Origin of the sequence: Pseudomonas sp. WSY_20 (assembly GCF_043104335.1) — a bacterium.
Taxonomy (GTDB): domain Bacteria; phylum Pseudomonadota; class Gammaproteobacteria; order Pseudomonadales; family Pseudomonadaceae; genus Aquipseudomonas; species Aquipseudomonas parafulva_B.
Genome location: NZ_JBICKP010000019.1, coordinates 56,396 through 111,994 on the forward strand (window position 1 = coordinate 56,396; position 55,599 = coordinate 111,994).

Below are 55,599 nucleotides of genomic sequence, written 5' to 3' on the forward strand. Positions count from 1 at the left end.
CGCCGCCGTCTTGCCACTGCCGGTCTGCGCGGTGACACGCAGGTCCCGCCCTTGCAGCGCCAGGGGAATGGCGGCGGCCTGCACCGGGGTAGGCTCGACGAAGTTAAGCTCGGCCACGGCTTTGAGCAGGCGTTCGTGCAAGGCGAATTGGGAGAACACGGAGGTAACCTCAGGCAAGTACGGAAATCAGCTGCATAGGGTAACGTTTTCTAGCGATTTAGCCGAATTTCTTTTGGCATGGGGCTGCCCATCCGCGTTCTAATAACGCCTCGTTTGGCAACAAGACTGTAAGCAAGCCCATGGACATCCAACGCTTCTGGCGCGACTCCCTCGACCTGTGGGGTACCCTCGACCAACACCCCATGCTGCACGCCGCTATCGGCCTGGCCGTACTGCTGGTGATATCGCTGATTCTAGGGCGCCTGGCGCGCTTTCTGGTGCTGCACGGCGCTCGCCTGCTGGCACGCCAGCCTGCCCTGAAATGGCTCGACGACCTGCGGCACAACAAGGTTTTCCACCGCCTGGCGCAGACCACACCGTCGCTGGTCCTGCAGTTCGGGCTCAAGCTGGTGCCAGAGTTGTCCGACACCGCCCAGCACTTTCTGGGCAACCTGGCGTTGGCTTTCACGCTGCTGTTCATGACCATGGCCCTGTCGTGCCTGCTCGATGCCCTGCTCGACATCTATGCCCGCACCGAGCACGCCCGCACACGCTCCATCAAGGGCTATGTGCAACTGGCCAAGATGATGCTGTGGATCTTCGCGGCCATCGTCATCGTCGCCACCCTTATCGACCGTTCACCGTTGCTACTGCTGTCAGGCCTGGGCGCGATGTCAGCCGTGCTGCTGTTGGTGTACAAGGACACACTCTTGTCATTCGTGGCCAGCGTGCAGCTGACCAGCAACGACATGCTGCACGTCGGCGACTGGATCGAAATGCCCCAGGTCGGCGCCGATGGCGATGTGGTGGACATTACCCTGCACACGGTCAAGGTGCAGAACTTCGACAAGACCATCGTCTCCATCCCCACTTGGCGCCTGATGAGCGAATCGTTCCGCAACTACCGGGGCATGCAGCAGTCGGGCGGCCGGCGCATCAAGCGCAGCCTGTTCATCGACGCGGCCGGGGTCCGTTTCTTGACCCGTGAAGAGGAGCAGCGCCTGAGTCAGGTACGCCTGCTGGGTGACTACCTGGCCGGCAAACGTCAGGAGCTGCAAAGCTGGAACGAAGCCTTGGGGCCGGTGGCGGAACTCTCGGCCAACCGGCGCAAGCTGACCAACATTGGCACCTTCCGCGCCTTCGCATTGGCCTACCTGAGAAACCACCCGGACGTACACGCGAACATGACCTGCATGGTCCGCCAGATGCAGACCACGGCAGAAGGCGTGCCGCTGGAAATCTACTGCTTCACCACCACGGTGTGGGCCGAGTACGAGCGCATTCAGGGGGATATCTTCGATTACCTGCTGGCGGTGTTGCCGGAGTTTGGGTTGAGCTTGTATCAGCAGCCAAGTGGCAACGATATGCGCGTTGGCCTGGCCGGGCATGTTGCGCCCGTACAGGCGCCGATGTCGCGGCGGGTTGAGGAAATGAGCGAGGCTTGAGCAGGGAGGCTGAGCTCAAGGCTCGCAAGCCCCTCGAACCAGCCCCGTGCTCTTCGGTCTGATGACCCTGATACCCCTCGTCATCAACACGCACTCACACGGATGTACCCTATGACCGAGCAAATCATCTACCCGGCCGACGACAACAGCCCTGCCCTTCAAACCGCCATCGCCAATGCGCAGGCCACGTTCAAGTTTTTCTGGCGCGAGCTTTCCTGGGAGGCACGCCGGATTATCAAGGGCCTGGACATGGCCGCCGTGAAGATGGCTTTTCCGGTCCACGGTGATGATCCGGAACTGCCAACCGTGGAGAACATGTGGCTCAGCGAGGTGGCGTTCGACGGCGTCTCGATCAGCGGCATGCTGCTCAACGAACCGGAATGGGCCACGGGCTTCGATGCATCGCAGCGGGTGACGCTGCCGTTTTCGGCGCTCACCGACTGGATGTACGTGTCTGCCGGCGAGGTCTATGGAGGCTTCACCATCGATGCGATGCGCAGCGAGATGCCCGCAGCCGAACGTGCTGAACACGATGCGGCCTGGGGCCTGCAATTTGCTGAGCCCGGCTTCGTGGCGCTCGTACCGGCGCCCAAAGGGCAATCCCAGGTGTTGCTCTCGCGGGCTCTGGATACGCCGGCCGACGCACAAGCGCTCAAGCAGCTGGAAGAGGCTGACCATCCCATGGCCGTGAACATGGTGGCGCAGGTGCACGATGCACTGGTGCAACACCCTGCCATGGTCACCGATCCCGATGAGGGCGGTTGGCTGCTGCTGCACCGCGAGACGTTGGCGGGCAACTACCCGGTGGTGAGTGCTCTGCTTGAGCACGGGGCCGACACCTCGGCGCTCAACCCGTTGGGGCAAACGCCGTTGCAATTGGCCGAGCAGGCAGGATGGCCGCGACTGGTGCGACTGTTGCGCGGGGAAGAGGCACCGCTGGCAGCGCCGCAAGCCCCTGCCCAGCAGGCGCGATTCGCTGAACCTGACAAGGCGCAGACGCACACCCGGCCACACGCCCAGACGCAGCCACGGGAACACAGCCGGTCCCGCTGGATGATCGTGGCTGGCGTGGTAATCGTGGTGGTCATGATCTGGCTGCTGGCGCGCTAGCGGCCTGCCCGACGGTCCAGTAGCGATGTCGGTGAGGCGTTCTGGACCAGCGCCTCACCTCAGCGTTCTGGGCCCGGCCAGCGTCTTGCTGAACGCGACCCGAATCTGTAAACGTTTGAATCGCTCATTCACTGCGCATACCCCAATATGTACAGCAGCGCCGTCAAGGTGAGCAGCGAGACTACCGTTGACCAGAGAATGGTCCTGGATATCAACCCCGCATCCCGGTTGTAGTACTCCGCCAGCATGAACGGCCCAGTACCGGTGGGCAGCGCGGCCAGCAGCACGGCCGAGGCGGCCCACATCTCGGGCAGGTGAAACACCTTGTAGGCCAGCACCCACGTCAGCGCCGGCTGGCCGACCAATTTCAACACTACCAGCGGCCAGGGGCTGGCCTGTGCGCGCGGCTGTTTCTCTGCCAGAAATGCTCCGAGCGACACCAATGCACAGGGCGTGGTGGCCAATGCGAGCATGTCGAGCAAGTGCATCACCGGTTCGGCCAGCCCCAGCCCGGTCATGGCCCACGCTGCACCTGCCAGCGGCGCGACGACTAGCGGGTTCTTGGCCAGTGCCCTGAGCACCAGGCCCACGGCGCGGCCGACCTCGGGCTCATCCTGCAAGCCGATCTCGATCAACATCAGCGACAGAGCAAATACCAGGCAGACCACGATCAACGACGAAATCAGCGCTGGCTGCAAGCCAGGCTGACCGAACAGCAGCAGGCACAAGGGAATGCCGATGTAGCCGGTATTGGCGTAGCCGGCACTCAGCCCATCGATGCTCGACGCCACTAATCCATGGCCGCCACGCAGCCGCCACAGCAGGGTAATCGCAAACATCCCCAGCGCCCCGGCGCCAAATGCGGCGATGAACCCAGGGTGCCAGATTTCGGCCCAGGTGGCCGTGGCGGTGACCTTGAACAGCAAGGCCGGCAGGCACAACCAGACCACCATCTTGTTGATTTCGGCCGCCGCCTTGTCGCCCAATTTGTTGGTGCGGCGGCACAGGTAGCCGACGATGATCAAGGCGAAGATCGGTGCAACAATCACGAAAACGGTATGCATGTCAGGCTTTGCCGGGCATCGGAGCTTGTGCCCGTCCACTGAAACGGCTTAGCCATACAGATCCCAGAATAATGGCACCGCCTGCCAGAAGCCGTCCAAGCGGTTCATGCTGATTCCAGATCAGCAGGTTGAGCAGCAGCCCCACCGGCACGTGCAGGTTGTTCATGACGGCAAGTGTGCCACCCGATACCAGGCAAGCCCCCTTGTTCCACCAGTACAGGCCCAGCGCCGTGGGGCACAGCCCCAGAAACACCAAGACGCCCCATTGCACCGGGGTGCTGGGCAGGTGTGCGCTGTTGCCGAACAACACGAACGCCGGTAGGACCACCAACAGCGCCCCCAGGTAGAAATAGCCAAACCGTGCATAGTGCGGCAGGTCGCTGGGGAACCGGGCAACTAGATGCCGATACAACACTTGGCCCGCGGCATACGTGAAGTTGGCCAACTGCAGCAACAGGAAGCCCATGAAAAATTCGCCACTGATGCTGTCGAAGCGAATCACCGCAGCTCCGGCCACAGCCACCAGCGCTGCCACCAGCGCCCATGGGTTGAACCGCCGATTCATGGCGTCTTCGATCAGAGTCACGTGCAGCGGTGTAAGAATGGTGAACAGCAACACCTCGGGTACGCTGAGCACGCGAAAGCTCAAGTAAAGGCACACGTAGGTGATGCCGTACTGCAAGGCGCCTATCAGCAGCATCGAGCGCACAAAGCGCGGTTCTACTTGCCGCCATCGGGTCAACGGCAGAAAGACCAAGCCCGCCAGCACCACGCGGGCAAGCACGGCAAAATAACTGTCGACGTGACCGGCCAGATACTCGCCTATCAAGCTGAAAGAGAACGCCTGGATAAGCGCGACGATGATCAGATAGCCCATGGTTGTCTCTCGAAAATCAAGGTCGGGACCTTAGCGGGTTGAGGCAAGCGAGTTCAACCACGAAAAACGTAGGGTCACACCCCAAGCAGGCGCAGATAACGCCCATAAAAAAGGGCGACCCGAGGGTCGCCCTTTCTACCGATCAAACAGAACTCAGTTCTGCTTGGCCATTGCTTCGCGCAGCAGCGCAGCCATGGTGGTATCGGCAGCCGCTTCCGGAGCGTTTTTCAGGCTCTGGATGGCTTCACGCTCTTCAGCGTCGTCCTTGGACTTGATCGACAGGCTGATGACACGCGATTTGCGGTCAACGCTGATGATCTTGGCTTCGATCTCTTCGCCTTCCTTCAGAACGTTACGCGCGTCTTCAACGCGGTCACGGCTGATTTCGGAAGCTTTCAGAGTGGCTTCGATGTCGTCGGCCAGGGTGACGATGGCACCTTTGGCGTCAACTTCTTTCACGATGCCCTTGACGATAGCGCCCTTGTCATTGACAGCAACGAAGTTGGAGAACGGATCGTCTTCCAGCTGCTTGATGCCCAGGGAGATGCGCTCGCGCTCTGGATCGACCGACAGGATGACGGTTTCCAGCTCGTCGCCCTTCTTGAAACGACGTACGGCTTCTTCGCCGGTTTCGTTCCAGGAGATGTCGGACAGGTGAACCAGACCGTCGATGCCGCCGTCCAGACCGATGAAGATACCGAAGTCGGTGATCGACTTGATGGTACCGGTGATCTTGTCACCCTTGTTGAACTGGCCGGAGAAGTCTTCCCATGGGTTGGACTTGCACTGCTTGATGCCCAGGGAGATACGACGACGCTCTTCGTCGATGTCCAGAACCATGACTTCCACTTCGTCGCCAACCTGAACGACTTTCGACGGGTGGATGTTCTTGTTGGTCCAGTCCATTTCAGAAACGTGTACCAGACCTTCAACGCCTTCTTCCAGCTCAGCGAAGCAGCCGTAGTCGGTCAGGTTGGTTACGCGAGCCTGTACGCGAGTACCTTCTGGGTAACGGGCAGTGATAGCTACCCACGGATCTTCGCCCATCTGCTTCAGACCCAGCGAAACGCGGTTGCGCTCGCGGTCGAACTTCAGAACGCGTACGTCGACTTCGTCGCCAACGTTAACGATTTCCGATGGGTGCTTGATACGCTTCCAAGCCATGTCGGTGATGTGCAGCAGGCCGTCGATACCGCCCAGGTCCACGAATGCGCCGTAGTCGGTGAGGTTCTTGACGATACCTTTGACTTGCTGGCCTTCCTGCAGGGTTTCCAGCAGGGCTTCGCGCTCGGCGGAGTTCTCGGCTTCCAGCACGCTGCGACGGGAAACGACAACGTTGTTGCGCTTCTGATCGAGCTTGATGACCTTGAATTCCAGCTCTTTGCCTTCCAGGTGGGTGGTGTCGCGCACTGGGCGGACATCAACCAGGGAGCCCGGCAGGAACGCACGGATGCCGTTAACGTCGACAGTGAAGCCGCCCTTAACCTTACCGTTGATAACGCCCTTGACCACTTCTTCGGCGGCGAAAGCTGCTTCCAGAACAATCCAGCACTCGGCGCGCTTGGCTTTTTCACGGGACAGCTTGGTTTCGCCAAAGCCGTCTTCGACCGCGTCCAGCGCAACGTGCACTTCGTCACCGACCTTGATGGTCAGCTCGCCAGCTTCGTTGTAGAACTGCTCGAGCGGGATGACGCCCTCGGACTTCAGGCCAGCGTGTACGGTAACCCAGTCGCCGTCGATGTCGACAACGATACCGGTGATGATCGCACCCGGCTGAAGATTGAGGGTTTTCAGGCTTTCTTCAAAGAGTTCTGCAAAGCTTTCGCTCATTTTAATTCCTGTAGATTCGGGCGAAACAGACGCCCATCGCCACATTCCAGACAATGTGGGTTTCGTTTAGATAAAGGAAAGCGGGCAGGACGTTGACTGGTGCCCCTGCCTGCCTTCCTGGTTATCAGAGGAGATCGCGCAAGGCGAGCTCGCTCCTGATACGTTGCAACACCTGCTCGATGGACAACTCGGTTGAGTCCAACTGAATGGCGTCGGCCGCAGGTTTTAGCGGGGCCACTGCACGTTGGGTGTCGCGCTCGTCACGCGCACGAATCTCATCCAGCAGACTCGACAGACTAACATCTTCACCCTTGCCCTTCAACTGAAGGTAACGGCGGCGGGCACGTTCCTCGGCACTGGCGGTGAGAAACACCTTCAGCGGCGCGTCCGGAAACACCACCGTGCCCATGTCACGACCGTCGGCGATCAGGCCTGGCGCCTCGCGGAAGGCGCGCTGGCGCACCAGCAGTGCATCACGCACCGCAGGCAGCGAAGCGACCATCGAAGCGCCGGCACCGACGGTTTCGGTGCGGATCACGTTGCTGACATCCTCACCCTCGAGAATGATCTGCTGCAGTTTACCGGGCTCGGCGGCAATGAATTGCACATCCAGATGGGCGGCAAGTTGGGTCAGCAGTTCCTCATTGGTCAGGTCCACGCCGTGGTTGCTGGCATTGAAGGCCAGCAGACGGTACAGCGCGCCCGAATCCAGCAGCCGCCAACCCAGCTCGCGTGCCATCAGACCGGCCACGGTCCCCTTGCCGGAACCACTGGGTCCATCAATGGTGATGACCGGCGTCAAGGTGCTCACGACTTATCCTCTTCGGCCACGCGGATGCCAACCTCAGCGCACAGCGACAGGAAGTTGGGGAACGAGGTGGCGACGTTGGCGCAGTCATGGATACGAATCGGCGCGCTAGCGCGCAGCGATGCGACGCTGAAGGCCATGGCGATGCGGTGGTCACCGTGCCCGTGCACCTCACCACCGCCCAGTTGCCCGCCGTCGATGATGATGCCATCGGGGGTGGGCTCACACTGGATGCCCAGGGTGATCAAGCCGTCGGCCATCACCTGGATGCGGTCGGACTCTTTAACCCGCAGTTCTTCGGCACCGCGCAGCACGGTACGCCCTTCAGCGCAGGCAGCGGCAACGAACAGCACGGGGAACTCATCGATGGCCAGCGGCACCAGCTCTTCAGGGATATCGATGCCCTTGAGCTTGGCACCGCGCACGCGCAGGTCGGCCACCGGCTCACCACCGACTTCACGCTGGTTTTCCAGGGTGATATCGCCACCCATAAGGCGCAGGATGTCGATGACGCCGGTACGGGTGGGGTTGATGCCGACATGTTCGAGCACCAGCTCCGAACCCTCGGCAATGGACGCCGCCACCAGGAAGAACGCTGCCGACGAAATGTCCGCTGGCACTTCGATGCGAGTCGCGGTCAGCTTGCCGCCAGCTTGCAGCGAAGCGACCGGGCCGTTGGTTTCGACCGAATAGCCGAAGCCGCGCAGCATGCGCTCGGTGTGATCACGGGTCGGCGCAGGCTCGGTGACGGTGGTCTTGCCTTCGGCGTACAGGCCAGCCAGCAGCAGGCAGGATTTGACCTGGGCACTGGCCATCGGCAGGGTGTAGGTCAGCGCCTTGAGTTTGCTGCCGCCGCGGATGGTCAGCGGCGGACGGCCGTCCGGGCCGGTCTCGACCACCGCGCCCATTTCGCGCAGAGGGTTGGCCACTCGGTTCATCGGACGCTTGGAAAGCGAGGCGTCGCCGGTCATGGTGACGTCGAACGACTGGCCGGCTAGCAGGCCCGACAGCAGGCGCATCGAGGTACCGGAGTTGCCCACGTACAGCGGGCCAGGCGGCGGCTTAAGGCCATGCAGGCCGACGCCATGGATGATCACGCGACCCTGATGAGGGCCTTCGATGACCACGCCCATGTCGCGAAAAGCCTGCAAGGTCGCCAGGGCATCTTCACCTTCGAGAAAACCCTCGACCTCGGTGGTGCCTTCGGCCAGCGAGCCGAGCATGATCGAGCGATGGGAAATCGACTTGTCGCCCGGTACGCGGATTCGCCCATTCAGGCGGCCACCGGGTTGGGCCAGGAAAATCAGATCGTTGGCGTTCATAGCGTCCACATAGGCCCGGCGGGCCAGGATTTTACTGAAATGCTCGCGGGCAAACCGAGCGCGGGTGAAAACACCCAGCAGCTGGTGCCCGTCCCCTTCAGCGATCGCGTCGCGCAGGGCGTCGAGATCACTGCGAAATGTATCGAGTGTGCGCAGGACAGCGTCGCGGTTGGCGAGAAAAATGTCATGCCACATGGTCGGGTCGCTACCGGCGATTCTCGTGAAATCGCGAAAACCTCCCGCAGCGTACCGGAAGATGTCCAGGTTTTCATTGCGCTTGGCCAGCGAATCGACCAGCCCGAAGGCCAGCAGGTGTGGCAAGTGGCTGGTCGCGGCCAGCACTTCGTCATGGCGCTCGACCGGCATGTGCTCAACGTCAGCCTCCAACGTACGCCACAGGCGATCGACCAGGGCCAGCGCTGCAGGATCGGTTTCGGCCAGCGGCGTGAGGATGACCTTGTGCCGACGGAACAGGCTGGCGTTGGACGCCTCCACCCCGCTCTGCTCGGAGCCAGCGATGGGGTGGCCAGGCACGAAACGCGACAAGCGCTCGCCAAGCACCGAACGCGCTTCGCGCACGACGTTGCCCTTGGCACTGCCAACGTCCGTGATCACGGCCTCACCCAGATCGAGCCGGGCCAGGCGCGCCAGAACTTTCTCCATGGCTAGAATTGGCACGGCCAGTTGGATCACATCGGCGCCAAGGCAGGCCGTGGCCAGGTCCTCTTCGCAGCGGTCGACCACGCCCAGGGCAACGGCCTGCTTGCGCGACGGCGCATCGAGGTCGACGCCGACCACTTCGCGGCACAGGCCGCTTTCACGCAGGCCTTTGGCGAACGAGCCACCGATCAGACCGAGGCCGACCACTACCAGGCGGTCGATGATCGGGGCGGGTTTGGTGTTTGCTGCTTTTACCACTGGTATGAACCCTGTACGAAAATCGAGGCAGTCCATGAGGACTTACGGGGCCGTGCACCGACCCGGAAGGTTGCGCGTCAAAGCACCGCCTTCGGATAAGACCCCAGCACTTTCAGCGCCACCGCCTCCTGGCTGATCTGCTCTAGCACCGCCTTGATCAGCGGATCGCGGTGATGGCCGACGAAGTCGATGAAGAACACATAGGTCCACTTGCCACTGCGCGAAGGCCGGGTCTCGATGCGGGTCAGGTCGATACCATTCTGGTGGAACGGCACCAACAACTCGTGCAGTGCACCGGGCTTGTTGCTCATCGAGACGATGATCGACGTCTTGTCGTCCCCGGTGGGCGGCACTTCCTGGTTGCCGATCATCAGGAATCGCGTGGCGTTGTCCGGACGGTCCTCGATTTTCTCGGCAAGACGGGTCAGGCCGTACAGGTTGGCCGCCATGTCGCCTGCGATGGCCGCCGAGTTCCACTCACCCTTGACGCGCTTGGCAGCCTCGGCGTTGCTCGACACCGCCACACGCTCGACGTTGGGGTAATGGGCATCGAGCCACTTGCGGCACTGGGCCAATGACTGGGCATGGGAATAGATGCGACTGATGCTGTCGGTCTTGGTGTTCTCGCCCACCAGCAGGTGGTGGTGAATACGCAGCTCCACTTCGCCACAGATCACCATGTCGTGCTCGAGGAAGCTGTCGAGGGTGTGACTGACTGCGCCTTCGGTGGAGTTTTCCACCGGCACCACGCCGAAGTTCACGGCCCCGGCTGCCACTTCGCGGAACACCTCGTCGATGGCCGCCATCGGACGACTGACCACGGCATGACCGAAATGCTTCATGGCGGCGGCCTGGGTGAAGGTACCTTCAGGGCCCAGGTAAGCGATCTTGAGCGGCTCTTCCAGTGCCAGGCACGAGGACATGATTTCGCGGAACAGCCGCGCCATTTCCTCGTTGTCCAATGGCCCCTTGTTGCGCTCCATCACGCGCTTGAGCACGGCAGCCTCGCGCTCGGGACGGTAGAACACCGGCGCCTCGCCCTCGGCCAGCGACGCGGTCTTGACCTTGGCCACTTCCTGAGCGCAGCGAGCACGCTCGCTGATCAGCTCAAGAATCCTTTCGTCGAGGCTGTCGATGCGCACACGCAGCGCCTGCAGTTCATGCTCGGACATCAACCGTGCTCCTTCTCGAATTCAGCCATGTAGGCCACCAGGGCTTCAACCGCATCCAGGCCCAGGGCGTTGTAGATGGATGCACGCATGCCTCCAACCGACCGGTGGCCCTTGAGGTTGAGCAAACCACGGGCGTCGGCACCGGCCAGGAAGGCCTTGTCCAGGCGTTCGTCGGCCAGGCGGAACGGGACGTTCATCCACGACCGGGCATTGACGCTGATCGGGTTGCTGTAAAACGCGCTGGCATCGATGAACCCGTACAGCAAGTCTTTCTTGGCACGGTTGCGCTGCTCCATGGCGTCCACGCCGCCCTGCTCCTTCAACCACTCGAAGACCAGGCCTGAGAGGTACCAGGCGTAAGTCGCAGGCGTGTTGTACATCGAGCCATTGTCTGCCGAGACCTTGTAATCGAGCATGGTCGGGCAACTGCTGCGGGCATGGCCCAGCAGGTCTTCCCGCACGATCACCACCACCAGCCCGCTAGGGCCGATGTTCTTCTGGGCACCTGCGTAGATCAGGCCGAACTGCGACACGTCGATGGGGCGCGAGAGAATGTCGGAGGACATGTCCACCACCAGCGGCACATCGCCGGTCTGTGGCACCCAGTCGAACTGCAGGCCACCGATGGTCTCGTTGGACGCATAGTGCACGTAAGCCGCGTTGGCGGTCAGGTTCCACTCGTTCTGGCCAGGAATGGCCAGGTAGTCGTAGGGCTTGGCGCTGGCAGCGACGTTGACGTTGCCGAAGCGGCGCGCTTCCTCGATGGCCTTTTTCGACCAGATCCCGGTCTCGATGTAGTCGGCGGTGCCGTCTTCTGGCAACAGGTTGAGCGGGATTTCGGCAAATTGCTGGCTGGCGCCGCCCTGCAGGAACAGCACCTTGTAATTGGAGGGGATGGACAGCAGGTCACGCAGGTCCTGCTCGGCCTTCTCGGCGATGGCCACGTAGTCGTCGCTGCGGTGGCTCATTTCCATGACCGACAGGCCCTTGCCGTGCCAGTCCAGCATCTCGGCCTGGGCGCGCTGCAGCACGGCATCAGGAAGCGCGGCAGGGCCTGCGCAGAAGTTAAAGGCTCGTTTGCTCACATCCACTCTCGCTCTGCCAAATAGAACAACATCGTAATTCGGTGGCCCAGGCCTGCTTGGGGCCCTTGCAGGCCAAATGCCTGGCTTGATCAGTCAAACGGGGCGACCTTGGTCGCCCCGTTCGGGTTCAGCGCACTTACTCTTGCGGGGCCTCTTCGGCGCCCGCCGCATCTTGCTCGTTAGGGGCCTGGGCCTCCACGCCCTCCTCGTCCAGCTCGATGAGCGCATCGAGCTCTTCCTCGGACGGCTCCTGAATACGCTCAAGGCCCACCAGCGTCTCGTCGGAGGCCAGCTTGATCAGCGTCACGCCCTGGGTGTTCCGGCTCAGGCTGGACACCTCGCCGACCCGGGTACGCACCAATGTGCCTTGATCGGAAATCAGCATGATTTCTTCACCTTCCTGCACCTGGATGGCGCCGATCAGCAAACCGTTGCGCCCCTTGGTACCCATGGCGATCACGCCCTGGCCGCCACGGCCGCGACGGGGGAACTTGGACAGCGGGGTACGCTTGCCATAGCCACGCTCGGACGCGGTGAGGATCTGCGCGCCGGACTCCGGGATCAGCATCGAAATGATCTGCTGGCCCTTGCCCAGCTTCATGCCGCGCACGCCACGGGCGGTACGGCCCATTTCGCGCACCACGCTCTCGGCAAAGCGGATGACCTTGCCGGCGTCGGAGAACATCATGACTTCCTTGGCGCCATCGGTGATGGCCGCCGCGATCAGGGTGTCGCCTTCCTTGAGCTTCAGGGCGATCAGGCCGTTGGAGCGAGGACGGGCGAACTGGACCAGCGGCGTCTTCTTAACGGTGCCCGAGGCGGTGGCCATGAAGATGTAGGCACCGGTAGGCTCTGCCGCCCACTCGGGGGTGTCGCCTTCTTCCTCGTCCACTTCCTCCACTTCGACCAGCTCGCCTTCGAGCACGGTGTCATCGGCGTCTTCGAGTTCTTCTTCGAGGTCGGCGTTCTGCTGCAAGGCTTCAAGATCGACCTGCAACATGGCGGTGATGCGCTCACCCTCTTCCAGCGGCAGCAGGTTGACCAGCGGGCGACCACGGGCAGCGCGGGACGCCTCGGGGATTTCGTAGGTCTTCTTCCAGTACACCTTGCCCTTGCTGGAGAACAGCAGCAGGGTAGCGTGGCTGTTGGCGACCAACAGGTGCTCGATGTAGTCCTCGTCCTTCACGCCGGTGGCCGACTTGCCCTTGCCGCCACGGCGCTGGGCCTGGTAGGCGGACAATGGCTGGGTCTTGGCATACCCGCCATGGGAAATGGTCACCACACGCTCTTCTTCCGGGATCATGTCGCCGTAGTTGAGGTCGTGGCTGGCATTGAGGATTTCGGTGCGACGGGCATCGCCGTACTCGGCGCGAATCGCTTCGAGCTCTTCGCGGATGACTTCCATCAGGCGCTCGGCGCTGTTGAGAATGCGGATCAGCTCACCGATCTGTTCCAGGATTTCCTGGTACTCGGCCAGCAGCTTCTCGTGCTCCAGGCCAGTCAGGCGGTGCAGCCGCAGGTCAAGGATGGCCTGGGCCTGTTCCGGCGAGAGGTAGTACTTGCCGTCGCGCAGGCCATACTGTTCAGGCAGGTCGGCCGGGCGGCACGACTCGGCGCCGGCACGTTCGACCATGACCTGCACGGCACTCGATTCCCAGGCGGTGGACACCAGGGCTTCCTTGGCCTCGGACGGCGTGGGCGAGGCCTTGATCATCGCGATGACCGGGTCGATGTTGGACAGCGCAACCGCCTGGCCTTCAAGGATGTGGCCGCGCTCACGCGCCTTGCGCAGTTCGAACACGGTGCGCCGGGTGACCACTTCGCGGCGGTGGCGCACGAAGGCTTCGAGCAGGTCCTTGAGGTTGAGCAGCCGCGGACGGCCATCGACCAGGGCGACGACGTTGATGCCGAACACGCTCTGCAGCTGGGTCTGCGAGTACAGGTTGTTGAGCACCACCTCCGGCACCTCGCCGCGACGCAGCTCGATGACGATGCGCATGCCGTCCTTGTCGGACTCGTCGCGCAGCTCGGTGATGCCCTCGATCTTCTTCTCTTTGACCAGTTCGGCGATCTTCTCGATCAGACGCGCCTTGTTCAACTGGTACGGCAGCTCGGTCACGACGATCTGCTGGCGACCGCCCACCTTGTCGATGTCTTCGATCTGGGAGCGGGCACGCATGTAGATGCGGCCACGGCCGGTGCGGTAGGCCTCGATGATGCCCTGGCGGCCGTTGATCAGGCCGGCGGTAGGGAAGTCAGGACCGGGGATGTGCTGCATCAGCTCATCGATGGTGACGTCCGGGTTATCGATCAGCGCCAGGCAGCCATCGATGACTTCGCCCAGATTGTGCGGCGGAATGTTGGTGGCCATGCCCACGGCGATGCCGCTGGAGCCATTGACCAGCAGGTTGGGAATACGCGTCGGCATGACCGCCGGGATCTGCTCGGTGCCGTCGTAGTTGGGCACCCAGTCGACGGTTTCCTTGTGCAGGTCGGCCAGCAGCTCATGCGCCAGCTTGGCCATGCGCACTTCGGTGTATCGCATGGCCGCGGCGTTGTCGCCGTCCACCGAACCGAAGTTGCCCTGGCCGTCGACCAGCAGGTAGCGCAGCGAGAAGGGCTGGGCCATACGCACGATGGTGTCGTAGACCGCAGTGTCGCCGTGCGGGTGGTACTTACCGATCACGTCACCGACCACACGGGCGGATTTCTTGTACGGCTTGTTCCAGTCGTTGCCCAGTTCGCTCATCGCAAAGAGAACGCGGCGATGCACGGGCTTCAAGCCGTCACGCGCATCGGGCAGCGCTCGCCCGACAATCACGCTCATCGCGTAGTCGAGGTAAGACTGTCTCAGTTCGTCTTCGATATTGACCGGGAGGATTTCTTTGGCCAGTTCGCCCATGAGAAGCCTGATTCCTTTTTCTGGTGAAACTTCGCAGCGCCATCAAGGGCCGAACGAAGCTCGCCGCCGCAGTGCACTCGCCCGCGACGACTTACGACAAATCAATGAGTTGTGCCATGGATCTGCGCAATGAAGACCGCCGCACAGCGGGGTCTTGGAAACTGCCGGATATTACCACAACGGCAGGGGTAGTGGGAGATGCGGCAAGCGGCCAGCCGGGCCGCGAATTCATGCCCAGGCCGAGGGGCCCGCGCCGTGGTGCAAGGAAGCCGCGAGCACCACCAGGCCCGCGTTCGACAGCGTGCCGGCAGGGCGCCCAGGCATGGAAAAACGCCTGCCGAGGGTCACGCCCGGCAGTCGAGCGCAACGCAACTGCTGTATCGCCCTTCAGTGCAAACGCTTGCGGCACATCATCTGCGCCAGCTTGGCCGCATCCGGGCGTTCGATGATGCCCCGCTCGGTCACGATCACATCGATCAGGTCCGCCGGGGTCACGTCGAAGACAGGATTGAACACCTCCACCTGCGGCGCCACCCGGGTGCCGGCATAGTCGAGCAACTCATCCGGTTCGCGCTCTTCAAGCGGGATGTCGTCGCCCGTTTCCAGGTTCAGGTCGATACTGCTGCTCGGGGCCACGACCATGAAGCGCACACCATGGTGCATGGCGCTGACCGCCAGTTGGTAGGTACCAATCTTGCTGGCCACATCTCCGTTGGCAGCGATGCAATCAGCGCCGACCACGACCCAGGTGATGCCTTTGGTCTTCATCAGGTGCGCCAGAGCTGAATCGGCGCACAGGGTGACCGGCACGCCTTCATTGGCCAGCTCCCAGGCTGTGAGCCGCGAACCCTGGAGCCACGGGCGAGTTTCCCCGGCGTAGACCCGCTCCACCATCCCTTCCAGAAAGCCTGCGCGAATCACACCCAGCGCCGTTCCGAAACCGCCGCTGGCCAAAGCCCCGGCATTGCCATAGGTCAGCAGCGTCTGGGCATTGCCCTGGTGCCGGCGGATCAGCTCGGTGCCGTGCTGGGCCATGGTCAGATTGGCCTCGCGATCGCTTTCGTGAATGGCCAGCGCCTCGGCTTCCAGCGCACCCAGCACATCTTCGCCGGGACGCAGGCGTTGCAGGCGCTCGCGCATGCGGTTCAGGGCCCAGAACAGGTTGGCCGCGGTAGGGCGCGCCTCGGCCAGGAGCAAGAAATCCTCTTCGAGGTCCATCTCCCAGTCGCCCCCTTCGGCCAGGCGCTCCTCGGCGGCCAGGACCAGCCCATACGCCGCCACGATACCGATGGCCGATGCGCCACGCACGGCCATGTCGCGAATGGCGGTGGCCACCTGCGCGACCGTGTCGCAGGCTAGCCAGTGCTCCTGGGATGGCAGCAGGCGCTGGTCGAGCAGATGCAGAACGCCGCCCTGCCAGCGGATTCCGGTCACCTTCTCGGCCGCCATAAGTTGCTCGCGCATCACCTCTCCCCGTCGTTCGCGTATCAAAAGCCGGCGATTATAGCGACCCGGCGCCCTGAGCGCTCGGGTATACTTCGGCCTTTTCGAGCGCAAGCTGCGCGCCGCAGACACCCGGCAGCACAAGCAAGGTTGGGCACAGAGCCGCTGGCCGAAGCACCACCAACGCCCGCTCTCTGGCGTGGGTCTGCCAGGCCACGCACAGAAAGCTGCCGCAAGCTCTGCGGGCAAAAGGCTCATGGCGTCTGACAAGACAAGCCTGACGCCGTGCGAACGCTTGGGCCAACGCCACCGTCTGTATGTCATGCACCTTGCAGCTTGCCACGTGAAGCTGATTCCCACGTTTCTGAGGACTGTTCAATGAGCAACGTCGACCGCGCTGAAATCGCAAAATTCGAAGCGCTGGCCCACCGCTGGTGGGACCGCGAGAGCGAGTTCAAGCCGCTGCACGATATCAACCCGCTGCGCGTCAACTGGATCGACGAGCGCGCCCACCTTGCTGGCAAGAACGTGCTGGACGTGGGTTGCGGCGGCGGCATCCTCAGCGAAGCCATGGCCCTGCGCGGCGCTTCGGTGACCGGCATCGACATGGGCGAGGCGCCCCTGGCCGTCGCCCGCCTGCATCAGCTGGAATCGGGTGTGGAGGTCGAATACCGTCAGGTCACGGCCGAGGCCCTGGCCGAAGAAATGCCCGGTGCCTTCGACGTGGTCACCTGCCTTGAGATGCTCGAGCACGTGCCTGACCCCTCATCGGTGATCCGCGCCTGCTACCGCATGGTCAAGCCAGGCGGCCAGGTGTTCTTCTCCACCATCAACCGCAACCCCAAGGCCTACCTGCTGGCCATCGTCGGCGCCGAGTACATCCTCAAGATGCTCCCGCGCGGCACCCACGACTTCAAGAAATTCATCCGCCCTTCCGAGCTGGGTGCCTGGAGCCGCGTCGCCGGCCTTGAGGTCAAGGACATCATCGGCCTGACCTACAACCCGCTGACCAAGCACTACAAGCTCAGCAGCGATGTGGACGTCAACTACATGATCCAGACCCTGCGCGAGGAATAAGCATGCGCCTGCGAGCGGTACTCTTCGACATGGACGGCACCTTGCTGGACACGGCGCCCGACTTCATCGCCATCTGCCAGGCCATGCTCACCGATCGAGGCCTGCCGGCCGTCGACGACGCGCTGATTCGGGGCGTGATCTCCGGGGGTGCACGCGCCATGGTGGCCGCCACCTTCGCCATGGACCCGCAGGCCGAAGGTTTCGAAGCCTTGCGCCTGGAGTTCCTGGAGCGCTACCAGCGCGACTGCGCCGTGCATACCCGCCTGTTCGACGGCATGGCCGAGCTGCTGGAGGACATCGAGCGAGGCAAGCTGTTGTGGGGCGTGGTCACCAACAAGCCTGTGCGCTTCGCCGAGCCGATCATGCAGCGCCTGGGGCTGGCTGAACGCTCGGCCTTGCTGATCTGCCCGGATCATGTAAAGAACAGCAAGCCCGACCCCGAGCCGCTCATCCTGGCCTGCAAAACCTTGGCGCTGGACCCTGCCAGCGTGCTGTTCGTCGGTGACGATCTGCGCGATATCGAATCCGGCCGCGATGCCGGCACCCGCACCGCAGCGGTACGCTTCGGCTACATCCATCCCGAGGACAACCCCAACAACTGGGGTGCCGATGTGGTGGTGGACAGCCCGCAGGACCTGCGTAAAGTCATCGACAGCGCCCTCTGTGGTTGCTGATCACCGCTAACGCCAAAGGATCTGACATGTTCGAATACACTGCCCGCCCCGACCTGCTAAAAGGCCGGGTCATCCTGGTCACCGGTGCCGGGCGCGGCATCGGCGCCGCCGCGGCCAAGGCCTACGCTGCCCTGGGCGCCACGGTGCTGCTGCTCGGCAAGACCGAAGCGAACCTCAATGCGCTTTATGACGAGATCGAAGCGGCCGGGCACCCCCAGCCTGTGGTGATCCCGTTCAACCTGGAAACCGCCCTCGCCCATCAGTACGACGAGCTGGCGGTCATGATCGAGGAACAGTTCGGGCGCCTGGACGGGTTGCTCAACAACGCCTCGATCATCGGCCCACGCACGCCCATGGAGCAGTTGTCGGGCGACAACTTCATGCGCGTCATGCACATCAACGTCAATGCCACCTTCATGCTCACCAGCACCCTGCTGCCGCTGCTCAAGCAGTCCGAAGATGCTTCGGTGGTGTTTACCAGCAGCAGTGTCGGGCGCAAGGGTCGCGCTTATTGGGGCGCCTACGGCATCTCCAAGTTCGCCACCGAAGGCATGATGCAGACCCTGGCAGACGAGCTCGAAGGGGTGGCGCCGGTGCGCTCCAACAGCATCAACCCGGGCGCGACGCGTACGGCCATGCGCGCGCAGGCCTACCCGAGCGAGAACCCTCAGGACAACCCGCTGCCTGAGGAAATCATGCCGGTCTACCTCTACCTGATGGGGCCTGACAGCAAGGATGTGAACGGGCAGGCATTCAACGCCCAGTGATGGGCTGGCCTACCAGACACAGCGTTGTGCATGTGCACTCGTCTCCCCGCCCATCGCCGAGGTGCCAGCGATGGGCGGGGCCTGCATCACGACAGCCGCGCAATCACCCCGCCGCCAACGCCGGGCTCGCCCGCTCGTGCTGGGTGACTTCAAGCTGCATGCACCGCTCTAGGAACAGGTACATGCAGTCATAGCTCTTGCAGATGGCTCGGCGCAACTCAGTGCGCAAGGCCATGCTCGGGTTCTCGCCTACCAGCGTACAGATGATCTCCAGCGCCTCCCACGGGTGGGTGTCGTCATACTGCGCGTGCATCTTCAGCCACTTCATGGCCCGCTTGCGCTGCTCTTCCGGAAAGCCCATCGCGTAGGTGTCGGTGGAACACACCACCGCCGACCACTCCCCGGTGGCCCCTTCGATGGCGTAGTTGGTGGCGGCCATGGCAATGGCCAGGTTTTCCGTGGCACACACACGCCAGCACCAATCGTTGAGGCCATTGAGCTCGGGCGGCACATCCTGGGCCTGCAGGTCGTGCAGGTGAATGCCGTGGGCGTGGGCCCAGTTCACCCAGTAGTCGGCATGGTTGAGCTCCACGCGGATATTGCGCATCAACCAGCGCCGCGCCATGTCCTCGCCTGGGTGCCGGCCATACCGGGTTTTGGTGAGGTTATGGGCCATGTACAACGAGAACTGCTCCACCACCGGCCAGCCACCGATCAGGTACTGGCGAATGGTCGCTTGCTTCAACTTGCCGTCACGCAGACGTCGATACACCTCATGGTCAACCACCCGCTGCTTGCTCTCATGGCAATCGGCAAGCAGTTGCTGGGCCCACTTGGGGTAACTGGCCGGGTCCATCAATGGCCCGATACGAACGAATGCATCAATCACTGTCTACTCCTTGTTCCTTGTGATTTCCAGCTAACTAACGAAACGTGCCAGGTGCCCGCTGCAACAGAGGCCGGGCGGCAATCCGTTGGCGATGCAGACTGTCACAGGTAAATACCTGGGGCCGCTCGATCAGATAGCCCTGGGCATAATCGACACCAATTTCCTGAAGCGCTTGCTCGATCATGGGTGTTTCCACGAATTCTGCAATCGTGCGCTTGCCCATGACATGGCCGATATGGTTGATGACTTCGACCATGGCCCGATTGACCGGGTCGTCCAGCATGTCCTTGACGAAGCTGCCGTCGATCTTGAGAAAGTCGACGGGCAGATGCTTGAGGTAGGCGAACGATGACATGCCAGCACAGAAATCATCCAGTGAAAAACGACAACCCAGGCCTTTTAGCTCGTTAATGAAGCGAATGGCGCTGCCCAGGTTGGCAATGGCGCTGGTTTCAGTGATCTCAAAGCAGATCATGCGCGGAGGAATGGCATATTCGACGAACAGGCGCTGCAGGTACTCGAGGAACTTGTCATCGCCGATGCTGGCACCGGACAAGTTGATGGCGCAGGTCGATAGCGGCCCCTGGTGGCCGGCATCTAGGCATTGGCGGATGATGATGAAGACGTTGCGCACCACCCAGCGATCAAGCGCGGTAATCAACCCATAGCGCTCGGCGGCCGGGATGAAGCTATTGGGCAGTATGGTGCGCCCGCTTTCATCGTGCAGGCGTAACAGGATTTCGATGTGGCCAGGCCCCTCGAAGGCCTTCAACGGCGCGATTTCCTGGGCGTACAGACAGAACCTGTTCTCTTCCAGGGCCACGTGCAAGCGCTGAATCCAGGCCATCTCGCCAAAACGAATGGACAGCTCGCTGTCATCGGCGTGGTACACCTGCACCCGGTTGCGCCCCTTTTCCTTGGCCATGTAGCAGGCCATGTCTGCTGCCCGCAGCGACGCCTCGAGGGTGCCGGGGGCCTGGGCGATATGCACCAGGCCGATGCTGACGGTGGTCACGAACGGCCGCCCTTTCCACACGAAATGCAGGCTTTGGACCGTCTGGCGTAGCTGCTCGGCAATCCGCTCGGCCTGCTCGGACGGGCAGTTCTCAAGCAGCACGCCAAACTCATCGCCCCCTAGCCGCGCCAGGGTGTCGCCTTCACGCAGGCCCGATTGCAGCACGGCGCAGATGTGCCGAAGCAGCTCGTCCCCGGCGGCATGCCCACAGGTATCGTTGACCAGCTTGAACTGGTCCAGGTCCAGGAACATCAGCGAATGCCGCCCAGGCTGGCGCGCCAGCGCATTGAGCGCCTGCTCCAGTCGGTATTCGAACTCGCGACGGTTGGCCAGGCCGGTCAGTGCATCGTGCGTGGCCTGCCAGGAGAGGTTGGCGATGTACTGGCGCTCCTGAGTCATGTCGTGCAGCACCAGCACGATGCCATTGACCTGCCCGTCGTTGACGATGGACGAGCCCACCAGATTGATCGACACCGTACTGCCGTCCAGGCGCTGAATCAGCCGCGCATGTTCGGCACCGCCTTTCAAACTGCCACTGAGCACCTGTTCCACCAGGCTGCGGCCCTCGTCCACATCGTGCTCGTCCACCAGGGTAAACAGTGCAGACAACGGCAGGCCCAGCGCCTGGCCGGCCTGCCAGTGGGTCAGTTGCTCGGCCGCCGGGTTCATGTAGCCGATCAAGCCCTCCACATCCGTGGTGATCACCGCATCACCAATAGCCTGCAGGGTGATCTGTGCCCGCTCCTTTTCTTCCTGCAGCGCGTTGGCGAATGCCTGGCGCTGGGCCAGCAACTTGCTGGAGCGCCGCCAGGCGATGGTGATCAGGATCATCGCGGTCAGCAGGTTGGTGATCAGCAGTACCCGCAGCAAGACACGCGACCCCTCGCCCAGGGCATCGCTGAACGCCTTGGCAGCCGGCGTCACCCCCTCGTTGATGGTGGCAATGCGGCTTTTCCAGGCACGGATCACCTGCTCATCGACCGGCCCGCTGGCGAAGCGCTGGTGCATCTCCCCGGCCAGCACGTTCAGCTTGGCCAGGTAATCGTCGCCGATGTCCCAGTAATTGATGGCTGTCTGCAGGTAGCTGACGGTGCGAAAGTGACGGTAGAACCAGATGATGCGTTCCACGTCGTCGGGGTGGTTGCCACCTTGCAGGACGGCCTGACGGGCCGCCTCCAGGTCCAGACTCGACTGATCCATGAGCTTGCGCGCGCGTTGATCGCCCTGGGGCACCACGATGGCCTGCTGATAGCGGCCATAGGTGGCTTCGTCGCGGGTGGTGGCGTACAGGTTGAGGTAGTAGATGGCGTCTTTTTGCGCTTTGGACCACAAGCTTTCGCCCGCCACGTAGGCACGCACGGCAGAAAGCGTGTAGAGGCTGAGACTACCAAGGGCGACTTGGAAAACCACCACGGCGATGAATGGCCAGGTGAGCCCGAGTAGCTTGGGCGCTTCTTGAGTGCGATGTCCCTTCATGGAGTCCCTGTCACAGAGCAGATAAGGCGCGAATCAACCCAGACAAAGCACAGCGTAGGCCATCTGCCATTAACGCGATGGAAATTTAGGGGCCTGATTTCAGTCAATGATGGCCGCCACGCCTGCTGCCTTGTGGGCGCGGTGTCTGGCTCGCCGGTTTGAGCGTGGCGCAGTGCTGGACATATTGTCGCAGACACCGCATGGACCACGTCAATTAAGTCATGACAGCCTAGCTTTTGATCAACTCAAGGTGCGCAACGCGGGGGCCGAGCTTGATCACCGCGCACGCCGCAGGCCAACCCCTTGTCAGAGTTCGAGGTCCAGCAGTGCCGCCCCCAGCGCCTTGCCATGGGCATCCAACGCCAGCGATCGGGTCACACCACCGCGCAGGATCCCGGGCAGCACGAAGTTCAACGCCCCGAGCTGCGCCAACTCGTACCGGCGAACGGGGGGCCCTGCCGGGTCCAGAAGTTCGGCAAAGTGGGCCGTGACGCGCGCTACCGTGAGCCACTGGGCCAGGCGCGGGTAGTCAGCAGAATCAAAGGCGATTACCGAGATGTTCGACGTGTCGCCCTTGTCGCCGGTACGGCTGTGGGCTATGTCCCGCAGTTTTGTCGGGGTACTCATGCCATCTCCTCCAGATGCACCTGCAAGGTCACCGCGTCCCTGGGCAGCAACAGCGAAGCCACCGCCACTACCTGACGCACCGACTTGCTCGCCCCACCGCCGCCATAGGGACCGTTGGTATAAAGGGTTTCCACCTCGTTGCCGATGCGCACCGCATCGCTTTTGGAGGCGCAGCGCGCCGCCACACGCAGCCGCACCTCCCAGGGTTCGCCCTGGGCGCGCTGGCCCAGGTCATCACCGTGCAGGGCACTGACGCCAATCAGCTCGCTGCGGATGTCGTCGCAGGCCACACCGGTCAGTTGCAGTCGCTTGCGTACGATGGCTTCGGCCAGGCGCCCGCGGGCTACTGCACCAGGGCCGCCATAGGACATCTGCCCTTCGCCGATCCAACCGTCGAGAAAACCCACCGACACCTTCAACGCCTCCGGGCGCGCGCGCCCATCAGCGCCCTGCACCCGGACCTCATCCTGGGCCAGGGCCTGAAACGCCACCTGGCTGAAATCAGCGGTCACATCGGGCGTAAGGTAAGCGGCCGGGTCATGGACTTCGTACAGCAGTTGCTCAGTACAGGTAGAAGTATCAATGCGCCCGCCGGAACCGGCCACCTTGCTGATCACCGCATGGCCCGTTGCATCGATTTCGGCCAGTGGGAAACCGAGGCGGTCGAGGTCGGGCACCTCCTTCACACCGGGATCGGCGAAGTAGCCGCCACTGATCTGCCCTGCGCATTCGAGCAGGTGCCCAACCAGGGTGCCGCGCCCGAGCAACGTCCAGTCGTCCTCGCGCCAGCCGAACTCGAACAGCTGCGGCGCGAGAAACAGCGACGGATCGGCCACCCGGCCAGTGACCACAACGTCGGCATCGGCCTGCAAGGCCTGCACAATGCCTGCTGCGCCCACATAAGCGTTGGCTGAAATCAACCGGTCGCCGAGCTCAGCCAGGGTGGCGCCGTTGTCGAGGGTCTGTTCGGGCCGTTGCTGCAAGGTGGCGAGCACATCGTCGCCGGTCAGCGCCGCTACCTTGATACCAGGCATACCGAGTTCAGCCGCAATGCGGCGGATTTCACTGGCCGCGCCCAGTGGGTTGGCCGCCCCCATGTTGGTGATGATGCGCAGGCGCCGCCGCGTGCCGTCGGCCCCTGTGCCTACATAGGGCAGCACGCGGCGCATGCGCTCGCCGAGCAGGGGGTCGAAACCACCGTGCGGGTCGAGCAGCCGCGCTTGCTGCGCCAGGGCGATGGTGCGCTCGGCCAGGCATTCGAACACCAGGTAATCCAGTTCGCCCTGTTGCGCCAACTCGATGGCCGGCTCGATGCGGTCGCCCGAGTAGCCGGCGCCAGCGCCGATGCGTATGGTTTTCATCTAGAAAACTCCAATGACCAGGGCGGTCAAGGTCATCAGGACCGAGGCCGCGAACAGGAAAGGGATGGTAAAGCGTTGGTGATCGGCCAGTTCGATCTTGCACAGGCCGACCAGCAGGAAGGTCGCGGGGGTCAGTGGGCTGACCGGAAAGCCCGTGGTGTGCACACCCAGAAGCGAAGCCTGGGCCACTTGCATCGGGTCCACGCCCAAGGCCCTGCCCACCTCGGCGACCACCGGCATGATGCCGAAATAGAACGAATCCGGGTCGAACAGCAGGCTCAAGGGCATGGACAGAAAGCCGACCACCGCAGGAATCAGTTGGCCGTGCCCTGCGGGAATCTGCCCCACCGCCACCTCGGCCATGGCCTTGAGCATGCCGGTGCCTTGCATGATGCCGGTGAAGACCCCAGCGGCCAGAAGAATGCTGGCCATGGTCAGGGCGGTCTTGGCATGGGCGTCGATGCGCGCCCGCTGCGCGTCCACGTTGGGGTAGTTCAGGCACAAGGCAAGCACGGTGCCGACCATGAACATCACCACCGGGTCCACCACCCCTGCGATCATGATCCCCATCACCACCAGGGTCAGCAGCAGGTTGGGCCAGAACAGGCGGGGCTTGCGCAGCTCGCGCTCGGCGTCAGTGAGCGTACGTTGATGCGGCGTGACGTCGAGTTGGTCCCGGCCCAGGCCCAGGCGCCGTTCTTCGCGGCGCCCAAGCCAGTAGGCACAGGCGAAGACAAAGATCAGCCCGACGATCTGCACCGGAATCAGCGGCTGGAACAGGTCGGCCACCGGCACGTGCAGCGCTGCCGATGAGCGCAGCACCGGGCCGGTCCAGGGCAGGAAGTTGACCCCGGCCGCCATGGCCGTGACGCAGGCCAGAATGCGCTTGTCCATGCCAAGGCGCGTGTACAGCGGCAGCATCGCCGGAATGGTCACCAGGAAGGTCACTGCGCCCGAACCGTCCAGATGCACCAGCAAGGCCAGCAAGGCCGTGCCCATGACGATGCGCGTCGGGCGTGTGCCGACGCGCTTGAGGATGCGATCAATGATCGGGTCAAGCATGCCGGCGTCGGTCATGATGCCGAAGAACAAGATGGCAAAGACGAACATGCCCACGACCGGGGCGACGTTCTTGATGCCGGTGATGATGAAGGCGCTGGTCTGCAGGCCGAAGCCGCCGAGCAGCGCCGCGATGATGGGCAGGGCAATCAGGGCGACCAAGGGAGAGATGCGCTTGCTCATGATGCTCACGAGCATGCACAGGATAGTGGCGACACCGAGGGTGGCGAGCATGGGGTTTCCTCTTCGGCCTCTGGTTCGCAATTGCGAGAGAAGGCCCTGTTGTTGTTTTGCAAGAGTAATAACAACGGCGTTAGGCTCTGTGAATTGAAATATTCGGCAGGCCACGTTCGGAAAAACAAAATGAAAAATGCGATCCAGCTCATCCGCGCGTTCCTGGCCGTGGCGCAAACCGGCAACTTTTCCAAAGCGGCCGTGGCCTTGAACCTGTCGCCTTCGGCGCTCACCGTGCAGATTCGCCAACTCGAAGACTGGCTCGGGGTGACTTTGCTCGAACGCAGCCCGCGCCACGTCGGCCTGACCGCTGCCGGTCAGCATGCATTGCTGCCGATGGAAAAGTTGCTGCTCGACCTGGACAACATCGTCGAAGCGGCCCGCGACCATGCCACCTCCCGTCGGGGCGTACTGACCATCGCGGCCCTGCCCTCACTATGCTCGGGGCTGCTGCCAGGCGTGGTGCAGCGCTTTCGCGAACGCTTCCCCGGCATCGAGGTCCGGCTGCGCGACGTGGTAGCCCAGCGCATCGATACGCTGGTGCTGGAGCAAGAAGTGGATTTCGGCCTGGGTGTACAGGCGCGGCCTACCCAGGGGCTGGCGTTCAAGGCCCTGCTCGAAGATCGCCTGTGCCTGTACGTGCCGCACGACCACCCCTTGGCCAGGCGGACAGCGGTGACCCTGGCCGAAGCGGCGGCATACCCCATGCTGCTGACCGGACGGGACAGCAGCGTGCGCAACCTGGTCGAGCGGCTGTTCGCCGACGCGCGCCTGCCCCTGGCGGCAGGGCTTGAAGCCAATTACATGTCGACGGTGCTGGCCCTGGTGCGCCAGGGCCAGGGTGTTGCATTGTTGCCCGAGTCGGCCGACGAGGGCCGTGACGAAGTGAGCAAGGTGGTGGTGGATCATCCGGGCGTGGTACGCGAGATCGGCGTCATCACGCGGGCCGAACAGGTGATGGCGCCGGCCGGTGTGGAATTCCTGCGATTGCTCAAGCCTTAGTCTGAGTGTGAAGCTAGAGAACTCGGTGTGATGTTGTTCGTTTAGGGCCGCTACGCGGCCCATCGCGGCACAAGGGCCGCTCCTACACCCAATTCGGTAGCTTTCAAGTACGGTGCAAAGACAGTGGCTGCGCAGGTAGGGCTACACGATCTCGAGTGACACGGCCCCCCTATAGGAGCGGCCTCGCCGGGGCGCCGGACCGGCCGCGATGGGCCGCGCAGCGGCCCTAACGATCTTAAGTGAACCGCATTACGATACTCGGTGAGGTTGTGTTACAAGCAGCCCCGCCTGACCGTCGTCCCAAGCCACTTCTCACAGCCCTTAGATCTGCTGCAGGTGCCCATACAGTTTGGCGTACAACCCACCCTCGGCAATCAGCTGCTGATGGTCACCGTCCTCTGCCACATGACCGCCGTCGAACACCAGCACCCGGTCCGCCTGCTTCACCGCCGACAAGCGGTGGGCAATGATCAGTGTGGTGCGGCCTTTGAGAAAACGCGCCAGCGCCTGGTGCAGGTTGTACTCGGTGGCAGCGTCCAGCGCCGAGGTGGCTTCGTCCAGGATGACCACCTTAGGCTCGGCCAGCACCATGCGTGCAATGGCCAGCCGTTGACGCTGGCCGCCGGACAAGCGTACGCCCGAGCGCCCGACCACGCTGTCCAGCCCGTGAGGGAGCGCGGCGATGGTGGCGTCGAGCTGGGCGATCCGTAATGCCTGCCAGCAGGCATCGTCGGTGCAGTCCCGGCCCATGGTCAGGTTGGCCCGCACGCTGTCGTTGAACAGCGACGGATGCTGCAACACCACCGCCACCTGCTCACGCAGGGTTTCCAGGCCGATTTCCTGCAGGGTGGCGCCACCGAAGCGAATGGTGCCTGCATCTGCGCTGTACAGCCCGATCAGCAGCTGCACGAGCGTGCTCTTGCCACCCCCGCTGGCGCCGACAATGGCCACCTTCTCACCGGGTGCGATGGCCAGGTTCAGGTTGTCCAGCACGGGTTCGTCGGCGTAGGCAAAGGACAGGTCCCGGACCTCGATGCCCACCGTGGCGTGCCCGGCGAAGGGGTCACTGGCCGCCGGGTACTGGGGCTCGTCGGCGCGTGCCAGCAGCTCATTGAGGCGATTGAGCGCACCGCCCGCGGCATAGTAGGCATATTGCAGGTTCAGCAACTGCTCGACCGGGCCGATCATGAACCAGAGGTAGCTGAAGACGGCAAGCATCTGGCCGATCGACAGGTCCGAGAACAACACCGTCAACATGGCCGCTGCGCGGAAGATGTCGATGCCGAACTGGAACAGCAGCCCGCTGGCACGGCCGCTGGCGTCGCTCTTCCACTGTGACTCCACGGCGTAGTCGCGCACCTCGCGGGCCTTGACGCCCAATCGACCGAGGAAATACCCCTGACGGTTGCTGGCGCGGACCTCCTGGATGGCATCGAGCGTTTCGGCCAGCGCCTGGGTGAAGCGTGCCGTGCTGTCGTTTTCGAGCTTCTTCAGGTGCTTGACCCGCTTGCCCAACTGCACCGTGAAGTAGATGACCAGCGGGTTGAACAACAGGATCAGCAGCGCCAGTTGCCAGTGCATCCACAGCAGGATGGCGGCCGTGCCGGTGAGGGTGAGCATGGCGACCAGAAAGCGACTGAGGGTCTCACCCACGAACTTGTCCAGGGTGTCCAGGTCGGTGACCAGATGCGTGGTGACCGTGCCGCTGCCCAGGTTCTCGTACTCTTTCAGGGAAATACGCTTGAGCCGTTCGATCAGGCGAATGCGTAGCCGGTAGACGATGTCCTTGGCCAAGCCGGCGAACAGCCTGGCCTGGATGACGTTGAACGCCAGTGCCGCCAGGCGCAGGCACAAGGTCAGGCACAACATCAGGCCGATATAGCCCGCTGCGACCTGCCAGCCAGACGGCAACAGCTGGTTCATCCACTTGAGCGCGGCATCGCCATGCCCGAGCAGCACTTCATCCACCAGCAGCGGCAGCAACAATGGAATCGGGACACTGCAACACGCTGCCAGCACGGCAATCAGGTTCGCCGTCCACAGCTGCTTTTTATGGTGCAGGGCAAGGCGCCGGATTTCCGACCAGCTCAACCGGTCGGCCGAGCCCACCGGCTTGGACGGCGCCGGGTCGGGCGACCCGGGCACATCAAGCACTGGCGGCCTGCTGCAGCCAGCGGCCAAGCAACGGTTGCAGACGCTCGAGCGGCTGATACCCGTTGGTCAGCAAGGCCAGCTGACCGTTGCGCTCAGCGAGCAAGGTCGGGAACCCTGCGATGCCCAAGCCCTGGGCCCAGGCGAAATCCGCCGCAGTCGCAGCGCGGGTTTCGGCGCGGGTGAATGCCTCGGCAAACAGCCCGCGCGCGAAACCCGCCTGCTCGGCCAGCTCCACCAGATTCGGGGCGGTGGTCACGTCATGAGCCCCTTCATAGAACGCAGACTGTATGGCTGCCAGCAGGGGCCAGAGGCGCTCGCCGTCCAGCTCGCGGGCCGCTACCAGTGCCCGGCAGGCCGGTTCAGTGTCGTAGACAAAGCCGTCGGGCATGGCGCCCTCGAACGTGAAAGGCTGCCCCGTTGTTTCGGCCACGGCCTGCCAATGCTCGAGAATGTACTTGCGGGTGGCGCCGTCCAGCACGGCACTGCCACTGCGCAGCCCGCCGACTACCAGATGGGTCGGCACGCCTGCCTGATTTGCCTGATCGATCAGCGCACTGGCCACCGGGGCGAAGCCCCAGCACCAGGAACACATCGGGTCCATCACGTAGATCAGGCGCGCAGACATGGATCAAGCCTCGGCTTTGTAGTTGTGGCCAATCGGGTGTGGCAGGTTGCGGGCCTTGGCCAGCTCGATCTGCTTCTGCCGGTCGATGGCGCTGCGGCGGGTCTTTTCGCTCAGCGAATCCCAGCAGTGCGGGCAGCTTACACCTGGCGAATAGTGCTCCGAGGCACGCTCCTGGGCATTGATCGGATGACGGCAGGCGTGGCACTGGTCGTATTCACCCTCGCTCAGGTCATGGCGAACCGTGACGCGGTTATCGAACACGAAGCAGTCGCCCTCCCACAGGCTTTGTTCCTCAGGCACCTCCTCGAAGTACTTCAGGATGCCACCCTTGAGATGATAGACCTCCTCGAAACCTTCACCGAGCATATAGCTGGACGCTTTTTCACAACGAATGCCCCCGGTGCAGAACATGGCGACCTTCTTGTGGCGGGCTGGGTCGAAGTTGGCCTTGATGTAGTCGGGAAATTCGCGGAACGTTTCGGTCTTGGGGTCGATGGCCCCCTTGAACGTGCCGATGGCCACTTCGTAGTCGTTGCGCGTATCGACCAGCAGTACCTCGGGGTCGCTGATCAGCGCGTTCCAGTCCTTGGGCTCGACGTAGGTGCCCACCGCCTGGTTGGGATCGACCCCAGGCACGCCCAGGGTGACGATCTCTTTCTTGAGCTTGACCTTGGTACGGTAGAAGGGCTGCTCGTCGCAGTACGACTCCTTGTGGTCGATGTCCACCAGGCGCGGGTCGCTGCGCAGCCAGGCCAGCAGGCCGTCGATGCCTTCGCGAGTGGCTGACACGGTGCCGTTGATGCCTTCATGGGCCAAGAGCAAGGTGCCTTTGACGTGGTTGTCGAGCATGGCCTTGAGCAGCGGCTCGCGCAGTTCGACGTAGTCTTGCAAGGTGACGAACTTGTACAGCGCCGCGACGACGATAGGGTGGGACATGAATCAGGTTCTCCAGGTGGTTGCCCTCGTAAGGGGCAGACCGGGCTACACAATGAACAAAGGGCCGCTGCACGCCCACCGCAGGCACGCCTGCCGCTTCAGGTGCCCGGTGCGTCAACGCAGTGGGTTTACCTGAAGCAGCTGGGGGACCTGCGATGGGCTGTGCAGCAGCCCCTTTTTGGGATGAAGCGGATTCTACCAGAACAACAGCAAGGTTTCAGTGCCCGCCGCCGGCGCATACAGGCGATGCCGGCGCACTGCCGACCTGCGCCCACTCATCGCCGGTATAGGTGTGGATGGCCAGCGCATGAATCTGGCCCATCAGCTCACCCATGGTCGCGTACACCTTCTGATGCCGCTTGACGCTGTTCAGGCCTGCGAACACATCGCTCACGATCACCGCCTTGTAGTGGGTCTGCTGACCACGGCTGTGCATGTGGCTTTCATCGAGCACCTGCAGGTGCTGAGGCGTCAGGCTTGCCAGTTGCTGTTCGATACGCTGTTGCATGTTCATGGCCGTGCTCACTTCTTGGCTGGCGCGGCTGCCTTGCCATAGTTGGGGTCCAGCTGCTTGGTCATGTCTTCTAGCAGCTTGTTGACCACCGGCACCGCAGGTTCGAGGGTCTGCTGGGTCAGCTGAGCCGATTGCTGGGTGACCTTGGGCATCTCGCGCAGCACCTTGCGGCCAAGGGGCGACTCGTAGAACTTGACCAGGTCCTTGAGTTCTTGCTCGGTAAAGGTCTGGGTGTACAGGTCGACCATCTTGGGCTTGAGCTTGTTCCAGCCGATGGCGTTGTCCAGCGCGGCGTTGGCCTTGGCCTGGTAGCTTTCCAGTACGGGCTGCTTGGAGGCAGGCGCCTTGGTCTGGGCGAAGCGCTGGGCAAACATCTGCTGCACTTGCATGTACACCGGCGTGCCCAGTTTGTCGGCATTGGCCAGGGTCAGGAATTTCTCGGCAGCGGCGTTGTGGCTGGCGGTGGCGGCCAGGACCTGGCCACTGGCGCAAGCCAGGGCGACTGCAGCACAGAGGACACGAAGACGGGTCATTGCATTTCCTTCAGGAGGGGGGAGGCGGTACCTCAGAGCGAGCATTCTGCGCCCGCCAGGGCGAGCTGCTCAAGTAGCACGACAGGCGATTGAACCGCCAGGTCGCATGAGGGCCTAAACTGCTGATTCTGACTGACAAGGGAGTGAATGCAGCATGAGCCGTATCGAAACAGACAGCCTTGGGCCGGTCGAAGTTCCTGAGCACGCCTACTGGGGCGCCCAGACCCAGCGCTCGTTGATCAACTTCGCCATCGGCCAGCAACGCATGCCGCTCGCCGTGCTGCATGCCCTGGCCCTGATCAAGAAAGCCGCTGCCCGCGTCAACGACCGCAACGGCGCCCTGCCCGCCGACATTGCCCGGCTGATCGAGCAGGCCGCCGACGAGGTCCTCGATGGCAAGCATGACGATCAATTCCCACTGGTAGTCTGGCAGACCGGCAGTGGCACGCAGAGCAACATGAACGTCAACGAGGTGATCGCAGGTCGCGCCAACGAACTGGCCGGCCAGGTGCGCGGCGGCAAGTCGCCGGTGCACCCCAACGATCACGTCAACCGCTCCCAGAGCTCCAACGACTGCTTCCCCACCGCCATGCACATCGCAGCCGCCCAGGCCGTGCACGAGCAACTGCTGCCGGCCATCGCCGAGCTGTCCTCGGGCCTGGCCGAGTTGTCGGCCCGTCATCATCGCCTGGTCAAGACCGGGCGTACGCACATGATGGATGCCACGCCGATCACCTTCGGCCAGGAAGTCTCGGCATTCGTGGCGCAGCTCGATTATGCCCAGCGCGCCATCCGCGCCAGCCTGCCGGCGGTGTATGAGCTGGCCCAGGGCGGCACGGCGGTGGGCACGGGCCTCAATGCGCCCCAGGGCTTCGCCGAAGCCATCGCTGCCGAGCTGGCTGCCTTGTCTGGGCTACCCTTCGTGACCGCGCCCAACAAGTTTGCAGCGCTGGCCGGGCACGAGCCGCTGACCAGCCTGGCAGGGGGGCTGAAAACCCTGGCGGTGGCCTTGATGAAGATCGCCAATGACCTGCGCCTGCTCGGGTCAGGCCCCCGTGCGGGATTGGCCGAGGTGCGCTTGCCCGCCAACGAGCCCGGCAGCTCGATCATGCCCGGCAAGGTCAACCCGACCCAGTGCGAGGCGCTGTCGATGCTGGCCTGCCAGGTGCTGGGCAACGACACCACCATCGGCTTTGCCGCCAGCCAGGGGCATCTGCAGCTGAACGTGTTCAAGCCGGTGATCATCCACAACCTGCTGCAGTCCATCGAATTGTTGGCAGACGGTTGCCGCAACTTTCAGGAGCATTGCGTGGCGGGCATCGAGCCAGATGCCGAGCAGATGGCCGCACACCTGGAGCGAGGGCTGATGCTGGTGACGGCACTGAACCCGCATATCGGGTACGACAAGGCTGCCGAGATTGCCAAGAAAGCCTATGGTGAGGGCAAGACCCTGCGTGAGGCAGCGCTTGAGCTGGACTACCTGACCAACGAGCAGTTCGATGAGTGGGTAAAGCCTGAAAACATGCTGGCGCCGGGTGGCAAGGGTTGAGGTGTTGGGGGGCTGCCTGCGTAGCCCCTTTTTTGGCAACGCCAAGAAGGCTTGCGCATTTGATGTGCAAGCAACTGCCTTGCACCGCATCTGGGCCAGTTAAGTGTTACCCGCCCCCAACACCTAGGACACTTGCGCAAGCCGGGCACGACGTGCCCGCCATCCCGCCACCAGCGAAGGCCCGAGCGCTACCAGCGCAGAGCCTGCCACCACGACCACGGCCCCTACATACCCCAACAGGTTGATCTGCTCGGCCTGCACATAATCAGGCCACGCCAGCGCAGCCAGTGCCACCGCCACGAACGTCACCAATGGCGTCAATGCCAGCGTCGCACTGACCCTAGAAGCCTCCCAATGCGCCAGGGCTTCGGCAAAGGCGCCATAGGCCACCAGCGTATTCAGGCAGCACGCCAACAGCAGCCAGCCCTGTACGGGGCTCAGTAACAAGACCTCCAGCGGCTGCACCCAGGGCGTCAGCAGCGCTGCGCAGCACAGGTAGATCACCATCATCACCTGCTGCGAATTCCACACCGTCAGCAACTGCTTCTGGCTCAAGGCGTAGAACACCCAGATACTGGTGGCCAGCACAATGGTGAGCACACCGGTGGTGTAGGCGCCAAGGGAGGTCAACAGCTCCTCCAGGCGCTGGTTGAAGAACAGCCCGAAACCTGCCAGCAGGATCAACAGCCCCACCCCCTGCCCCACGCTGAAGCGCTCGCGAAACACGAACACACTGGCCACCAGCAGCAGCACCGGCCCCAGTTGCACCACCAGCTGCGCGGTACCAGGGCTGAGCAACTTCAAGCCGATCAGATACAGCACGTAATTGCCCATCAAGCCCAGCACCGCCACCCCAACCAGGCCCCTGCCCTTGGGCGTGAGCCGGCCGAACGACGGCAGGCGGCGGTTGGCCGTCAGCCAGGCGCACAGCAACCCACCGGACACCAGCAGGCGATACCAGGTCACCGTCAACGGGTCCATCACCTGCAGCACCTGCTTGAGCTTGATCGGCAGGATGCCCCACAGCAGTGCCGTCAGCAGGGCAAGCAGCAGGCCGTGAACCCAACGGCCGGAGGTGATGTGCATGGTGTCCTCGATCAGATCCGTGGTGGGGGTGGCTGAATTCTACGGGGCTGCGCAGGCAAGCTGAGCAGCCCTGCCGGGAAAAGAATTCATCACGTCATTCTGTGGGGGCATGATACGGGCAACACGCCGGATCGCGGCTGTGCTGCCCAAGCCCACTTTCATGTCAGGTGTACGAGCCCGGCCTACTTCTTGTGCTTGGCGAACGCCGCTTCCAGTGCTTCGTTGATGGTGCGCAGAACCTTGACCCGTGCCCAGCGCTTGTCGTTGGCTTCAACCAGCGTCCAGGGCGCGATCTCGCTGCTGGTGCGGTCGACCATATCGCCCACGGCCTGGCTGTAGTCGTCCCATTTGTCGCGGTTGCGCCAGTCGTCCTCGGTGATCTTGTAGCGCTTGAACGGGGTTTGCTCACGCTCCTCGAAGCGCTCGAGCTGGGTCTGCTGATCGATGGCCAGCCAGAACTTGACCACCACCACGCCCGCATTCACCAGTTGTTCTTCGAAGTCGTTGATTTCGCCATAGGCACGCATCCAGTCGGCAGGGCTGCAGAACCCCTCGACCCGCTCCACCAGCACCCGCCCATACCAGGAACGGTCGAAGATGGTGAACTTGCCACGCGCGGGAATGTGCCGCCAGAAACGCCACAGGTAAGGCTGCGCGCGTTCTTCTTCGGTAGGTGCGGCAACGGGCACGATCCGGTACTGACGCGGATCCAGGGCAGCGGCCACGCGCCGGATCGCACCACCCTTGCCCGCCGCATCATTGCCCTCGAAGGCTGCTACCAAGGCATGACGGCGCATGTGCTTGTGACGCAGCAAACCGGCCAGACGCGCCTGCTCGGTGACCAGTTGCTCCTGATAGTCCGCCTTGTCCAGACGCAAGCTCAGGTCCAGGGCACCCAGCAGGCTACGTTGGTCGATGCTGCGTCCAAGCGGCGCGACATTGCCCACGTGCTTGCCCTTGGGGTTATTGGCCAGGGCCGCCTGCAAGCTGTCGAGCAGGATGCGCCCGACGGCCAGGCTGCGGTAATTGGGGTCAACTCCCTCGACGATGTGCCAAGGTGCGTAATCGCGGCTGGTGCGGCGCAACACACGTTCCCCAAAACGCACGAAGCGGTCGTAGGTGTGTGACTGCTGCCAATCCAGCGGGCTGATCTTCCAGCTGTGCAAGGGGTCGTCCTTGAGGGATTTGAGCCGCGCCTTCATCTGCTTCTTGGAAAGGTGAAACCAGAACTTGATGATCAACGCGCCTTCATCGCACAGCATCTGCTCCAGGCGTTCGGCACCGTTGATGGCCTGGTCCAGGACCGCGTCCTTCAACACCCCATGCACGCGCCCCTGCAGCATCTGGCTGTACCAGTTGCCGAAAAACACCCCCATGCGCCCCTTGGGCGGCAAGGCGCGCCAGTAACGCCAGGCCGGTGGCCGCGCCAGTTCCTCGTCGGTCTGCTGATCGAAGGTGAGCACATCGATCATGCGCGGGTCCATCCACTCGTTGAGCAGCTTGACCGTCTCGCCCTTGCCGGCCCCCTCCACGCCGTTGATCAGCACAATGACCGGAAAACGCGCTTGCTGCTTGAGCTCATACTGGGCCTCGAGCAGTGCCTGACGCAGGGCGGGTACCTCGGCGTCGTAGGTTTGCTTGTCGATGCTGTGACCAATTTCGGCAGATTCGAACATGCACGGGCTCCTTCAATGGATAGACAAGACTAGCGCAAAAGCCCACCTGGGTTGGGAGCTCGGGCTGCAAGAAAGCCCCAGTCATGCGACTATCGCCACTTCTTCAGTCGCTTGTCGCTGTGCACCTGCCATGACCGAAACTCCCCCGCTCCAGCACGCCCAGATCGACTGGGACGAACAGGGCCGCCCTCATTCGCGGCATTACGATGACGTGTACTTCGCCGTCAATGAAGGCATCGATGAAACCCGCCATGTGTTTCTCGGACAAACCCGCCTGGCTGAACGTTTCACTGCAATGGCGCCTGAGGCCTGCATGGTCATCGGCGAGACGGGCTTTGGCACCGGCATGAATTTCTACTGCGCCTGGCAACTGTTCGCGCAACACGCCCACGCAGATGCCCGGCTTCACTTCGTCAGCGTCGAGAAATTCCCCCTGGCCCGCGATGACCTGGCCCGTGCCATCAGTCTGTGGCCGGAGCTGGCCGCCTACAGCCAGCCTTTGCTGGCCCAATACGTGGCGGTGCATCCGGGGTATCAGCAATTCACCTTCGAAGGTGGACGCGTCACCCTCACCTTGCTGATCGGTGATGTGCTCGAGCAATTGCCGGAGCTCGACGCCCAGGTCGACGTCTGGTTCCTCGATGGCTTTGCCCCTGCCAAGAACCCCGACATGTGGACCCCGGCACTGTTCGCGCAACTGGCGCGGCTGTCCCACCCCGGTACCGTGCTGGGTACGTTCACCACCACCGGCTGGGTACGCCGCAGCCTCGTGGAGGCGGGTTTTGCCATGAAGAAGGTGCCTGGCATCGGCAAGAAGTGGGAAGTGATGAGCGGGGCGTATGTAGGCCCGCCCCCTGCCCCTACAGCGCCCTGGTATGCCCGCCCGCCGGCAGGTGATGGGCCGCGTCAGGCCGTGGTGGTGGGTGCCGGGCTGGCCGGCAGTTGCACGGCGGCAAGCCTGGCCCGACGCGGCTGGCAGGTCACGGTACTGGAGCGGCATGGGTCAGCGGCGCAGGAAGCGTCCGGCAACCCGCAGGGGGTGCTGTACCTCAAGCTATCGGCGCACGGCACGGCCTTGTCCCGGATGATTCTCGCCGGTTTCGGTTACACCCGCCGTCAGCTTGAGCACCTTCAGCGCGGCGAGGACTGGGACGCCTGCGGCGTCCTGCAACTGGCCTTCAACGACAAGGAAGCGGCGCGCCAGGGCAAGCTGGTGCAGGCCTTCGGGCCCGGTCTTGTGCACGCATTGACCCAGGAGCAGGCCCAGGCCACCGCTGGCATCACCCTATCGACAGGCGGGCTGTTCTACCCCGAAGGCGGTTGGGTGCATCCGCCCGCGCTATGCCGCCAGCAGCTTGAGCACCCCAACATCCGCCTGGTCACGCACCAGGAGGTGCTGTCGCTGCACAAGGTCGCGGGGCGGTGGCAGGCCTGGGCCGGTGACCAGTTGCTGGCCGACGCGCCGGTGATGATCCTGGCCAGTGCTGCCGAGGTCAAACGGTTCGAACCGTGCGCCGGCTTGCCGCTCAAGCGTATTCGTGGCCAGGTCACCCGACTGCCCGCAACACCCCAAAGCCGGGCGCTGGGTACCGTGGTCTGCGCGCAAGGCTATGTGGCGCCCGCGCGATGCGGCGAGCACACCCTGGGCGCCAGCTTCGATTTCCACAGCACTGACCTGACCCCCACGGCGGCCGAACACGAGGGCAACCTGGCGCTGCTGGACGAAATTTCCCCTGACCTGTCCCACCGGCTTGGCGCGGCGGGGTTCGATGCGCAGGCGCTCGAAGGCCGCGCCGCTTTCCGCTGCACCAGCCCGGACTACCTGCCTATTGTCGGGCCTTTGGCCGACGACCACGCTTTTGCCCAGGCCTATGCAGCGCTTGCCCGGGACGCGCGACAAGTGCCGCAGGTGGCGTGCCCTTGGCTTGAGGGCCTGTACGTCAACAGCGGCCACGGCTCGCGGGGCCTGATCACGGCCCCGCTCAGCGCAGAACTGGTGGCGGCCTGGGTCTGCGGCGAACCGCTGCCGGTACCGCGAACGGTCGCCGAAGCCTGCCACCCCAACCGCTTTGCACTGCGGCGCCTGATTCGGGGCAAATAACAGGTGCCTCGCCCAGGCGGGCGCCCTGCGGCAATAGGCCGCAGTAGCGACATTTCATACCTGATCGCGAATGAGGCTTAATACGGGCCTTGATCGCCTGGGGGTCAGATGACCGTACGTGCACGCTCACTTGTGTGTTTGCTTGCAGGCATCGCCGTGCTGTTCAACCTGCTGGCGATGCCGCTCGATCGTGCCTTGCAATCCCCCAGCATCGACAGCCAATCGCTGATGCTGGGAAGCTTTTGCAGCCTGCACGGTGCGCAGAGCTTGCCCAAGTCACTGCTGGCCCAGCTCAAGGCCGACCTGCCGCAACTGGACGATCAGCCGCCAATCAAGCATCAGGCGGGTGACTGCTGCTGTGGCCATGCCGCGCATGCCTTGCTGGCCAGCGACTACTATCGCCACCTGTTCCCCCGCTACTGGCCCGACGCACTGCTGCTCGGTGACAGCCACAAGCTGCCGTTGCCGCGTGAACAGTGGCCCAAGCTCAACCCCCGCGCCTCTCCCCTGGCCTGACCCGTCGTTGCTTACCCATTGCTGCCCCGCGACATGCGGCGCGCAGCGCTGCTCGACTGTCTTCAGGAAACACTTCATGTCTGCGTTTCGTCATACCGCACGCGCCGTCCTGCCCGTGCTCGCTGTTTATAGCCTCAGCCCTTTGTCATCGGTCATTGCCGAAACACGCGCTGCCGAGAACTCGACGCTAACCCTCGGTGCGGTCAGCGTGACCAGCACCGAAAGCGGCCCGCTGGCCACCAGCAGCGTGCTCAGTTCGGTGGATATTCTAGGCGGTGATATCCTCGAAAAAATGCCAGTCGCCTACAGCTGGGAGCTGTTGCGCCGGGCACCGGGCACCGGGCACCGGGGGTGATGCTCACCGAGTTCAACCAAGGCACCACCTCGGGCAAACTGTCGTTTCGCGGCTTCAATGGCGAAGGCGAAGTGAATGCTGTCAAGTTGCTGATCGATGGCATCCCCAGCAACACCAATGACGGCAACATGCCCTTCATCGACGCGGTGTTCCCCCTGGACATCGACAGCATCGAAGTGGTGCGCGGCACCAGCGACCCGCGCTATGGGCTGAACAACATCGCCGGCAACGTCAATATCAACACCCGCACCGGCGGTAACTACAACAAGGCGCGCCTGCGCTACGGCAGCTTTAATACCCGAGAGGTGCAACTGGCCAAGGGCATCGAGACCAGCAACTGGACGCAGAACTACTTCTTCGCCCGCCAACAGGTCGACGGTTATCGCGACCACGCCGACACCGAACGCTACAGCTTCGGCGGCAAGTGGTTCTATACCCCTGACGATGGCAGCTACCGCCTTGGTCTGATCGCGCGCCACTACGAGTCCGAAGCCCAGGAAGCGGGCTACCTGACCGAGGACGACGCCCGCCATCATCCGCGCATGACCAATGACTACAACGCCACGGACAAAGGCACGCGGCGCATGAACCAGGTCAGCGTGCACTTCGACACCGACTTGGCCGACACCCTGTCCTGGTCGGCCAAGACCTACCTCAACACCTATGACGACCGTCGCTGGACCCAGTACTGGCGCACCAGTTCACAGCAGGAGCGCGACACCTACGAGGACCAGTACGGCGCCATCACCTCGCTGACCTGGCGACCACAGGTGGACTGGCTGCACGCCTTTGCGCTGGAAGGTGGAAGCGATGTGCAGAAGCAACAGAACCGCAGCGAGCGCTACCGTACCCAAGCGCGTGTACGCCAGGCGCAGACACGCGACCAGGACTTCGACTTCAACACAGTCGGTGCCTACGTACAGGCAGAGATCGAGCCGTTGGAGTCGCTCAAGATCGTGCCGGCCTACCGGGTGGACAAGATCAGTGGTGACTTCACCAACAAGATGACCGGACAGGGCTACGACATCAACGACTACGGGCTGATCAAGCAGCCCAAGCTCAGCATTGTCTATTCGCCATGGAAGTTTGCCAGCGTTTACGCCAACTGGGGTCGCACCTTCCAGGTCGGTACCGGTGCGGCAGCCTACAAGGTGCCGCCGCGCAACGAGGACCTGTCCCCTTCGATCAATCAAGGCTGGGAAACCGGCGTCAAGTTCACCCCAGCCAGCTGGGTCGATGGCCGTGTGGCCTATTGGCGCCAAGACGCCTCTGGCGAAGTGAGCCGGCGCCTGAACGACCCGAGTGGGGAGTCGGACAATGTCGGTGAGACACGGCGCTGGGGCTACGACCTGCAGGTCAACCTGCACCCGGATGAACGCACCGAGGTATGGATGTCGTACTCCTGGCAGTACTCCAAGATCCTTGAGCCCAGCAGCGCATTACCAGGTAGCAAGGGCCAGGAAATCGATCACGTGCCACATCACCTGTGGAATACCGGCATCAGCTACCAGGCTACTCCAAAGCTGCAGCTCACTGCCTGGGCGAACGGGCAGAGTAACTACTACCTGGAGCGGGAGAACACCCAAGGTACCTATGGCGGCTACGTGCTGATGAACCTCGGGGCGACGTACAAACTCAGCGAAACCATAAGCGCGGACCTGCAGTTGAAGAACCTGACCAACCGTTACTACGAGTACGTCTGGTACGACCCAGATGGAGCAGATGCGTCACTGCACTCACCCGGCGACGGCCGTGCGCTGTATGCAGGGCTCACCCTGGACTTCTGATGCCGGGCACGGCAAGCACCCCAGGGTGGCTTGCCGTGTCGTTACCGCTTGAGCAACAGCATGAAGAACACCCCGCCCAGCGCTGCGGTAGCAATGCCGATCGGCAGGTCTTGCGGTGCGATGAGGGTGCGGGCGGCCACATCCACCCAGACCAGAAACACCCCACCCAGCAGCGCACTGACTGGCATCAACCGCCGATTGTCCGCCCCCACCAGCAGGCGCGCTACATGGGGCACCATAAGGCCCACGAAACCGATGGCGCCCGACAGCGAAACCAGCACCCCGGTCAACAAAGAGGTGCAGATGAACACCTCAAGCCGCAGGCGCCGGCCACAGAAGCCCAAGCTGATCGCGGTCTGCTCGCCACTCATCAATGCATTCAGGCCGCGCCCCATCACTTGGAGCGCGCACAGTCCAAACAGCACGCACAGTGCCGGCAACCAGATGACCTCCCAGCGGGCAGCCCCCAGCCCACCCAGCATCCAGAACACCACCGAAGCCGCCGCGTGCTGGTCACCGGTATAGAGCAGCAGGTTGACCACGGCCATCAGCACGAAGGACACCGCCACCCCCGCCAACAGCAAGCGATCGCTTTCCAGGCGTCCGCCGCGGCGCGCCACGCCGATCACCAGCAGCATGCTCCCTGTCGCCCCCACGAACGCAGCCAGCGGCAGGCTGAGCACACCGACGAAGTCCCCGACGTAAAGCATCACCAGCACTGCGCCCAGCGCAGCGCCGGCGCTGACACCCAGCAAATGTGGGTCTGCCAGTGGGTTTCGGGTCACGGACTGCAGGGCCGTACCCACCAGGGCAAGCCCTGCCCCGACCAATGCGCCCAACAGTACACGCGGGGCACGGATGAGCCAGATGATGTGCGTCTGGCTCTTGCTGAGCGCAGGCCCCCAGTCGATGCCCATCTGTTGCGCGACGATCCCGATGACGTGGGTCAAGGGCACCGATGCCGGGCCAAATGCCAGCGACACGACCAAAGACGCCACCAACAGGATGACCAGCACCACGGTCAGCCAGCCATAACACGCCGGGCTGCGCGCCAAGGTCATGGTGCCCCCGCTGCGAACAGCTCGGGATGCAAGGCGCGGGCGATTTTTTCCACGGCTTCGACGTTCTCCACCGAGGGGGTGACCTGCAGGTAGGTCAGTGGCACGAAGCGCTGCTCGCGGATGGCCCGTACGTCTTTCAACGCAGGCTGGTGCAACAGAAAATCACGTTTCTGCTGCCAGGTCCTGGGTCCGTAGTCGACGATCAGGATCACGTCAGGGTCGCGCTCTACCACGCTTTCCCAATTCACCTGGGTCCAGCTGGCGGCCACGTCGTCCATCACGTTCACACCACCGGCTGCGTCGATCAGTGCCTGCGGCATGCCCAGGCGCCCCGATGTCAGCGGGCGATCTTCGCCGCTGTCGTACAAGAAGACCCGTGGTCGGTGTTGCGCCTGCCCTGCCCGCGCTTGCACCCCGGCGATCCGCTGGCGCATCTGCCCGATCAGCGCTTGGGCCTGGCGCTGGTGATCGAACATGCGCCCCAGGTTATCCAGGTCGCGATAGACATCATCGAAGCTCGCACGTTGGCCGGACATGACCCAAGCGCAGGACTCGCTCAACTCGTAGACCGGCACTCCAAAGGGCGCAAGCGTCGCGGGGGTCACCGCCCCTCCCACGTGCATGCCATAGTTCCAGCCGGCGAAGAACAGGTCGGCATCGACCGCCAGCAGCGTTTCAATGGAAGGATAACGGCTTGCCAGTTGTGGCACGCCCTCCAGCGCAGCGTCGATCCATGGGTCACGGTGTTTACTGCGGGTGAACCCTGTGTAGCCGATGATGCTTTCTCGCAGCCCCAGGTGCAGCAGCATGGCGGTCATGTTCACATCGTGCACCACCACCCGTTTGGGGGCCTTGCTGAACGTCACCAGGCGCTCGCAACTGCGCACGTTCAGCGGGTACTCGCTGGCCGTGGCAGGCAGCGCCAGTAGCAGCGTTATCAGGGCGATCAGAAAGCGAGCGTTCATGGTCGGGTTATCCAGGTAATGCGTGGGTAAGGGTGCAGCGGATGAAGGTCGACCAGCGCCTGGACACCAAACACCTCCTGGATCAGTTCGCGGGTCAGCACCTGCTGGGGCGTGCCGCTGACAAGGATGCGGCCAGCGTCGATGACGTACAGCCGGTCACAGAATGCCGCAGCCAGGTTGAGGTCGTGGAAGCTGGCCAGGGTGCTCAGCCCCAGGCTGCGCAAATGCTGCAGAAGCCCAAGTTGGTAACGCGGGTCGAGGTGGTTGGTCGGCTCGTCGAGAATCAGCAGCTCAGGGGCCTGCACCAGTGCCCGGGCCAGCAGCACGCGCTGCTTCTCGCCTCCGGATAGCGAAGCGAACGTACGCTCGGCATGGCCTGCCAGCCCAACCAGCACAAGCGTATGAGCGACCCGTTGCCGGTCCTCGGGCGTGTCGCCATCAAACAGGGCTTTGTGCGGCGTGCGCCCCATGCTCACCACTTCGGCAACGCTCAATCCGAATTCGCCAGGAAACTCCTGGAGCACCACCGCGATACGCTGCGCACACCAGCGCGGGCTGCGTTGCCAGATATCGACACCGCTCACGCTGACCCTGCCTGCAGTGGGTTGCGTGGCGCGATAGGCGCAACGTAGCAGGCTGGTCTTGCCACTGCCGTTGGGGCCGACAAGCCCTACGCACTCACCGTCGTCCACATGCAGGTCCACGCCTTGCAGGATCTGGCGCACCCTGCGCCCCGCCTCGGGCACTGCCCAGTGCAGGCCTTCGATACTCAGTCGAGTCATCGGATTCACTCCAGCAAGCACCGGCCCGAAGGCCGGTGGGACGGATCAGAAACGGTAATCGGCCGTGACGAAGAAAGACCGTGGTTCACCCAGGTACCACTGCCGGCCGTTATTTTCGGTGGTGGTGGCGTACTGACGATCGAACAGGTTGTTGAGCTGCAGGCCCAAGGTCAGGTCCGGCTTCACGTGCCAGTCAACGTTGGCGTCGACCACGGTGTAGCTCGGTACCTGCACGGTATTGGCATTGTCCCCATAGCGGCTGTCGACATACCGCGCTCCAGCCCCGGCACTGAACAACCGACCAAAGTCTTTGCTCAACCACAGGTTGGCCGACCGCCGTGGCACATCGATCGGCCGGTTGCCGCTGTAGTCGCTGTTGCCACTGGCAAATTCGTCGTACTCGGCGCGGACCCAGGCGGCGTTGGCCGAAAGCTGCACACCGTAGGGCAGGCGCAACGCCAGGGTGGCCTCGATGCCGTCCGAAGATTGCTGGCCGACCTGTTGCTGGACGGTGGGGTTGAGTGGATCGGTACTCAGGAGTTTCTTCTTGACGATGTGGTACGCCGCCAGTGTCCACTCGCCACGGCCTTCAGGCAGCATCTGCTTGACACCGACTTCGGTCTGTTTGGCGGTACTCAGGTCCCAGCTTTGTTGCGCTGCACTGAGCGTCAGCAAGTTGCTCACGCCTTCGGTGCTGGTGGCGTACTGACCATAGAGCGAGAGGTCCTCGGTCAGCGCGAACACCAGGCCCGCCCGCCAGTTGTCGCCACTCAGACTGCGATCGGTGCGGGTATCGGTGTCCAGATCGTCACGGTTCAGGTGCACCTGATCATGCCGCACACCGGTGATCAACGACAGGCGCTGGGTCAGTTGCGTGCGGTTTTCGGCGAACAGGGAGAATTGCCGGGCCTGGTTCGCTTCGCGCGAGCGGTAGGGGTCGGTGCTGATGTAATCGCCGCCGCCCGAGCCCCATAGCGGCACGGTATCTGTGTAGGTGTTGCCAAAATCATGCTTGCGCACGAAGCGGATCGCGTTGTAGTCCGCGCCAACCACGGTCTGGCTGTCCAGGCCGAACAGGGTGTGCTGCAGGGTGAACGATTGGCGATCCCCAATCTGTTCCTGGGTCTGCTTGATGCTGATGAAATTGCTGCGCTGCACCTGGTCGCCCGGCAGCCAAGTGTAGCTTTCGGCATTTCGCCACCGGCGCTGGGCCTTGAGGAAATACAGCTGGTTATTGGCGGTGAGGTTGTCGGTGATCACCCAGTCCGTGACCAATCGAGTGGACTGATCGTTGTAATGCACCTCGGCGTCGGCCACGTTGTAGTTGTGGTCACGAAGCGATTCACGGTAATGCCCATTGACCAGCGGCGTACCGAAATACTGTTGCGGGTCCTGGTCACCGTAGTCATGGCTGAGGGTGACGCTGAAATCGTCGTTCGGCTGCCAGCGCAATGAACCGCTGACAGCAACGCTGGCTGACTCACCACGGTCGACCCAGCCATTGCTGTGCAACTTGTTGAGGTTCAGGCGATAACTCAGGGTATCGGTCAACGAACCGCCGCTGTCCAATGCCAACTGCCGACGATCATTGGAACCGTAGCCCAGGCGAACCTGGTTGCGAACCTCGCCTTCGAAGGGCTTTTTCGGCACCACGTTGATCACCGCACCGGTGGCGCCCTCTCCGTACAACACCGAAGCCGGGCCGCGCAGCACGTCGATGCGTTCTACTGACCAGGTGTCCACGGGAAACGTGACGGTGCCGGCGCCCACATACAGGCGGGTGCCGTCATACAGCTGCATGGTCGAACTGTGCCCAGTGAAGCCACGGGCCGAAAGCGCAGTGCCGCCGTTGCCAGGCGTGCCGACGAAAGTGATGCCGGGGGTGCGGGTCACCGCGTCCTGCACCGTGGCGTTGTTGCGCCCGAGAATTTGCTCGGCGCCGATGCGGGTGACGCTGGCTGGCGTTTCCAAGGGCGTGAGGTTCAGGCGCGAACCGCTGGTGCCAGGAGTGTGCAGGTCCACGGGAGGGTTCTGCTCGGCAGTGCCGGTGATGGCTGTGGCGGGCAATGCCAGCGCATGGACATCTTCGGCTGCCTGAATCGGGACGGCCATGCACACACAGGGCACCAGGCTCGCACCTAGCAACGCCCCTTGAGGGGTAAGAAAAACACAATAGCGGGACATATCTTTCCACTTGCAGCAGGAATGAAAGAATCCCGGAGGGAACAACGCATGGGGAACGCGCAGGCGCACGCGCCCACGGAAACCGGCCTGCGCCCGCCCACCGCGGGTTTGCCAAACAAGGCTTCAGGCCGGTCTCCGGGCTCGCGAGGGTCATGATGCCGTCACCTTCCCATGCCGGCGGCACAGTGGTCTGTCGAAAGCATCGCTCGCATACCGTTGCGGGGGCAGCGCCGGACTGATCACCCTGGGGTGACGAACCGGCTTCCCGTTTCACCCCATGCACGGCGGCAGAGGGCACCTGAAACAGGCGCGCAGATGACCATCAAAATCGTTCCGGGTCAACATCTCGTGCCAATGGTCGTCAGTGATTAACCGCCGCCAGGCATCGACGAACGACATTGCGATGATTCATGCCGCCTGCTTGGCGGGCTTCAACCGAGCTTGCGAAAGCGTGTTCAGGTGGGCGCAGCGCTGGGTTGCAGAGCGATTGATAGTTGCCCTGAACAGGGCCGATGCCGGGGGGCTTGGGCTACTGGAAATCCTCGAAAATCGCACCAAAACCAAGCGCACACGCAAAGTTTTATTGAACGATCGGGCCTTGTACGCCCTCGAAAAACCCAGACCGCTCACCGAGGCGCGTTCAGATGATGTGTTCGCGCCCAGTGGGACAGACGACCGCTCGGCGCTGTTCAGACGCCCCGAAGCGAGTCAAAAACGTTACTGGCTGGCAGCTTCGCGGATGCTTGGTATCAGGCCCCGCAGGATGCACGACACGCGCCACACGTACGCAACCATGTGCCTGGTGGCCGGCATGAACCCGGCATTCATCGCCGCGCAACTCGGGCACAGCGTGCAGGTGCTGCTCTCCATGCGCCAGGTGGATCAACGCCCCAACGACTGGGCGCAGTTTGATCAGCCTAAGCATGCGGGAAGCAGTACAAATGCGGTACGCGCGAAAAGCCAGTGACGCCATGAGTGCCGAAACTCAAAGGGTTTACGTTACATGTGCGGACTAGCTGGAGAATTGCGTTTCACCCCCCTCGGTCAAGCCCCTCGCCCAGCCGACCTGGCTGCCGTTGAGCGAATCACTCATCACCTGGCGCCACGTGGCCCGGATGCGTGGGGCTTTTACAGCCAGGGGCCAATCGCCCTCGGCCACCGTCGCCTGAAAATCATGGACCTGTCCGACGGCTCGGCCCAACCCATGCAGGACAGCACCCTAGGCCTGTCACTGGCCTTCAACGGCGCCATCTACAACTTCCCCGAATTGCGCCAGGAGCTGCTGGACCTGGGCTATAGCTTCTGGTCCGACGGCGACACGGAGGTGCTGCTCAAGGGGTACCACGCCTGGGGCGAGGCCCTGCTGCCCAAGCTCAACGGCATGTTCGCCCTGGCTATCTGGGAGCGCGACAGCCAGCGCCTGTTCCTGGCCCGTGACCGCCTGGGCGTAAAGCCCCTGTACCTCTCGCGCAACGGCGAGCGCCTGCGCTTTGCATCGACCTTGCCGGCGCTGCTCAAAGGGGGCGACATCGACCCGATGCTCGACCCGGTGGCGCTGAACCACTACCTAAATTTCCATGCCGTGGTCCCGGCGCCGCGCACGCTGCTGGCCAACGTGCAAAAGCTCGAACCCGGCACCTGGATGCGCATCGACCGCCACGGCGAAGTCGAGCGCAGCACTTGGTGGCAACTCCAGTACGGCCCTAACCCGGATGAGCGTGACCTGACCCTGGAGGATTGGACCACACGGGTCCTTGACGCCACCCGCGATGCGGTTGCCATTCGCCAGCGCGCTGCGGTCGACGTGGGCGTGCTGCTCTCCGGCGGTGTCGATTCCAGCCTGCTGGTCGGCCTGCTGCGCGAAGTGGGCGTGGATGACCTGTCGACCTTCTCCATCGGTTTCGAGGACGCAGGCGGCGAGCGCGGCGATGAATTCCAGTACTCGGACCTGATCGCCAAGCACTACGGTACCCGCCACCATCAACTGCGCATTGCCGAGCACGAGATCATCGATCAGTTGCCTGCGGCGTTCCGCGCCATGAGCGAGCCGATGGTCAGCCATGACTGCATCGCCTTCTACCTGCTGTCGCGCGAAGTGGCCAAGCACTGCAAGGGCGTGCAGAGCGGCCAGGGCGCCGACGAGCTGTTTGCCGGCTACCACTGGTACCCGCAGGTCGATGGCGCCAACGATGCATTCGCGGCGTACCGCGAAGCGTTCTTCGACCGCAGCCATGCCGAATACCGTGACACCGTGCAGCCGGCCTGGCAGCTGGAGAACGATGCTGCTGGCGACTTCGTCCGTGAACACTTCGCCCGCCCTGGCGCCGACGCGGCCGTAGACAAGGCTTTGCGTCTGGACAGCACGGTGATGCTGGTGGACGACCCGGTCAAGCGTGTGGACAACATGACCATGGCCTGGGGCCTGGAGGCCCGTACGCCGTTTCTGGACTACCGCTTGGCAGAACTGTCGGCTCGCATTCCGGCACGCTTCAAGCTGCCCGACGGCGGCAAGCAGGTGCTCAAGGAGGCGGCGCGCCGGGTGATTCCGCATGAAGTCATCGACCGCAAGAAGGGTTACTTCCCGGTGCCTGGCCTCAAGCACCTCGAAGGCGCCACCCTGGGTTGGGTACGCGACCTGCTGACCGACCCGAGCCAGGACCGCGGCCTGTTCAATCCGGCCATGATCGACCGCCTGCTAAGCAACCCGCACGGCCAGCTCACCCCCCTGCGCGGTTCCAAACTGTGGCAGTTGGCGGCGCTGAACCTGTGGCTGACCGAACAAGGACTCTGAACCCATGAAAGCCCACGAAACGGCCTATGGCCAGCGCCTGCTGCGCGGCCAGGCGCCCTCTTACGAGCGCCTGCAGGCACGCCTTGCGGGCGATGGCAGCGAGCCCCACGACCAGCCACGTGCCCTGCACTGTGGCTGGGGACGGCTACTGATCGGGCATACCTATGCCGACCCGGCCAAACTGGCCGAAGACCTGTTGGGCGAATGCCGCGGCGAACGCGACATTGCCCTTTACGTGGCGGCGCCCCAGCAGGTGCTGGCCCACGCGCCGCAGCAACTGTTCCTGGACCCCTCGGACACCCTGCGCCTGTGGTTTACCGACTATCGCCCGGCACAACGGGTATTTCGCGGCTTTCGCGTGCGTCGGGCGCAAAACCCCAGTGACTGGCAAGCCATCAACACGCTCTACCAGGCACGCGGCATGCTGCCCGTGGACCCTGAGCTGCTCACCCCGCGGCACCTGGGCGGACCGGTGTACTGGCTGGCCGAGGACGAAGACAGTGGCGCGATCATCGGCAGTGTCATGGGCTTGAACCATGCCAAGGCCTTCGACGACCCGGAACACGGCAGCAGCCTGTGGTGCCTGGCCGTAGACCCGCACTGCACCCGTCCTGGGGTGGGTGAAGTGCTGGTGCGCCACCTGATCGAGCACTTCATGAGCCGCGGCCTGGCCTACCTGGACCTGTCGGTGTTGCACGACAACCGCCAGGCCAAGCGCCTGTACGAAAAACTGGGCTTTCGCAACCTGCCCACGTTCGCCGTCAAGCGCAAGAACGTCATCAACGAGCGCCTGTTCCTGGGCCCTGGCCCACAGGCTGACCTCAACCCCTATGCGCGCATCATTGTCGATGAGGCCCTGCGCCGGGGTATCGAGGTGCAGGTGTGCGACGCCGCTGCCGGTCTGTTCACCCTGAGCCTGGGCGGTCGCCGCGTACGCTGCCGGGAGTCGCTCAGCGACCTGACCAGCGCCGTGACCATGACCTTGTGCCAGGACAAGCGCCTGACCCAACACGCCCTGCACAATGCAGGTCTGCTGGTGCCGGCGCAGCAACTGGCCGGTAACGCCGATGACAACCTGGCGTTCCTCGAGGACCACGGCGCGGTCGTGGTCAAACCCGTGGATGGCGAACAGGGCCAAGGCGTAGCGGTCAACCTCACGACCATCGAAGACGTCACGCGTGCGGTCGAACACGCTCGACAGTTCGACAGCCGCGTGCTGTTGGAAAGCTTCCATGCCGGGCACGACTTGCGCATCGTGGTCATCGGCTATGAAGTGGTCGCGGCCGCGATTCGCCACCCGGCGCAGGTGATGGGCGATGGTACGCACAGCATCCGCGCGCTGATCGATGCACAAAGCCGGCGGCGCCAGGCGGCCACTGGCGGCGAAAGCAAGATCCCGTTGGACGATGAGACCGAGCGCACGCTGGCCGCAGCCGGTTTTGGGTATGAGGATGTGTTGCCCGCGGGCCGCCAGCTGGCCGTGCGGCGCACCGCTAATCTGCACACCGGCGGCACGCTCGAAGATGTCACGGCACGCCTTCACCCTACCCTCGCCGATGCGGCCATCCGTGCAGCGCGGGCACTGGAGATACCCGTGGTGGGCCTCGATTTCATGGTCAAGGATGCCAGCGAACCCGACTACGTCATCATCGAGGCCAACGAGCGTGCAGGCCTGGCCAACCACGAGCCGCAACCGACGGCAGAACGCTTCATCGACCTGCTGTTCCCCCATAGCAGGCCGCTGGCCTGATACACCCATGCTTCGCTCGGACGGGAGCCCGGCGCCGGCGCCGGCGCCGCTCCCGCTCGACCGTGACGACCGGATCATCCAACGCTTTTTCAACCGACCGGAGGCCTGGACATGTCTGAACGACATCCCGAACCCGATCTCGAGTACCTCAAGCGCGTCTTGCTGGAAATGCTCGCCATCCCCAGCCCTACAGGCTTCACCGACACCATCGTGCGCTACGTGGCCGAGCGCCTGGACGAGCTGGGCATTCCCTACGAACTGACCCGACGCGGCACCATTCGCGCCACCCTCAAAGGGCGTCAAAGCTCCCCGGACCGCGCCGTCTCCGCGCACCTGGACACCATCGGCGCCAGCGTGCGCCAGGTGCAGGACAACGGTCGCCTGGCCCTGGCGCCTGTGGGCTGCTGGTCCAGCCGCTTCGCCGAAGGCAGCCGCGTCAGCGTGTTCACCGATGCAGGCGTATTTCGTGGCAGCGTACTGCCACTGATGGCCAGCGGGCATGCCTTCAATACCGCCATCGACCAGATGCCCATCAGTTGGGATCATGTGGAAGTGCGCCTGGATGCCTACTGTGCCACCCGTGCCGATTGCGAGGCGCTGGGCATAGGGATCGGCGACTTCGTGGCCTTCGACCCGCTGCCCGAGTTCACCGACAGCGGGCATATCAGCGCCCGCCACCTGGACGACAAGGCCGGGGTCGCTGCCTTGTTGGCCGCCTTGAAAGCCGTGGTGGAAAGTGGCCGCCAGCCGCTGATCGATTGCCACCCGCTGTTCACCATCACCGAAGAAACCGGCTCGGGAGCCGCCGGCGCCCTGCCCTGGGATGTCAGCGAGTTCGTCGGGATCGACATCGCCCCGGTCGCGCCCGGCCAGGCCTCCAGTGAGCACGCCGTCAGCGTGGCCATGCAGGATTCGTCCGGGCCGTACGACTACCACTTGTCTCGACACCTGCTCAAGCTCGCAGGCGAACAGGAATTGCCGGTACGCCGCGACCTGTTCCGCTACTACTTCAGTGATGCCCATTCGGCGGTGACCGCGGGCCATGACATCCGCACGGCGCTGGTCGCCTTCGGCTGCGATGCCACCCACGGCTATGAGCGCACGCACATCGACAGCCTGGCCGCGTTGAGCCAATTGTTGTCGGCCTACCTGTTGAGCCCGCCCGTGTTTGCCAGCGACTCGCAGCCAGCCAATGCGTCACTTGAGCGCTTCAGTCATCAGCTCGAACACGATGCGCAGATGGAGAGCGACACGCGCGTGCCGGCGGTGGACAGCCTGGTCGGTCAGAAGACCTGACAGCAAGTGCGGGACCGCCTGGCGGGCGGTCCCTGCGCCATCGAAATCGCGTAGGATGCCTACAACTCATTCAGACACGTTACCCATGCTGATTCCCTACGAACACCTGCAAGCCGACACCCTCACCCGCCTGATCGAGGACTTCGTGACCCGCGACGGCACCGACAATGGTGATGACACGCCGTTGGAAACCCGTGTACTGAGGGTCCGCCAGGCGCTGGCCAAGGGGCAGGCGTTCATCCTGTTCGACCCTGAAAGCCAGCAGTGCCAGCTGCTGGCCAAGCACGACGTGCCTCGCGAACTGCTGGAGTAAGGCACATGCGGGACGACTTCCAGGCGGCCTTATGAAGCCTTGTGCGCCCGGCGCGCCCTGGTACATTGCGTTTCCTTGATGCGCCTGTAGACTTCGGCGCGGTGCACCGGCACCTCCCGGGGTGCATCGACACCGAAGCGCACCACCCCGTCCCGGGTCTCTACCACCATGATTCGGATGTCATCGCCGATCATGATGACCTCACCCACTTCGCGTCCTATTACCAACATGTTCCGGTTCTCCAGCGAAAGGGAAAACCGGAGCGTGCAGCTTCGCCATTTGGCTACTCAATACTTCCACCCTCATTCAGAAAGACCCGACACGGCTAGGAAACCTTTCTTACAGAGCCGCCCTACTGCTTAACGGGTTCGGGCCTTCGCACGCATCTTCACTGCCATGTCGGCCATTTCATCGTACAGCCGTTCAGGTGCCTGGCATTTCAACGCCCAGGCCTGGCGCCCCGCTTCGTGGGGCAGGATCAGAAACTGCCCGTCAGCCACCTGGTGGTAGATGCACTCGGCGATATCGCTGGCACTGATGGGCGAGCCTTCCAGCAACTTGCCAACCTGCGCTTTCATGGCCGGGTCCGGCCCACGGAACGAATCCAGCAGGTTGGTCTGGAAAAATGACGGGCAGACCACGTGCACACCCACCCCAAGTTGGCGCAGCTCCACCAGCAGGCTTTCCGAGAGCGCCAGCACTCCCGCCTTGGCGACGTTGTAATTGCTCATGCCTGGGCCCTGCATGAGCGCTGCCATGGAGGCGATGTTGACGATGCGCCCTTTGCTGCGCTCAAGCAGCGGCAGAAAAGCCTTGCAGCCCTTGACCACGCCCATGAGGTTTACCGAGATCTGCCAGTCCCAGTCTTCGAGCGACAACTCGGCGAAGAACCCGCCTGATGCCACCCCGGCGTTATTGACGATCACATCGATGCCGTCGAAGTGCTCCTCGCACGCCTGTGCCAGCGCGGTGAGCTGGCTGTAGTCGCGTACATCGCACCGTTGCACGAACCCGTCCCCGCCCGCGGCACGCACCATTTCAAGCGTCTGGCGTAGGCCAGCCTCGCTGATGTCGGCCAACGCCAGGCGCCAGCCTTCGCGCGCCCAACGCAGGGCAATTTCGCGGCCCAGCCCAGAGCCTGCGCCAGTGATCATGATGCGCTTATGCATGGCGACTGCCTTTTTTCAGAGGGTGTGGCCCCAGTCTAATCAAGCCGATGCCCAGGGCGGGTGCTTATCAGGCAAGTGAATGAGCGGCCATGAACCGCCCGCTGCGCACAAAGACGGGGCGATGGCCAACACGCCGATGGAATCTTTCACAAGCGGCGTCGGTCATTAATTACAAGAGGCCGGCAACCTGGGCCCTTGACCCTCAACCACGCAAGGACTCCTCCATGACCACGATTCTCATCATCATCCTGATCCTCCTGTTGATTGGCGGCTTGCCGGTGTTCCCGCACTCGCGCAGCTGGGGTTATGGCCCGTCCGGCATCGTCGGTGTGGTGCTGGTGATCTTGCTGGTGTTGTTGTTGCTCGGCATGATCTAGTGAAGCAAAAAAAACCGCGCCCAGGCGCGGTTTTTTCATGCCTGCGAATCAGTGCGATACCGCCCCTGAAGCGCCCAGGCCAGTCTGCGAGCGCACGAACTGCGGGAAGAACAGCGCCCGCTCGTTTTCGGCAGCCGTGGACTTGTCGGTGATCGAGAAGAACCAGATGCCCACGAAGGCGATCAGCATCGAGAACAAGGCTGGGTACTCGTAAGGGTAAATGGCTTTCTCGTGGCCAAGGATCTGCACCCAGATGGTCGGGCCGAGCACCATCAGCGTCACTGCACTGATCAGGCCTAGCCAGCCGCCAATCATGGCGCCACGGGTGGTCAGTTTCTTCCAGTACATCGAGAGCAGCAGTACGGGGAAGTTGCAGCTGGCCGCAATGGAGAAGGCCAGGCCCACCATGAAGGCGATGTTCTGCTTCTCGAACAGGATGCCCAGTCCGATGGCCAGGACGCCCAGCGCAACGGTGGTGATCTTCGAGACGCGGATTTCGTCCTTGTCGTTGGCCTTGCCCTTGCGCCACACGCTGGCGTACAGGTCATGGGACACCGCCGAGGCGCCCGCCAGGGTCAGGCCTGCCACGACCGCCAGGATGGTGGCGAAGGCCACGGCCGAGATGAAGCCCAGGAACACACTTCCGCCCACGGCATTGGCCAAGTGCACGGCGGCCATGTTGTTACCGCCCAGCAAGGCGCCGGCTGCGTCCTTGAAGTCCGGGTTGGTGCTGACCAACAGGATCGCGCCGAAGCCGATGATGAAGGTCAGGATGTAGAAGTAACCGATGAAACCGGTGGCGTAGAGCACGCTCTTGCGGGCTTCCTTAGCATCGCTGACGGTGAAGAAGCGCATCAGGATGTGTGGCAGACCAGCCGTACCGAACATCAGGGCCAGGCCCAGCGAGAAGGCCGAGATGGGGTCCTTGACCAGACCGCCGGGGCTCATGATGGCCTCGCCCTTGGCATGCACCTTGATGGCTTCGGAGAACAGGGTGTTGAAGTCAAAGCCTACGTGCTTCATCACCATCAGCGCCATGAAGCTTGCACCCGACAGCAACAGCACCGCCTTGATGATCTGTACCCAGGTAGTGGCCAGCATGCCGCCGAACAGCACGTACAGGCACATCAGGATACCGACCAGAATCACGGCCACGTGGTAGTCCAGGCCGAACAGCAGTTCGATCAACTTGCCTGCACCTACCATCTGTGCGATCAGGTAGAAGGCCACCACCACCAGCGACCCTGAGGCGGACAGGGTGCGGATCTGCTTTTGCCCCAGGCGATAGGAGGCGACGTCGGCGAAGGTGTATTTGCCCAGGTTACGCAGGCGCTCGGCGATCAGGAAAAGGATGATCGGCCAACCTACCAGGAAGCCAATGGAGTAGATCAAGCCATCGTAGCCGGAGGTGAACACCAAGGCGGAAATACCCAGGAACGAGGCTGCCGACATGTAGTCGCCGGCAATGGCCAGGCCGTTCTGGAACCCGGTGATGCGACCACCGGCAGCGTAGTAGTCCGAGGCGGACTTGTTGCGCTTGGAAGCCCAGTAGGTGATGCCCAGGGTGAAGGCCACGAAGGCCACGAACATGGCGATGGCAGAAACGTTCAGCGGTTGTTTCTGCACCTCGCCGGTCAGGGCATCGGCAGCCCACACGGCGGGTGCAAAGACGCCGCAGGCCAGAACGGCCAGTGTCTTGGCATGACGAATCATTGTTGCGCCTCCTTCAGGATGGCCTTGTTCAGCTCATCGAATTCGCCGTTGGCACGGCGCACATAGATGGCGGTCAGGACAAATGCCGAGATGATCAGCCCGACGCCCAGAGGAATGCCCCAGGTGATCGATGAATCAGGGCTGATCTTGGCGCCCAGTATCTGGGGGCCGTAGGCGATCAGAAGGATGAAAGCGCAATAGAGCCCGAGCATGATCGCCGAGAGTATCCAGGCGAACCGTTCGCGCTTGCTGACCAGCTCCTTGAAACGGGGGCTGTTTTGTATCGAGAGGTAAATGCTGTCGTTCATTGTTTTTGTCCTAGCAGCACAGAGAGGGAATGTAACCCACACCCTTACTTTATGCGGCTGTTGGACGGCAACCAGACGACCTTAGTCTTAGATGCAACGGTGTTTTACCGATTGCGTAACAACGCGGTCGACCAAGCCGGGTTTGGCAGGGTCTGCCAGTGAGCGCCATGGTGCTTGTAGGGGAGTCACTAAAGCGTTGGGTTCCAACTCCCCCGAAGGCAGGATCTGTGCCTAACCTCGTGTATAGAGAGCCCCCGGATCATTGCCCAGCACAGAGCGTACAGAGATGTCGATAAATCGGACTTCGCACTACATCTGCTCCAAGGTTGTAGGCGGCGAGGGTGTGGTGGTGGGTGGGTTATTAGTAATCTGCTACGTGGCTTATAGTGTGCCCATCGTTTGAATCGAACCACCTTGAATTTTCCATAACTGCAAATAAGCAATCTAGCAACTCAGAAGATCTTGTTAAGGCACTCTATGCCCCTGCTGTTGCTGTTGCTGTTGCTGTTGATCTTGATCTTGATCTTCGCGACTTCAGAAGGCCGAACGCAGGGCTTGCGGAGGGAGGTGACGGGCATGGATGCCCGTCAAGCGCTGGGCCCCAGGATGGGGCCTGCAGCGCGGTCCTCCCGGGAGCAAGACCGGAGTGAGGGAACCCCGAAGCGCAGCGTAGGGGCCGTATGAACGGAGCGCAGCGTTTTTTGGTTACTTTTTGTCGCGTTTGACAAAAAGTGACTCGCCG

The 55,599-nt window shown here is 63.0% G+C and carries 45 protein-coding genes, 1 pseudogene and 1 riboswitch (1 of these 47 running past the window's edge); of the genes and pseudogenes, 16 read left to right on the forward strand and 30 right to left on the reverse strand.

Going from position 1 to position 55,599, the window contains the following annotated elements:
• Nucleotides 1-159, reverse strand: partial view of a DEAD/DEAH box helicase gene (locus ACF8E5_RS05895; RefSeq protein ID WP_392475019.1) — the 5' portion only. Its footprint begins 1,164 nt before the window's first position; 159 of the gene's 1,323 nt are visible here — the first part of the coding sequence; the start codon lies at nt 157-159; the stop codon falls past the left edge of the window.
• A gap of 140 nt (nt 160-299) precedes the next feature.
• Here ACF8E5_RS05895 and ACF8E5_RS05900 point away from each other — a divergent pair, with 140 nt between their 5' ends.
• Together ACF8E5_RS05900 and ACF8E5_RS05905 are read left to right on the forward strand one after the other, a co-directional pair.
• Complete coding sequence (locus ACF8E5_RS05900) at nt 300-1,604, forward strand: mechanosensitive ion channel family protein (RefSeq protein WP_392475020.1); 1,305 nt, start codon at nt 300-302, stop codon at nt 1,602-1,604.
• A 111-nt stretch (nt 1,605-1,715) separates the two neighbouring features.
• A complete protein-coding gene (locus ACF8E5_RS05905; RefSeq protein ID WP_392475021.1) occupies nt 1,716-2,714 on the forward strand; it encodes a DUF2314 domain-containing protein in 999 nt (332 codons plus the stop codon).
• Nucleotides 2,715-2,842: 128 nt separating this feature from the next.
• On the opposite strand, the gene ACF8E5_RS05910 is transcribed toward ACF8E5_RS05905, so the two are convergent.
• From ACF8E5_RS05910 to mtnA, 9 genes are all read right to left on the reverse strand, one after another.
• Nucleotides 2,843-3,778, reverse strand: coding sequence for an AEC family transporter (locus ACF8E5_RS05910; RefSeq protein WP_196121850.1), 936 nt, complete (start codon nt 3,776-3,778; stop codon nt 2,843-2,845).
• A 1-nt stretch (nt 3,779) separates the two neighbouring features.
• Nucleotides 3,780-4,655, reverse strand: coding sequence for a carboxylate/amino acid/amine transporter (locus ACF8E5_RS05915; RefSeq protein ID WP_058637583.1), 876 nt, complete (start codon nt 4,653-4,655; stop codon nt 3,780-3,782).
• A 153-nt stretch (nt 4,656-4,808) separates the two neighbouring features.
• Nucleotides 4,809-6,485, reverse strand: coding sequence for a 30S ribosomal protein S1 (gene rpsA / locus ACF8E5_RS05920; RefSeq protein ID WP_003252673.1), 1,677 nt, complete (start codon nt 6,483-6,485; stop codon nt 4,809-4,811).
• Between the two features lie 124 nt (nt 6,486-6,609).
• Entirely contained in the window at nt 6,610-7,296 is a 687-nt protein-coding gene (gene cmk / locus ACF8E5_RS05925; RefSeq protein ID WP_058637582.1) for a (d)CMP kinase, read from the reverse strand.
• Nucleotides 7,293-9,533, reverse strand: coding sequence for a bifunctional prephenate dehydrogenase/3-phosphoshikimate 1-carboxyvinyltransferase (locus tag ACF8E5_RS05930; RefSeq protein ID WP_392475022.1), 2,241 nt, complete (start codon nt 9,531-9,533; stop codon nt 7,293-7,295). Before ACF8E5_RS05930 ends, cmk begins: the two co-directional genes overlap by 4 nt.
• A gap of 77 nt (nt 9,534-9,610) precedes the next feature.
• Nucleotides 9,611-10,705 (reverse strand): prephenate dehydratase, encoded by a 1,095-nt coding sequence (gene pheA / locus ACF8E5_RS05935; RefSeq protein WP_058605607.1) that lies wholly within the window; start codon nt 10,703-10,705, stop codon nt 9,611-9,613.
• Nucleotides 10,705-11,790 carry a 3-phosphoserine/phosphohydroxythreonine transaminase gene (gene serC, locus ACF8E5_RS05940; RefSeq protein WP_023533733.1) on the reverse strand — a complete coding sequence of 362 codons (1,086 nt, stop codon included), beginning with the start codon at nt 11,788-11,790 and terminating at the stop codon, nt 10,705-10,707. Before serC ends, pheA begins: the two co-directional genes overlap by 1 nt.
• Nucleotides 11,791-11,926: 136 nt before the next feature.
• Complete coding sequence (gene gyrA, locus ACF8E5_RS05945) at nt 11,927-14,692, reverse strand: DNA gyrase subunit A (RefSeq protein ID WP_392475023.1); 2,766 nt, start codon at nt 14,690-14,692, stop codon at nt 11,927-11,929.
• Between the two features lie 387 nt (nt 14,693-15,079).
• Nucleotides 15,080-16,156 carry an S-methyl-5-thioribose-1-phosphate isomerase gene (mtnA, locus tag ACF8E5_RS05950; RefSeq protein WP_326383825.1) on the reverse strand — a complete coding sequence of 359 codons (1,077 nt, stop codon included), beginning with the start codon at nt 16,154-16,156 and terminating at the stop codon, nt 15,080-15,082.
• Between the two features lie 357 nt (nt 16,157-16,513).
• Between mtnA and ubiG the strand changes: the two genes are divergently transcribed.
• From ubiG to ACF8E5_RS05965, 3 genes are read left to right on the forward strand one after another with little or no spacing between them, the layout of a single operon-like run.
• The gene (gene ubiG, locus ACF8E5_RS05955; RefSeq protein ID WP_058605610.1) at nt 16,514-17,212 is read left to right on the forward strand and encodes a bifunctional 2-polyprenyl-6-hydroxyphenol methylase/3-demethylubiquinol 3-O-methyltransferase UbiG; all 699 of its coding nucleotides are present in this window, start codon (nt 16,514-16,516) and stop codon (nt 17,210-17,212) included.
• A gap of 2 nt (nt 17,213-17,214) precedes the next feature.
• Complete coding sequence (gene mupP / locus ACF8E5_RS05960) at nt 17,215-17,886, forward strand: N-acetylmuramic acid 6-phosphate phosphatase MupP (RefSeq protein ID WP_196136248.1); 672 nt, start codon at nt 17,215-17,217, stop codon at nt 17,884-17,886.
• 26 nt (nt 17,887-17,912) lie between these two features.
• Nucleotides 17,913-18,653, forward strand: a complete 741-nt coding sequence (locus tag ACF8E5_RS05965) for a YciK family oxidoreductase (protein ID WP_078478915.1) — start codon at nt 17,913-17,915, stop codon at nt 18,651-18,653.
• 103 nt (nt 18,654-18,756) lie between these two features.
• Here the strand turns inward: ACF8E5_RS05965 and ACF8E5_RS05970 are convergent, their stop codons facing one another.
• The 5 genes from ACF8E5_RS05970 to ACF8E5_RS05990 all read right to left on the reverse strand — a co-directional run bounded on the left by ACF8E5_RS05970 (nt 18,757) and on the right by ACF8E5_RS05990 (nt 25,314).
• Nucleotides 18,757-19,542: a TenA family transcriptional regulator gene (locus ACF8E5_RS05970; RefSeq protein ID WP_058637576.1), complete on the reverse strand. Its 786-nt coding sequence runs from the start codon at nt 19,540-19,542 to the stop codon at nt 18,757-18,759.
• A 34-nt stretch (nt 19,543-19,576) separates the two neighbouring features.
• Nucleotides 19,577-22,033 carry an EAL domain-containing protein gene (locus ACF8E5_RS05975; protein ID WP_392475024.1) on the reverse strand — a complete coding sequence of 819 codons (2,457 nt, stop codon included), beginning with the start codon at nt 22,031-22,033 and terminating at the stop codon, nt 19,577-19,579.
• Nucleotides 22,034-22,339: 306 nt separating this feature from the next.
• Complete coding sequence (locus tag ACF8E5_RS05980; RefSeq protein WP_058637574.1) at nt 22,340-22,660, reverse strand: hypothetical protein; 321 nt, start codon at nt 22,658-22,660, stop codon at nt 22,340-22,342.
• The gene (locus ACF8E5_RS05985; RefSeq protein ID WP_058637573.1) at nt 22,657-24,021 is read right to left on the reverse strand and encodes an acyclic terpene utilization AtuA family protein; all 1,365 of its coding nucleotides are present in this window, start codon (nt 24,019-24,021) and stop codon (nt 22,657-22,659) included. The genes ACF8E5_RS05980 and ACF8E5_RS05985 overlap by 4 nt, the downstream gene beginning before the upstream one ends.
• Nucleotides 24,022-25,314 carry a CitMHS family transporter gene (locus ACF8E5_RS05990; RefSeq protein WP_058637572.1) on the reverse strand — a complete coding sequence of 431 codons (1,293 nt, stop codon included), beginning with the start codon at nt 25,312-25,314 and terminating at the stop codon, nt 24,022-24,024.
• A gap of 129 nt (nt 25,315-25,443) precedes the next feature.
• Between ACF8E5_RS05990 and ACF8E5_RS05995 the strand changes: the two genes are divergently transcribed.
• Nucleotides 25,444-26,316 carry a LysR family transcriptional regulator gene (locus ACF8E5_RS05995; RefSeq protein WP_058637571.1) on the forward strand — a complete coding sequence of 291 codons (873 nt, stop codon included), beginning with the start codon at nt 25,444-25,446 and terminating at the stop codon, nt 26,314-26,316.
• 321 nt (nt 26,317-26,637) lie between these two features.
• Here ACF8E5_RS05995 and ACF8E5_RS06000 read toward each other — a convergent pair whose 3' ends face one another.
• The 5 genes from ACF8E5_RS06000 to ACF8E5_RS06020 form a co-directional block, all read right to left on the reverse strand.
• On the reverse strand, nt 26,638-28,470 hold the full coding sequence (locus ACF8E5_RS06000; protein WP_197844185.1) for an ABC transporter ATP-binding protein: 1,833 nt from the start codon (nt 28,468-28,470) through the stop codon (nt 26,638-26,640).
• On the reverse strand, nt 28,463-29,095 hold the full coding sequence (locus ACF8E5_RS06005; protein ID WP_392475025.1) for a DsbA family protein: 633 nt from the start codon (nt 29,093-29,095) through the stop codon (nt 28,463-28,465). Before ACF8E5_RS06005 ends, ACF8E5_RS06000 begins: the two co-directional genes overlap by 8 nt.
• Nucleotides 29,096-29,098: 3 nt before the next feature.
• On the reverse strand, nt 29,099-30,031 hold the full coding sequence (locus tag ACF8E5_RS06010; RefSeq protein WP_392475026.1) for a rhodanese-related sulfurtransferase: 933 nt from the start codon (nt 30,029-30,031) through the stop codon (nt 29,099-29,101).
• A 217-nt stretch (nt 30,032-30,248) separates the two neighbouring features.
• A complete protein-coding gene (locus ACF8E5_RS06015) occupies nt 30,249-30,545 on the reverse strand; it encodes a BolA family transcriptional regulator (RefSeq protein ID WP_058637568.1) in 297 nt (98 codons plus the stop codon).
• Nucleotides 30,546-30,553: 8 nt separating this feature from the next.
• The gene (locus ACF8E5_RS06020) at nt 30,554-31,078 is read right to left on the reverse strand and encodes a DUF2059 domain-containing protein (protein ID WP_058605622.1); all 525 of its coding nucleotides are present in this window, start codon (nt 31,076-31,078) and stop codon (nt 30,554-30,556) included.
• Between the two features lie 154 nt (nt 31,079-31,232).
• On the opposite strand from ACF8E5_RS06020, the gene ACF8E5_RS06025 reads away from it, so the two are divergent.
• A complete protein-coding gene (locus ACF8E5_RS06025) occupies nt 31,233-32,627 on the forward strand; it encodes a class II fumarate hydratase (RefSeq protein ID WP_058605623.1) in 1,395 nt (464 codons plus the stop codon).
• A gap of 123 nt (nt 32,628-32,750) precedes the next feature.
• Here the strand turns inward: ACF8E5_RS06025 and ACF8E5_RS06030 are convergent, their stop codons facing one another.
• Together ACF8E5_RS06030 and pap are read right to left on the reverse strand one after the other, a co-directional pair.
• On the reverse strand, nt 32,751-33,713 hold the full coding sequence (locus tag ACF8E5_RS06030; RefSeq protein WP_392475027.1) for a DMT family transporter: 963 nt from the start codon (nt 33,711-33,713) through the stop codon (nt 32,751-32,753).
• A gap of 182 nt (nt 33,714-33,895) precedes the next feature.
• Nucleotides 33,896-35,389 (reverse strand): polyphosphate:AMP phosphotransferase, encoded by a 1,494-nt coding sequence (gene pap / locus ACF8E5_RS06035; protein WP_058637566.1) that lies wholly within the window; start codon nt 35,387-35,389, stop codon nt 33,896-33,898.
• Between the two features lie 130 nt (nt 35,390-35,519).
• On the opposite strand from pap, the gene mnmC reads away from it, so the two are divergent.
• The 3 genes and pseudogenes from mnmC (at nt 35,520) to ACF8E5_RS06050 (ending at nt 40,148) form a co-directional block, all read left to right on the forward strand.
• Nucleotides 35,520-37,490, forward strand: coding sequence for a bifunctional tRNA (5-methylaminomethyl-2-thiouridine)(34)-methyltransferase MnmD/FAD-dependent 5-carboxymethylaminomethyl-2-thiouridine(34) oxidoreductase MnmC (mnmC, locus tag ACF8E5_RS06040; protein WP_392475028.1), 1,971 nt, complete (start codon nt 35,520-35,522; stop codon nt 37,488-37,490).
• Nucleotides 37,491-37,598: 108 nt separating this feature from the next.
• Nucleotides 37,599-38,006 carry a DUF2946 family protein gene (locus ACF8E5_RS06045; RefSeq protein WP_078478920.1) on the forward strand — a complete coding sequence of 136 codons (408 nt, stop codon included), beginning with the start codon at nt 37,599-37,601 and terminating at the stop codon, nt 38,004-38,006.
• Nucleotides 38,007-38,082: 76 nt separating this feature from the next.
• Nucleotides 38,083-40,148: pseudogene (locus ACF8E5_RS06050) on the forward strand (TonB-dependent receptor).
• 41 nt (nt 40,149-40,189) lie between these two features.
• Here the strand turns inward: ACF8E5_RS06050 and ACF8E5_RS06055 are convergent.
• The 4 genes from ACF8E5_RS06055 to ACF8E5_RS06070 are packed head-to-tail and all read right to left on the reverse strand — an operon-like array spanning nt 40,190 to nt 45,140.
• Nucleotides 40,190-41,209 carry an iron ABC transporter permease gene (locus ACF8E5_RS06055; RefSeq protein WP_196136258.1) on the reverse strand — a complete coding sequence of 340 codons (1,020 nt, stop codon included), beginning with the start codon at nt 41,207-41,209 and terminating at the stop codon, nt 40,190-40,192.
• Entirely contained in the window at nt 41,206-42,174 is a 969-nt protein-coding gene (locus ACF8E5_RS06060; RefSeq protein WP_392475029.1) for an ABC transporter substrate-binding protein, read from the reverse strand. Before ACF8E5_RS06060 ends, ACF8E5_RS06055 begins: the two co-directional genes overlap by 4 nt.
• Nucleotides 42,171-42,956 (reverse strand): ABC transporter ATP-binding protein, encoded by a 786-nt coding sequence (locus tag ACF8E5_RS06065; RefSeq protein WP_078478923.1) that lies wholly within the window; start codon nt 42,954-42,956, stop codon nt 42,171-42,173. The genes ACF8E5_RS06060 and ACF8E5_RS06065 overlap by 4 nt, the downstream gene beginning before the upstream one ends.
• Nucleotides 42,957-43,001: 45 nt before the next feature.
• Entirely contained in the window at nt 43,002-45,140 is a 2,139-nt protein-coding gene (locus tag ACF8E5_RS06070; protein WP_392475030.1) for a TonB-dependent receptor, read from the reverse strand.
• A gap of 108 nt (nt 45,141-45,248) precedes the next feature.
• Nucleotides 45,249-45,457, reverse strand: a riboswitch (cobalamin riboswitch).
• An 86-nt stretch (nt 45,458-45,543) separates the two neighbouring features.
• Between ACF8E5_RS06070 and ACF8E5_RS06075 the strand changes: the two genes are divergently transcribed.
• The 5 genes from ACF8E5_RS06075 (at nt 45,544) to ACF8E5_RS06095 (ending at nt 51,290) form a co-directional block, all read left to right on the forward strand.
• Nucleotides 45,544-46,107 (forward strand): tyrosine-type recombinase/integrase, encoded by a 564-nt coding sequence (locus ACF8E5_RS06075; RefSeq protein WP_392475031.1) that lies wholly within the window; start codon nt 45,544-45,546, stop codon nt 46,105-46,107.
• Nucleotides 46,108-46,143: 36 nt separating this feature from the next.
• Entirely contained in the window at nt 46,144-47,931 is a 1,788-nt protein-coding gene (locus tag ACF8E5_RS06080; RefSeq protein ID WP_058605634.1) for an N-acetylglutaminylglutamine amidotransferase, read from the forward strand.
• A 4-nt stretch (nt 47,932-47,935) separates the two neighbouring features.
• Complete coding sequence (ngg, locus tag ACF8E5_RS06085) at nt 47,936-49,681, forward strand: N-acetylglutaminylglutamine synthetase (protein WP_196142910.1); 1,746 nt, start codon at nt 47,936-47,938, stop codon at nt 49,679-49,681.
• Nucleotides 49,682-49,792: 111 nt separating this feature from the next.
• On the forward strand, nt 49,793-50,977 hold the full coding sequence (locus ACF8E5_RS06090; protein ID WP_058605636.1) for an osmoprotectant NAGGN system M42 family peptidase: 1,185 nt from the start codon (nt 49,793-49,795) through the stop codon (nt 50,975-50,977).
• Between the two features lie 85 nt (nt 50,978-51,062).
• Nucleotides 51,063-51,290 carry a YheU family protein gene (locus ACF8E5_RS06095; protein WP_023533767.1) on the forward strand — a complete coding sequence of 76 codons (228 nt, stop codon included), beginning with the start codon at nt 51,063-51,065 and terminating at the stop codon, nt 51,288-51,290.
• 29 nt (nt 51,291-51,319) lie between these two features.
• On the opposite strand, the gene csrA is transcribed toward ACF8E5_RS06095, so the two are convergent.
• Nucleotides 51,320-51,520 (reverse strand): carbon storage regulator CsrA, encoded by a 201-nt coding sequence (gene csrA / locus ACF8E5_RS06100; protein WP_058637555.1) that lies wholly within the window; start codon nt 51,518-51,520, stop codon nt 51,320-51,322.
• 129 nt (nt 51,521-51,649) lie between these two features.
• Nucleotides 51,650-52,459, reverse strand: a complete 810-nt coding sequence (locus tag ACF8E5_RS06105) for an SDR family oxidoreductase (RefSeq protein ID WP_144964708.1) — start codon at nt 52,457-52,459, stop codon at nt 51,650-51,652.
• A 224-nt stretch (nt 52,460-52,683) separates the two neighbouring features.
• Here ACF8E5_RS06105 and ACF8E5_RS06110 point away from each other — a divergent pair, with 224 nt between their 5' ends.
• Complete coding sequence (locus ACF8E5_RS06110) at nt 52,684-52,836, forward strand: DUF3309 family protein (RefSeq protein WP_012271016.1); 153 nt, start codon at nt 52,684-52,686, stop codon at nt 52,834-52,836.
• 48 nt (nt 52,837-52,884) lie between these two features.
• Here the strand turns inward: ACF8E5_RS06110 and ACF8E5_RS06115 are convergent, their stop codons facing one another.
• Together ACF8E5_RS06115 and ACF8E5_RS06120 are read right to left on the reverse strand one after the other, a co-directional pair.
• A complete protein-coding gene (locus ACF8E5_RS06115) occupies nt 52,885-54,549 on the reverse strand; it encodes a cation acetate symporter (RefSeq protein ID WP_027915845.1) in 1,665 nt (554 codons plus the stop codon).
• Entirely contained in the window at nt 54,546-54,857 is a 312-nt protein-coding gene (locus ACF8E5_RS06120; RefSeq protein ID WP_058605639.1) for a DUF485 domain-containing protein, read from the reverse strand. Before ACF8E5_RS06120 ends, ACF8E5_RS06115 begins: the two co-directional genes overlap by 4 nt.
• Nucleotides 54,858-55,599 lie beyond the last annotated feature (742 nt).

Excerpts from the sequence above, each read along its gene's own strand:
- ACF8E5_RS06020 (WP_058605622.1), bottom strand. The coding sequence starts at position 31,078 with ATGACCCGTCTTCGTGTCCTCTGTGCTGCAGTCGCCCTGGCTTGCGCC.
- ubiG (WP_058605610.1), top strand. The coding sequence starts at position 16,514 with ATGAGCAACGTCGACCGCGCTGAAATCGCAAAATTCGAAGCGCTGGCC.
- mupP (WP_196136248.1), top strand. The coding sequence starts at position 17,215 with ATGCGCCTGCGAGCGGTACTCTTCGACATGGACGGCACCTTGCTGGAC.
- mnmC (WP_392475028.1), top strand. The coding sequence starts at position 35,520 with ATGACCGAAACTCCCCCGCTCCAGCACGCCCAGATCGACTGGGACGAA.
- ACF8E5_RS06010 (WP_392475026.1), bottom strand. The coding sequence starts at position 30,031 with ATGTCCCACCCTATCGTCGTCGCGGCGCTGTACAAGTTCGTCACCTTG.
- ACF8E5_RS05915 (WP_058637583.1), bottom strand. The coding sequence starts at position 4,655 with ATGGGCTATCTGATCATCGTCGCGCTTATCCAGGCGTTCTCTTTCAGC.
- ACF8E5_RS05995 (WP_058637571.1), top strand. The coding sequence starts at position 25,444 with ATGAAAAATGCGATCCAGCTCATCCGCGCGTTCCTGGCCGTGGCGCAA.
- ACF8E5_RS05905 (WP_392475021.1), top strand. The coding sequence starts at position 1,716 with ATGACCGAGCAAATCATCTACCCGGCCGACGACAACAGCCCTGCCCTT.
- ACF8E5_RS06005 (WP_392475025.1), bottom strand. The coding sequence starts at position 29,095 with ATGTCTGCGCGCCTGATCTACGTGATGGACCCGATGTGTTCCTGGTGC.
- ACF8E5_RS06090 (WP_058605636.1), top strand. The coding sequence starts at position 49,793 with ATGTCTGAACGACATCCCGAACCCGATCTCGAGTACCTCAAGCGCGTC.
- ACF8E5_RS06055 (WP_196136258.1), bottom strand. The coding sequence starts at position 41,209 with ATGACCTTGGCGCGCAGCCCGGCGTGTTATGGCTGGCTGACCGTGGTG.
- ACF8E5_RS06060 (WP_392475029.1), bottom strand. The coding sequence starts at position 42,174 with ATGAACGCTCGCTTTCTGATCGCCCTGATAACGCTGCTACTGGCGCTG.
- ACF8E5_RS05980 (WP_058637574.1), bottom strand. The coding sequence starts at position 22,660 with ATGAGTACCCCGACAAAACTGCGGGACATAGCCCACAGCCGTACCGGC.
- ACF8E5_RS06045 (WP_078478920.1), top strand. The coding sequence starts at position 37,599 with ATGACCGTACGTGCACGCTCACTTGTGTGTTTGCTTGCAGGCATCGCC.
- ACF8E5_RS05965 (WP_078478915.1), top strand. The coding sequence starts at position 17,913 with ATGTTCGAATACACTGCCCGCCCCGACCTGCTAAAAGGCCGGGTCATC.
- gyrA (WP_392475023.1), bottom strand. The coding sequence starts at position 14,692 with ATGGGCGAACTGGCCAAAGAAATCCTCCCGGTCAATATCGAAGACGAA.
- ACF8E5_RS06030 (WP_392475027.1), bottom strand. The coding sequence starts at position 33,713 with ATGCACATCACCTCCGGCCGTTGGGTTCACGGCCTGCTGCTTGCCCTG.
- ACF8E5_RS06025 (WP_058605623.1), top strand. The coding sequence starts at position 31,233 with ATGAGCCGTATCGAAACAGACAGCCTTGGGCCGGTCGAAGTTCCTGAG.
- ACF8E5_RS06015 (WP_058637568.1), bottom strand. The coding sequence starts at position 30,545 with ATGAACATGCAACAGCGTATCGAACAGCAACTGGCAAGCCTGACGCCT.
- pheA (WP_058605607.1), bottom strand. The coding sequence starts at position 10,705 with ATGTCCGAGCATGAACTGCAGGCGCTGCGTGTGCGCATCGACAGCCTC.
- ngg (WP_196142910.1), top strand. The coding sequence starts at position 47,936 with ATGAAAGCCCACGAAACGGCCTATGGCCAGCGCCTGCTGCGCGGCCAG.
- mtnA (WP_326383825.1), bottom strand. The coding sequence starts at position 16,156 with ATGCGCGAGCAACTTATGGCGGCCGAGAAGGTGACCGGAATCCGCTGG.
- ACF8E5_RS05910 (WP_196121850.1), bottom strand. The coding sequence starts at position 3,778 with ATGCATACCGTTTTCGTGATTGTTGCACCGATCTTCGCCTTGATCATC.
- ACF8E5_RS06080 (WP_058605634.1), top strand. The coding sequence starts at position 46,144 with ATGTGCGGACTAGCTGGAGAATTGCGTTTCACCCCCCTCGGTCAAGCC.
- pap (WP_058637566.1), bottom strand. The coding sequence starts at position 35,389 with ATGTTCGAATCTGCCGAAATTGGTCACAGCATCGACAAGCAAACCTAC.
- ACF8E5_RS06115 (WP_027915845.1), bottom strand. The coding sequence starts at position 54,549 with ATGATTCGTCATGCCAAGACACTGGCCGTTCTGGCCTGCGGCGTCTTT.
- ACF8E5_RS06075 (WP_392475031.1), top strand. The coding sequence starts at position 45,544 with ATGATTCATGCCGCCTGCTTGGCGGGCTTCAACCGAGCTTGCGAAAGC.
- ACF8E5_RS06120 (WP_058605639.1), bottom strand. The coding sequence starts at position 54,857 with ATGAACGACAGCATTTACCTCTCGATACAAAACAGCCCCCGTTTCAAG.
- ACF8E5_RS05990 (WP_058637572.1), bottom strand. The coding sequence starts at position 25,314 with ATGCTCGCCACCCTCGGTGTCGCCACTATCCTGTGCATGCTCGTGAGC.
- ACF8E5_RS05975 (WP_392475024.1), bottom strand. The coding sequence starts at position 22,033 with ATGAAGGGACATCGCACTCAAGAAGCGCCCAAGCTACTCGGGCTCACC.
- csrA (WP_058637555.1), bottom strand. The coding sequence starts at position 51,520 with ATGTTGGTAATAGGACGCGAAGTGGGTGAGGTCATCATGATCGGCGAT.
- ACF8E5_RS05985 (WP_058637573.1), bottom strand. The coding sequence starts at position 24,021 with ATGAAAACCATACGCATCGGCGCTGGCGCCGGCTACTCGGGCGACCGC.
- ACF8E5_RS06070 (WP_392475030.1), bottom strand. The coding sequence starts at position 45,140 with ATGTCCCGCTATTGTGTTTTTCTTACCCCTCAAGGGGCGTTGCTAGGT.
- rpsA (WP_003252673.1), bottom strand. The coding sequence starts at position 6,485 with ATGAGCGAAAGCTTTGCAGAACTCTTTGAAGAAAGCCTGAAAACCCTC.
- ACF8E5_RS06110 (WP_012271016.1), top strand. The coding sequence starts at position 52,684 with ATGACCACGATTCTCATCATCATCCTGATCCTCCTGTTGATTGGCGGC.
- ACF8E5_RS06095 (WP_023533767.1), top strand. The coding sequence starts at position 51,063 with ATGCTGATTCCCTACGAACACCTGCAAGCCGACACCCTCACCCGCCTG.
- ACF8E5_RS06065 (WP_078478923.1), bottom strand. The coding sequence starts at position 42,956 with ATGACTCGACTGAGTATCGAAGGCCTGCACTGGGCAGTGCCCGAGGCG.
- ACF8E5_RS06105 (WP_144964708.1), bottom strand. The coding sequence starts at position 52,459 with ATGCATAAGCGCATCATGATCACTGGCGCAGGCTCTGGGCTGGGCCGC.
- ACF8E5_RS05900 (WP_392475020.1), top strand. The coding sequence starts at position 300 with ATGGACATCCAACGCTTCTGGCGCGACTCCCTCGACCTGTGGGGTACC.